General features: G+C 36.1%; 63 protein-coding genes, 1 tRNA gene and 1 pseudogene (1 of these 65 running past the window's edge). 12 read left to right on the forward strand and 53 right to left on the reverse strand.

Annotated elements, in window-relative coordinates:
* From CQA43_RS08515 to CQA43_RS08555, 9 genes and pseudogenes are all read right to left on the reverse strand, one after another.
* Nucleotides 1–293: pseudogene (locus CQA43_RS08515) on the reverse strand (hypothetical protein); the annotation flags it as partial.
* A gap of 13 nt (nt 294–306) precedes the next feature.
* A complete protein-coding gene (locus tag CQA43_RS08520; protein WP_115552173.1) occupies nt 307–555 on the reverse strand; it encodes a hypothetical protein in 249 nt (82 codons plus the stop codon).
* A 10-nt stretch (nt 556–565) separates the two neighbouring features.
* The gene (locus tag CQA43_RS08525; protein WP_115552174.1) at nt 566–886 is read right to left on the reverse strand and encodes a hypothetical protein; all 321 of its coding nucleotides are present in this window, start codon (nt 884–886) and stop codon (nt 566–568) included.
* Nucleotides 887–896: 10 nt separating this feature from the next.
* The gene (locus CQA43_RS08530; protein ID WP_115552175.1) at nt 897–1,091 is read right to left on the reverse strand and encodes a hypothetical protein; all 195 of its coding nucleotides are present in this window, start codon (nt 1,089–1,091) and stop codon (nt 897–899) included.
* A complete protein-coding gene (locus tag CQA43_RS08535; RefSeq protein WP_245944289.1) occupies nt 1,091–1,507 on the reverse strand; it encodes a hypothetical protein in 417 nt (138 codons plus the stop codon). The genes CQA43_RS08530 and CQA43_RS08535 overlap by 1 nt, the downstream gene beginning before the upstream one ends.
* The gene (locus tag CQA43_RS08540) at nt 1,497–1,835 is read right to left on the reverse strand and encodes a hypothetical protein (RefSeq protein WP_115552176.1); all 339 of its coding nucleotides are present in this window, start codon (nt 1,833–1,835) and stop codon (nt 1,497–1,499) included. The genes CQA43_RS08535 and CQA43_RS08540 overlap by 11 nt, the downstream gene beginning before the upstream one ends.
* A gap of 527 nt (nt 1,836–2,362) precedes the next feature.
* The gene (locus CQA43_RS08545) at nt 2,363–2,674 is read right to left on the reverse strand and encodes a hypothetical protein (protein WP_147290097.1); all 312 of its coding nucleotides are present in this window, start codon (nt 2,672–2,674) and stop codon (nt 2,363–2,365) included.
* A 158-nt stretch (nt 2,675–2,832) separates the two neighbouring features.
* The gene (locus tag CQA43_RS08550) at nt 2,833–3,540 is read right to left on the reverse strand and encodes a replication initiation protein (RefSeq protein WP_181881674.1); all 708 of its coding nucleotides are present in this window, start codon (nt 3,538–3,540) and stop codon (nt 2,833–2,835) included.
* Between the two features lie 39 nt (nt 3,541–3,579).
* Nucleotides 3,580–4,386, reverse strand: coding sequence for a replication initiation protein (locus CQA43_RS08555; protein WP_115552179.1), 807 nt, complete (start codon nt 4,384–4,386; stop codon nt 3,580–3,582).
* A gap of 140 nt (nt 4,387–4,526) precedes the next feature.
* Here CQA43_RS08555 and CQA43_RS08560 point away from each other — a divergent pair, with 140 nt between their 5' ends.
* Genes CQA43_RS08560 through CQA43_RS08580 form a run of 5 tightly spaced genes read left to right on the forward strand, consistent with a single transcriptional unit; the run spans nt 4,527 to nt 9,030 of the window.
* Entirely contained in the window at nt 4,527–5,291 is a 765-nt protein-coding gene (locus CQA43_RS08560; protein WP_115552180.1) for a motility protein A, read from the forward strand.
* A gap of 11 nt (nt 5,292–5,302) precedes the next feature.
* On the forward strand, nt 5,303–6,229 hold the full coding sequence (locus CQA43_RS08565) for an OmpA family protein (protein ID WP_115552181.1): 927 nt from the start codon (nt 5,303–5,305) through the stop codon (nt 6,227–6,229).
* Complete coding sequence (gene fliP / locus CQA43_RS08570) at nt 6,230–6,982, forward strand: flagellar type III secretion system pore protein FliP (RefSeq protein WP_115552182.1); 753 nt, start codon at nt 6,230–6,232, stop codon at nt 6,980–6,982. It abuts the gene before it with no gap.
* 2 nt (nt 6,983–6,984) lie between these two features.
* Entirely contained in the window at nt 6,985–8,112 is a 1,128-nt protein-coding gene (gene trmA, locus CQA43_RS08575) for a tRNA (uridine(54)-C5)-methyltransferase TrmA (RefSeq protein WP_115552183.1), read from the forward strand.
* Nucleotides 8,113–8,127: 15 nt separating this feature from the next.
* Nucleotides 8,128–9,030: a PhzF family isomerase gene (locus CQA43_RS08580; RefSeq protein ID WP_115552184.1), complete on the forward strand. Its 903-nt coding sequence runs from the start codon at nt 8,128–8,130 to the stop codon at nt 9,028–9,030.
* 30 nt (nt 9,031–9,060) lie between these two features.
* Here the strand turns inward: CQA43_RS08580 and CQA43_RS08585 are convergent, their stop codons facing one another.
* Genes CQA43_RS08585 through CQA43_RS08595 form a run of 3 tightly spaced genes read right to left on the reverse strand, consistent with a single transcriptional unit; the run spans nt 9,061 to nt 10,563 of the window.
* Nucleotides 9,061–9,528, reverse strand: a complete 468-nt coding sequence (locus CQA43_RS08585) for a tRNA (cytidine(34)-2'-O)-methyltransferase (protein WP_115552185.1) — start codon at nt 9,526–9,528, stop codon at nt 9,061–9,063.
* 2 nt (nt 9,529–9,530) lie between these two features.
* Nucleotides 9,531–10,052: a hypothetical protein gene (locus CQA43_RS08590; protein ID WP_115552186.1), complete on the reverse strand. Its 522-nt coding sequence runs from the start codon at nt 10,050–10,052 to the stop codon at nt 9,531–9,533.
* A gap of 31 nt (nt 10,053–10,083) precedes the next feature.
* Entirely contained in the window at nt 10,084–10,563 is a 480-nt protein-coding gene (locus tag CQA43_RS08595; protein WP_115552187.1) for an acyl-CoA thioesterase, read from the reverse strand.
* A 189-nt stretch (nt 10,564–10,752) separates the two neighbouring features.
* Here CQA43_RS08595 and CQA43_RS08600 point away from each other — a divergent pair, with 189 nt between their 5' ends.
* Nucleotides 10,753–11,892, forward strand: a complete 1,140-nt coding sequence (locus CQA43_RS08600) for a UDP-N-acetylglucosamine--N-acetylmuramyl-(pentapeptide) pyrophosphoryl-undecaprenol N-acetylglucosamine transferase (protein WP_115552188.1) — start codon at nt 10,753–10,755, stop codon at nt 11,890–11,892.
* Here CQA43_RS08600 and CQA43_RS08605 read toward each other — a convergent pair.
* From CQA43_RS08605 to CQA43_RS08640, 8 genes are all read right to left on the reverse strand, one after another.
* The gene (locus CQA43_RS08605) at nt 11,879–13,090 is read right to left on the reverse strand and encodes an HD domain-containing protein (protein ID WP_115552189.1); all 1,212 of its coding nucleotides are present in this window, start codon (nt 13,088–13,090) and stop codon (nt 11,879–11,881) included. The genes CQA43_RS08600 and CQA43_RS08605 overlap by 14 nt on opposite strands.
* 37 nt (nt 13,091–13,127) lie before the next feature.
* Complete coding sequence (gene mnmE, locus CQA43_RS08610) at nt 13,128–14,516, reverse strand: tRNA uridine-5-carboxymethylaminomethyl(34) synthesis GTPase MnmE (RefSeq protein ID WP_342767855.1); 1,389 nt, start codon at nt 14,514–14,516, stop codon at nt 13,128–13,130.
* 11 nt (nt 14,517–14,527) lie between these two features.
* Nucleotides 14,528–15,409, reverse strand: coding sequence for a Jag N-terminal domain-containing protein (locus CQA43_RS08615; RefSeq protein WP_115552191.1), 882 nt, complete (start codon nt 15,407–15,409; stop codon nt 14,528–14,530).
* Between the two features lies 1 nt (nt 15,410).
* Nucleotides 15,411–17,018, reverse strand: coding sequence for a membrane protein insertase YidC (gene yidC / locus CQA43_RS08620; protein ID WP_115552192.1), 1,608 nt, complete (start codon nt 17,016–17,018; stop codon nt 15,411–15,413).
* A complete protein-coding gene (yidD, locus tag CQA43_RS08625; protein ID WP_115552193.1) occupies nt 17,011–17,394 on the reverse strand; it encodes a membrane protein insertion efficiency factor YidD in 384 nt (127 codons plus the stop codon). The genes yidC and yidD overlap by 8 nt, the downstream gene beginning before the upstream one ends.
* Nucleotides 17,388–17,723, reverse strand: coding sequence for a ribonuclease P protein component (gene rnpA, locus CQA43_RS08630; RefSeq protein WP_115552194.1), 336 nt, complete (start codon nt 17,721–17,723; stop codon nt 17,388–17,390). The genes yidD and rnpA overlap by 7 nt, the downstream gene beginning before the upstream one ends.
* 20 nt (nt 17,724–17,743) lie before the next feature.
* Nucleotides 17,744–17,878 carry a 50S ribosomal protein L34 gene (rpmH, locus tag CQA43_RS08635; protein WP_026943676.1) on the reverse strand — a complete coding sequence of 45 codons (135 nt, stop codon included), beginning with the start codon at nt 17,876–17,878 and terminating at the stop codon, nt 17,744–17,746.
* Nucleotides 17,879–17,951: 73 nt separating this feature from the next.
* Nucleotides 17,952–19,373 (reverse strand): acetyl-CoA carboxylase subunit A, encoded by a 1,422-nt coding sequence (locus tag CQA43_RS08640; RefSeq protein WP_115552195.1) that lies wholly within the window; start codon nt 19,371–19,373, stop codon nt 17,952–17,954.
* A gap of 146 nt (nt 19,374–19,519) precedes the next feature.
* Here CQA43_RS08640 and CQA43_RS08645 point away from each other — a divergent pair, with 146 nt between their 5' ends.
* The gene (locus CQA43_RS08645; RefSeq protein ID WP_115552196.1) at nt 19,520–20,293 is read left to right on the forward strand and encodes an undecaprenyl-diphosphate phosphatase; all 774 of its coding nucleotides are present in this window, start codon (nt 19,520–19,522) and stop codon (nt 20,291–20,293) included.
* Nucleotides 20,294–20,304: 11 nt separating this feature from the next.
* On the opposite strand, the gene CQA43_RS08650 is transcribed toward CQA43_RS08645, so the two are convergent.
* From CQA43_RS08650 to argF, 9 genes are all read right to left on the reverse strand, one after another.
* On the reverse strand, nt 20,305–20,829 hold the full coding sequence (locus CQA43_RS08650) for a phosphatidylglycerophosphatase A family protein (protein ID WP_115552197.1): 525 nt from the start codon (nt 20,827–20,829) through the stop codon (nt 20,305–20,307).
* 8 nt (nt 20,830–20,837) lie between these two features.
* Nucleotides 20,838–22,055 (reverse strand): sulfate adenylyltransferase, encoded by a 1,218-nt coding sequence (locus CQA43_RS08655; protein WP_115552198.1) that lies wholly within the window; start codon nt 22,053–22,055, stop codon nt 20,838–20,840.
* The gene (locus CQA43_RS08660; protein WP_115552235.1) at nt 22,033–22,923 is read right to left on the reverse strand and encodes a response regulator; all 891 of its coding nucleotides are present in this window, start codon (nt 22,921–22,923) and stop codon (nt 22,033–22,035) included. The genes CQA43_RS08655 and CQA43_RS08660 overlap by 23 nt, the downstream gene beginning before the upstream one ends.
* A 10-nt stretch (nt 22,924–22,933) precedes the next feature.
* Entirely contained in the window at nt 22,934–24,139 is a 1,206-nt protein-coding gene (locus CQA43_RS08665) for a bifunctional 2-C-methyl-D-erythritol 4-phosphate cytidylyltransferase/2-C-methyl-D-erythritol 2,4-cyclodiphosphate synthase (protein WP_115552199.1), read from the reverse strand.
* A 74-nt stretch (nt 24,140–24,213) separates the two neighbouring features.
* Entirely contained in the window at nt 24,214–25,857 is a 1,644-nt protein-coding gene (locus CQA43_RS08670) for a methyl-accepting chemotaxis protein (protein WP_115552200.1), read from the reverse strand.
* Between the two features lie 77 nt (nt 25,858–25,934).
* Nucleotides 25,935–27,266, reverse strand: a complete 1,332-nt coding sequence (locus CQA43_RS08675; RefSeq protein WP_115552201.1) for a (Fe-S)-binding protein — start codon at nt 27,264–27,266, stop codon at nt 25,935–25,937.
* 16 nt (nt 27,267–27,282) lie between these two features.
* Nucleotides 27,283–28,656 (reverse strand): oxygen-independent coproporphyrinogen III oxidase, encoded by a 1,374-nt coding sequence (hemN, locus tag CQA43_RS08680; protein WP_115552202.1) that lies wholly within the window; start codon nt 28,654–28,656, stop codon nt 27,283–27,285.
* Between the two features lie 23 nt (nt 28,657–28,679).
* The gene (locus tag CQA43_RS08685) at nt 28,680–29,102 is read right to left on the reverse strand and encodes a DUF2603 domain-containing protein (protein WP_115552203.1); all 423 of its coding nucleotides are present in this window, start codon (nt 29,100–29,102) and stop codon (nt 28,680–28,682) included.
* Complete coding sequence (gene argF, locus CQA43_RS08690) at nt 29,081–30,001, reverse strand: ornithine carbamoyltransferase (protein WP_115552204.1); 921 nt, start codon at nt 29,999–30,001, stop codon at nt 29,081–29,083. Before argF ends, CQA43_RS08685 begins: the two co-directional genes overlap by 22 nt.
* Before the next feature lie 117 nt (nt 30,002–30,118).
* Here argF and hypA point away from each other — a divergent pair, with 117 nt between their 5' ends.
* Nucleotides 30,119–30,463 carry a hydrogenase/urease nickel incorporation protein HypA gene (gene hypA / locus CQA43_RS08695; protein ID WP_115552205.1) on the forward strand — a complete coding sequence of 115 codons (345 nt, stop codon included), beginning with the start codon at nt 30,119–30,121 and terminating at the stop codon, nt 30,461–30,463.
* A 243-nt stretch (nt 30,464–30,706) separates the two neighbouring features.
* Here hypA and feoB read toward each other — a convergent pair whose 3' ends face one another.
* The 6 genes from feoB to CQA43_RS08730 form a co-directional block, all read right to left on the reverse strand.
* Nucleotides 30,707–32,830 (reverse strand): ferrous iron transport protein B, encoded by a 2,124-nt coding sequence (gene feoB / locus CQA43_RS08705; protein WP_115552207.1) that lies wholly within the window; start codon nt 32,828–32,830, stop codon nt 30,707–30,709.
* Nucleotides 32,831–32,833: 3 nt separating this feature from the next.
* Nucleotides 32,834–33,064: a FeoA family protein gene (locus CQA43_RS08710; RefSeq protein WP_115552208.1), complete on the reverse strand. Its 231-nt coding sequence runs from the start codon at nt 33,062–33,064 to the stop codon at nt 32,834–32,836.
* Between the two features lie 164 nt (nt 33,065–33,228).
* Nucleotides 33,229–33,780 (reverse strand): YqiA/YcfP family alpha/beta fold hydrolase, encoded by a 552-nt coding sequence (locus tag CQA43_RS08715; protein ID WP_115552209.1) that lies wholly within the window; start codon nt 33,778–33,780, stop codon nt 33,229–33,231.
* An 18-nt stretch (nt 33,781–33,798) separates the two neighbouring features.
* Nucleotides 33,799–34,293, reverse strand: a complete 495-nt coding sequence (gene tpx, locus CQA43_RS08720) for a thiol peroxidase (protein ID WP_115552210.1) — start codon at nt 34,291–34,293, stop codon at nt 33,799–33,801.
* 60 nt (nt 34,294–34,353) lie between these two features.
* Nucleotides 34,354–35,379, reverse strand: a complete 1,026-nt coding sequence (gene tsaD / locus CQA43_RS08725; protein ID WP_115552211.1) for a tRNA (adenosine(37)-N6)-threonylcarbamoyltransferase complex transferase subunit TsaD — start codon at nt 35,377–35,379, stop codon at nt 34,354–34,356.
* Between the two features lie 14 nt (nt 35,380–35,393).
* Nucleotides 35,394–36,023 (reverse strand): hydrogenase-4 component G, encoded by a 630-nt coding sequence (locus tag CQA43_RS08730; RefSeq protein WP_245944290.1) that lies wholly within the window; start codon nt 36,021–36,023, stop codon nt 35,394–35,396.
* A 64-nt stretch (nt 36,024–36,087) separates the two neighbouring features.
* Here CQA43_RS08730 and CQA43_RS08735 point away from each other — a divergent pair, with 64 nt between their 5' ends.
* The 4 genes from CQA43_RS08735 to CQA43_RS08745 all read left to right on the forward strand — a co-directional run bounded on the left by CQA43_RS08735 (nt 36,088) and on the right by CQA43_RS08745 (nt 38,337).
* The gene (locus CQA43_RS08735) at nt 36,088–37,149 is read left to right on the forward strand and encodes an agmatine deiminase family protein (RefSeq protein ID WP_115552212.1); all 1,062 of its coding nucleotides are present in this window, start codon (nt 36,088–36,090) and stop codon (nt 37,147–37,149) included.
* A 50-nt stretch (nt 37,150–37,199) separates the two neighbouring features.
* Nucleotides 37,200–37,284, forward strand: a tRNA-Leu gene (locus tag CQA43_RS08740).
* Between the two features lie 79 nt (nt 37,285–37,363).
* A complete protein-coding gene (locus CQA43_RS09800; protein ID WP_245944291.1) occupies nt 37,364–37,744 on the forward strand; it encodes a hypothetical protein in 381 nt (126 codons plus the stop codon).
* On the forward strand, nt 37,672–38,337 hold the full coding sequence (locus CQA43_RS08745) for an FkbM family methyltransferase (protein WP_245944292.1): 666 nt from the start codon (nt 37,672–37,674) through the stop codon (nt 38,335–38,337). The genes CQA43_RS09800 and CQA43_RS08745 overlap by 73 nt, the downstream gene beginning before the upstream one ends.
* A gap of 100 nt (nt 38,338–38,437) precedes the next feature.
* Here the strand turns inward: CQA43_RS08745 and fdhD are convergent, their stop codons facing one another.
* The 18 genes from fdhD to nuoD form a co-directional block, all read right to left on the reverse strand.
* A complete protein-coding gene (gene fdhD / locus CQA43_RS08750) occupies nt 38,438–39,232 on the reverse strand; it encodes a formate dehydrogenase accessory sulfurtransferase FdhD (protein ID WP_115552213.1) in 795 nt (264 codons plus the stop codon).
* Entirely contained in the window at nt 39,232–40,191 is a 960-nt protein-coding gene (locus tag CQA43_RS08755; protein WP_115552214.1) for a formate dehydrogenase subunit gamma, read from the reverse strand. The genes fdhD and CQA43_RS08755 overlap by 1 nt, the downstream gene beginning before the upstream one ends.
* A 9-nt stretch (nt 40,192–40,200) precedes the next feature.
* A complete protein-coding gene (fdh3B, locus tag CQA43_RS08760; protein WP_115552215.1) occupies nt 40,201–40,830 on the reverse strand; it encodes a formate dehydrogenase FDH3 subunit beta in 630 nt (209 codons plus the stop codon).
* A gap of 10 nt (nt 40,831–40,840) precedes the next feature.
* Nucleotides 40,841–43,675, reverse strand: a complete 2,835-nt coding sequence (locus CQA43_RS08765; RefSeq protein WP_115552216.1) for a molybdopterin-dependent oxidoreductase — start codon at nt 43,673–43,675, stop codon at nt 40,841–40,843.
* A 15-nt stretch (nt 43,676–43,690) separates the two neighbouring features.
* Complete coding sequence (locus tag CQA43_RS08770; protein ID WP_115552217.1) at nt 43,691–43,885, reverse strand: twin-arginine translocation signal domain-containing protein; 195 nt, start codon at nt 43,883–43,885, stop codon at nt 43,691–43,693.
* 70 nt (nt 43,886–43,955) lie between these two features.
* The gene (locus CQA43_RS08775; protein WP_115552218.1) at nt 43,956–44,558 is read right to left on the reverse strand and encodes a TorD/DmsD family molecular chaperone; all 603 of its coding nucleotides are present in this window, start codon (nt 44,556–44,558) and stop codon (nt 43,956–43,958) included.
* Nucleotides 44,548–46,152 (reverse strand): 4Fe-4S binding protein, encoded by a 1,605-nt coding sequence (locus CQA43_RS08780; RefSeq protein ID WP_181881675.1) that lies wholly within the window; start codon nt 46,150–46,152, stop codon nt 44,548–44,550. Before CQA43_RS08780 ends, CQA43_RS08775 begins: the two co-directional genes overlap by 11 nt.
* Before the next feature lie 236 nt (nt 46,153–46,388).
* Nucleotides 46,389–47,873: an NADH-quinone oxidoreductase subunit NuoN gene (nuoN, locus tag CQA43_RS08785; protein ID WP_115552219.1), complete on the reverse strand. Its 1,485-nt coding sequence runs from the start codon at nt 47,871–47,873 to the stop codon at nt 46,389–46,391.
* Nucleotides 47,874–49,532: an NADH-quinone oxidoreductase subunit M gene (locus CQA43_RS08790; RefSeq protein ID WP_115552220.1), complete on the reverse strand. Its 1,659-nt coding sequence runs from the start codon at nt 49,530–49,532 to the stop codon at nt 47,874–47,876.
* Nucleotides 49,517–51,385, reverse strand: a complete 1,869-nt coding sequence (nuoL, locus tag CQA43_RS08795; protein ID WP_115552221.1) for an NADH-quinone oxidoreductase subunit L — start codon at nt 51,383–51,385, stop codon at nt 49,517–49,519. Before nuoL ends, CQA43_RS08790 begins: the two co-directional genes overlap by 16 nt.
* 2 nt (nt 51,386–51,387) lie before the next feature.
* Nucleotides 51,388–51,690 (reverse strand): NADH-quinone oxidoreductase subunit NuoK, encoded by a 303-nt coding sequence (nuoK, locus tag CQA43_RS08800; protein WP_115552222.1) that lies wholly within the window; start codon nt 51,688–51,690, stop codon nt 51,388–51,390.
* A complete protein-coding gene (locus CQA43_RS08805) occupies nt 51,677–52,243 on the reverse strand; it encodes an NADH-quinone oxidoreductase subunit J (RefSeq protein WP_115552223.1) in 567 nt (188 codons plus the stop codon). Before CQA43_RS08805 ends, nuoK begins: the two co-directional genes overlap by 14 nt.
* On the reverse strand, nt 52,236–52,886 hold the full coding sequence (gene nuoI, locus CQA43_RS08810) for an NADH-quinone oxidoreductase subunit NuoI (RefSeq protein WP_245944293.1): 651 nt from the start codon (nt 52,884–52,886) through the stop codon (nt 52,236–52,238). The genes CQA43_RS08805 and nuoI overlap by 8 nt, the downstream gene beginning before the upstream one ends.
* A complete protein-coding gene (gene nuoH / locus CQA43_RS08815; RefSeq protein ID WP_115552225.1) occupies nt 52,883–53,878 on the reverse strand; it encodes an NADH-quinone oxidoreductase subunit NuoH in 996 nt (331 codons plus the stop codon). Before nuoH ends, nuoI begins: the two co-directional genes overlap by 4 nt.
* Nucleotides 53,875–56,349 (reverse strand): NADH-quinone oxidoreductase subunit G, encoded by a 2,475-nt coding sequence (locus tag CQA43_RS08820; RefSeq protein WP_115552226.1) that lies wholly within the window; start codon nt 56,347–56,349, stop codon nt 53,875–53,877. The genes nuoH and CQA43_RS08820 overlap by 4 nt, the downstream gene beginning before the upstream one ends.
* The gene (locus tag CQA43_RS08825; protein ID WP_181881676.1) at nt 56,349–57,290 is read right to left on the reverse strand and encodes a hypothetical protein; all 942 of its coding nucleotides are present in this window, start codon (nt 57,288–57,290) and stop codon (nt 56,349–56,351) included. The genes CQA43_RS08820 and CQA43_RS08825 overlap by 1 nt, the downstream gene beginning before the upstream one ends.
* The gene (locus CQA43_RS08830) at nt 57,245–57,490 is read right to left on the reverse strand and encodes an NADH-ubiquinone oxidoreductase subunit E family protein (protein ID WP_115552228.1); all 246 of its coding nucleotides are present in this window, start codon (nt 57,488–57,490) and stop codon (nt 57,245–57,247) included. The genes CQA43_RS08825 and CQA43_RS08830 overlap by 46 nt, the downstream gene beginning before the upstream one ends.
* Nucleotides 57,487–57,671, reverse strand: the final stretch of a protein-coding gene (gene nuoD, locus CQA43_RS08835; RefSeq protein ID WP_115552229.1) for an NADH dehydrogenase (quinone) subunit D. It continues 1,045 nt past the right edge of the window; 185 of the gene's 1,230 nt are visible here — the last part of the coding sequence; the start codon falls outside the window, past its right edge; the stop codon is at nt 57,487–57,489. Before nuoD ends, CQA43_RS08830 begins: the two co-directional genes overlap by 4 nt.

Raw genomic sequence — 57,671 nt, forward strand, 5'->3', positions numbered from 1 at the left:
TCTTTATAAAAGCGGTTTTGTCCTTGAGCTTCTGCTACAACTTTATGAAAAACCGCAACATTCTTTAACCCTCTTTGTTTATAAAGCTCTCGCATTCTGCCTAAAATGGAAGCTTCTTTTATACTCCACTCCTGCAAAGCAAAAAAGTTAGAAAAGACAATCACGCAAACTTTCTTTTCACTCCCTTTTTTAAAGCTTCTTAACTCAATGCGTTGCACAAATGCCCTTAGCTCTTGTAAGTCTTGCAAGGAATCAAAAACCAATTCCCGCAAAGCTTCTTGTTTTGTAACCATTTTTACCCCTTTCTTATTCTTGTGCCTTAAAATTAGCCTTAAGCTCTGCTACATTATCGGGGTGTATTTCAATGTTATCAAAATTTTGATAACCTTTATTATGATACCATTTCCCCAATGTTCCGTCTGTATATAGCTTTAGATAAAATATGCACCCGTCCCACTCTCGCTCTTTTGTCTCATAGTGCAAAGGGTCTGGCGCACTCATTAACTCGTTATAGGCGTCTTGCAATGTTTCCATATAGCTATTAAAGTTTTTCATTTACCACCCCCTAAAAGCAAAAAGAGGGCTGAAAATGAGATTCTAAGTCTCTCCGCTCTTTGTTTAAAGCGATATTGCGCTTTTCCAAATTCTCTTTAATAAAAGCCATTCGCGCCTTATGTTCTTTTTGTTGTTTAAGCTCTAGCAAAAACCCCCTAATGTTGCGTAAAATCTTACTTTTAAAAAGAATTTTGCACCTTGTTTGGCTTGTCGTGCTTAAATCCTTGTAGATAAAAAAGCCGTTCTTGGAAGTGTGATAAAAATTTAATCCCAAAGATTCCGCTAAAATTGTAACTGCTTTTCTTGAAGCTCTTTTGTATTGTGTTTCCATTTTACAACCTTTATTTAATTTTGATTCCATAATATTTAAAAAGAGAGGGGATTTTATTGTTTAACTCCCGCTCTTTTAAATAACCTTTAAAAGCCTTTGTTTTAACAACCAACTTTAAAAGAAAAAGCTCTTGATTCTCCAAAGTTTGCAAGAAGTTTTGAAACTCCTTTTGCAACTGCAAGTAATAACTTTCTTTCCTGCGCATTATTGCTCCTTTTTGTTTTGCGATTCCCCCTGTAAATCCGATATTAAATCTCTCATTCTTTTAATCTCAAAATTATCCAATTTAAGATTAAACCAATAGGCAAAATAGATAGAAAGCCCCATTCTTAAAGGGTCGTGTTCTCTTTGTTCGGGGTATCGCATATACTCTCTACCGATAATCTCCAAATCGTCATTTACGATATATACTCCATTATCCCCATTATCAGTGTCGGCTTCTTCATAGCTTATTTCCTCGCCATCAAATACCTTAAAAGAAATTTCAGAGAGTTTATCAAATCCTCCCCCCAAACTTCGTGCTACTTTTAAGAGTGGCTCTATACTATCCATTCCACCATTCCAATGTTGATAAATCGCTCTTGTTTTCTCTTTGTTTGTAATCACACACCTATTTCCCATTTTTAGCCTCCAAAATTTGTTCGCAAATAGCAGTTACTCTTTTTAAAGATTCCATACGCTCCGCATTTTCTCTCTTATTTCTCCAAAATGTAAGCTTAAGCACACAAATGCGCTCCAACTCTTTATAAAAAAACCAATATCCCCTAACAGATAAATTTACTTTGAAGTCTGCCAATTTCTCTAGCTTTTGCATTTCTTTTTTGCAATGCTCTTGTAAATCTTGCCACCCATACGCTGCCATTTTCATTTCACCATTATAAGTAGAAACTTCCATTTTAAAAAAATCCCTTAAAGATTTTTTCTGCAAAGTGCTTAAGCAACTTCTCATTTCCTTTCCTTTCATTCTCATTTTTGTTGCTAAAATTATAACAAAACCCCCGCAAAACAACGCAAAAACCAATATAAACTCACAGCTTTTATCCCCTTTAAATAGACATTTACAAAGTAAATGGCGGTAAAATCAAAAACCAAACCAATCCAAATAAATGAATGCCTTTAAATTCTCATTTTTATATTTTTTGCAGACAAAAAGGGAGTATAATTTAAACATTATTAAATATTAAGAATATATTTAATAATATCAAATAACATTTATAAAACTATTAAATAATAATTATAAATAGTTTTAAATTGTATTATTTATATTTTAAACAATTTTAATATATATCAAATATAAGTATTAAAAACATTATAAACTTTAAAAAACATTTTAAAACTAGAATTATTAGGGGGCGTTGCGGGGGATTCCCCCGCTTAGATAAGCAGAAAAATAAAGACAAGAGGAGGTAACGAGGCTTGGCTTTATTTTGCCCTTAAGACCATAGGCTTAAGGGCATAGAGACAGCAAAACATTAGTTATCTCTTAATCTTCCATTTCAACCATAATTTAATATCATCTATCCAAAACTTAATCTTACGTTTCAATGGAATTAACAGCTTCCAAGCGATATTAAATCTTATTTTCCAAGCTAACTTTTCAATCCCAAATTTCAAATCCCAAGCTAAATCTTTAAGCTTGTCTTTCAAGTCCATTAGCTTTTCAGACAAAAAGAAGTAAAACAACCCAAAATTATACATCAGAAAAGCATATCCAAAAGAGCCAACAAAGAAATAAAGCCAAAAATGATTGAAACCATATATTTTTATATATTTGATGATTACAATCAAACTCAAATCCAACAAAACGCTTGCAATATAAAAGTGTTTTACAATAAAATTTATGATTTTTGAGATAAACCAATCATAAACAAAAAGCAACGCACGAAAGGCTAGAATCGCAAATAGAAAAAGATATTGAAAGCCAAGCATAGCAAATACGAGTGGGTTTATCTTATCGTCTGAAAACTTATCTCAAACTTCTTAATCACTCCACCCTCTTTAATCTTTTGATAACTTACATTTTCAAAACTTTGTGAAGTCTTATTTAGTTCATCTATGGCAGGAATTAAAATTTTTCTGTCAGTAAAAATCATTTTATCTTTGTATTTTTCAGGACAATTCATAAACTCCAAAAATTCTTGCTTCTCCATTACAATATTTTTCAAACCACTTGCGGGATTCTTATTCATATTCTCATATTGTTTCAACAATCTAAACAATGTCTTTGTGTATTTATTCTTAATAGAGCAAAACTCATTTAAATCAAATTCGGTAAGATAGTAGGTATGAAATAATATATTATACGCCATATCTGAAACAACAATGGATAAAGCTTTTTCTTTCTCTAAAACCTTGTAACTAAGAATAAAGCCTTTCCATTTTTTAAATTCTTTTATATAACCATTTAATAATTTGCACACAAAGGCAGAAACCGCTTTAAAGAATCTCTTATTATTCTTAATTTTGGTTGGCATAAACTCTTTTAATTCATCAAAAGAAATCGTAATTTTTTTACTCTTTTTTTCCTTAATATGCCAACAAATTGTAAAAAACAAATTAAAATCTTGGGCTGTAAAATTTGTAAATGTGAAAGTATTAATCTCATTTCCATACTTCAACTTTGCACTTGTTCGTCTATCTCTAATCAGATTCAAAACATATCCTTTGGTAAAATCATCATAACAAAATTCAATCTATCTTATCGTCTGAAAACTTATCTCAAACTTCTTAATCATTCCACCTTCTTTAATTTTTTGAAAGCTAACATTCTTAAAGCTTTGTGAGATTTTATTCAACTCATCTATCGCTGGAATCATAATGCGTTTATTAGTATAATCTGCAATATTAATGCAATTATTTGGTAGGTTCATAAATTCCAAAAATTCTTGCTTTTCCATTACAATATTTTTCAAACCACTTGCGGGATTCTCATTTACATTCTCATATTGTTTCAACAACCTAAAGAGTGTCTTTGTGTATTTATTCTTAATGGAGCAAAACTCATTTAAATCAAATTCGGTAAAATGATTGAATCGGAATAAAATTTCCATAGCTTTCTCATTAAAAATAAAGTTTATTTTTGTTTTGTTGTTTTCATCTTTTTGTATGTTGTATTTTTCAAGGAATATGATAGACTCACCTTGCGCTTTTTCGTATTCTTGGTTTTCGTCCTTATACTCATAAAAAATATTTATTCTTATACGAAGTAACTTTTTAGTAAATACAAGAATTTCTTTAAAAAAGCGATTATTATCTTTGATTTTTGTTGAAAAGAAATTTTTTAATTCATCTTGAGAAAGTGAGATTTTGGATTTCTTTTTTTTCTTAATGTGCCAACAAATTGTAAAAAACAAATTAAAATCTTTTGAGGTGAAACTTGAGAACTCTATGGAATTAATTTCATTTCCATACTTCAACTTTGCACTTGTTCGTCTATCTCTAATCAGATTCAAAACATATCCTTTGATAAAGCTATCATAACCAAAATCAATCAAATACATTTGAAACCCTTTTTTGTGATAAATTTTTTAAAGATAATTTAAACAAATTTTAACACAATAAAGTTTAAAATTTTTATTTTAAAATCAAAAAAGTTATTTTCTTTAAGGTTTAATTTTCTATTTTGTAAGGAAGCACAAATATGGATTTAGGGTCAGTTGCAGGGATTTCGTTATCACTTATACTTTTAGGCACAGCAATGGCGCTTGGTGTAGGGATTGCACCCTACCTTGATGTTCCCTCTATTCTCATTACTGTTGGAGGCTCTATCACAAGCTTATTGATTGCCTACAAAATGGAAAGTATGAAAAAGTTTTTCACTTACTTTATGATTGCTTTTAAACCTCAAACTTTTGATGTTCCGGGACTCATCAAAAAACTTGTGGATTATTCCACACAAGCAAGACGTGATGGAATCCTTTCGCTAGAGCAGCAATCCAATCAGGAAGAAAATGAATTTTTAAAACGTGGATTAAATATGGCGATTGACGGCGCAGAGCCTGATAGCATTCGGGATTTGCTAGAAACCGATATGGACAGGACGCTTGAAAGACACAAAGACAATGCAGGTATTTTTGATACTTGGGCAGCATTTGCGGGTTCTTATGGAATGCTCGGAACGCTCATCGGGCTTGTTGCGATGCTTTTGAATATGTCTGACCCAGCTTCTATTGGACCTGCGATGGCTGTTGCCTTGCTCACTACATTTTATGGCTCATTTGTTGGAAATGTTGTAGGCTCACCGATTGCAAATATCCTCAAAGTGCGTGCCGCCGATGAAGCATTGGTGAAACTATTAATCATTGAAGGGATTATGTCTATTCAAGCGGGAGACAACCCACGTGCGCTTGAAGCGAAGTTGCTGACATTCTTGCCACCCAATCAACGCGTTAGTCAATTTGAATAGAGTCTTGATAAATGGGAAAAACTCGCTGCCCACCTTGTGATTGCCCTCAAGTTTTGCCTCTTTGGTTAGGAACTTATGGGGATATGGTTACACTCATTCTGACATTTTTTATTTTGATTCTTTCTATGGTAACTTTTGATGCCAAAAAACTCACAGAAGCAGAAGGAAGTATGAAAGGCGCAATGTCTTTGCTAAGCGGAGGAATCAAAACCGAGCCAGACAATACAAGAATCCAACAACAAGCCGATATGACAACAGAGCCAGAAAGTGCGGAAGAAGTCAAAAAAATTGAAAGTGAGATTTTGGATTTCAAAGAAAATGTCCGCGTCTCTTTGGGACCATCTAATATCGTAGATGATGGGAGTGAGGGCTTTATTTTGCGTTTTAGCGGTAAATTGCTATTTGAAAAAGGCGAAACAACACTCTATAACGAAGAGGAAATTCTATTCCTCAAAAGACTTGCATTGATTTTACAAAAAATGCCTGCTAATTTACACGCGGATGTAATTGGCTACACCGATAATTCTCCAATCACTCCTACAACGAAATATAAAGACGATATGGGCTTAAGCGCACTTAGAGCATTGAGTGTTTCTAAAATCTTGATAGAAAATAAAGTCAATCCCAAAAAACTTACTTCTCTTGGAAATGGAGCAAGCAATTTTATTGTCCCAAACACAAGCGAAGAGAATCGTTCAAGCAACCGACGCGTAGAATTTAGATTTTATCCTGATGATAAACTTTTGCATAAAACACAAAATATCTTGGATAGAACGATTCAACAAAATATTAACCAACAAGAAAAAAAGACCCAAGAAATCGCGCCAAACCAAGAATCCAACACGCAAGAAAATGAAATTCTACAAAATCGCACAATTCAATCTCAACGTTTTAACACAAATCCTTATGCTTTGGTATTTTTAACAAGGAAATCTTAAGTGGGACGACTCTTATTTATTTTGTTTTTTAGTGTGCTTTCGCTTTTTGCAGCACCGCCGCAGTTGCCTCAAAGCCCTACGATTCCAACCGTAGATTTAACACTCACCGCACCGACAGAACCAGGTGATTTGGTTACAACACTCAATATTGTTGTCGTTTTAACTCTACTTGTTTTAGCACCTTCTTTAATCCTAATGGCAACAAGCTTTGCTAGAATCCTTGTTGTGCTTGCTTTTTTGCGGACTGCAATGGGAACACAACAATCCCCTCCTACGCAACTATTAGTCTCTTTTGCCTTAATTTTGACATTTTTTATTATGGAACCTGTCGCCAAAGAGGGTTACAATCAAGGCATAGCCCCCTATATTGCCAAAGAGATTCCTTATGATGAAGCCTTTTTGCGCGCTTCTCAACCTTTTAAAGATTTTATGATTCGCAACACGCGCCCCAAAGATTTAGCATTATTTTATCGTATTCGTAATATTGAAAACCCTCAAAGTGCGCAAGATGTGCCACTAAGCATTGCCTTGCCCGCTTTTATTATTAGCGAAATGAAAACCGCCTTTCAAATTGGATTCTTACTTTATTTGCCCTTTTTAGTTATTGATATGGTCATCAGCTCCATTCTTATGGCAATGGGAATGATGATGTTACCTCCAACAATGATTTCATTGCCTTTCAAGATTCTTGTTTTCATTCTAGTAGATGGCTTTAACCTGCTGACGATGAATCTAGTGCAAAGTTTTCGGTAGCAATGACTTGTAAATATCTTGGAGTTTGTGGTGGTTGCACAGAGATAAGTTTAGAATCCAAAACAGCTCAAGCAAGCCTTTTATTAAACCTAAGTAATTTTGAAGTTTTCAGCAGTCAAAATTCAGGTTTTAGAGCACGTGCAGAGATTGGAATCTATCATCTTGAAAACAAAATTCACTTTGCAATGCGCCGCTTGAATCCTACAAGCAAGAAAGAATCCCGCTTTGTTCTTATAGAAAATTGTCCCAATTTGCTTCCAAATATTCAACAAATCTTATTTATTTTAAAGGATTTGCTCAATACAACTGAATTTTATAATTTTACAATCCGTCTTTTTAGTTTAGAGATTCTCTCCTCTCAAACCAATGCAATTCTTTTAACCTTAATTTATCATAGAAATTTAACAGAATCTTGGAAAAAAGAAGCAGAAAATTTATGTCAAAAGTTACAACTTGCCCTAAATCTTGAAATTCATCTCATCGGACGTTCCAAAGGCGTAAAATGGGTTGTAGGTAAGGATTATTTAACAGAATCCCTAAGAATCCTTGATAAAACCTATCTTTATCGTTATTTTGAGGGAGCTTTCACGCAACCTAATCCTCTCATCAATGCACAAATGATTACTTGGATTTTGCGACATTTGGAGGATTCCAAGACGCAAGATTTGCTAGAAATGTATTGTGGTTGTGGCAACTTTACGATTCCACTTGCACAAAAATTTCGTAAAGTGCTTGCTACTGAAATCTCCAAAACCTCTATCCAAGCAGCACAATTTGCAACACAAATCAATCAGATTTCAAATATTCATTTCGTGCGCTTAAGCGGAGAGGAATGCATGGAAGCTCTAAATAATGTGCGAAAATTTCATCGCTTGAGAGAAATTCCTCTGGATTCTTTTCGTTTTAGTGCAGTATTGATTGACCCACCACGTGCTGGTTTAGGAGCAGAAATTTGTCATTTTTTGCAGAGATTCCAAACAATTATTTATATTTCATGCAATCCTGTAAGCCTCAAAAAAGATTTAGAGATTCTTGCACAAACACATACGATTCTACATACCGCCTTTTTTGACCAATTTCCTCATACACATCATTTAGAATCTGGTGTGATTTTAAAGAGTAAATTTTAGTCAATGAGGCAAAAAATGAAAGCTTATCGTGTTTATCAGGTAGATTCCTTTACAAAAAACAGATTTTATGGAAATCCTGCGGGCGTTGTTTTGAATGCTGATGGCTTAAGTGAAATACAAATGCAGCAAATTGCGCGAGAATTAAATAATTCAGAAACAGCCTTTATCCTCTCACCTACCGCTAGTCATTACGATATAGAAGTGCGATTCTTTACTCCTACAAAAGAAGTTCCTATCTGCGGACACGCAACGATTGCCGCGCACTACATTAGAGCCTTAGAACAAGGAAAAATAGGGAAAGTTCTACAAAAGACAAAAGCAGGGATTCTGCCTGTGGATATCACACAAGAAAACAATGATTTTAATATTACAATGACGCAAGGAAAACCACAGGTAGAAAAACCGCTTGATGAGTCCATTACAAGCAAAATCATTGAAGCATTAGGAATCCAACCTCAAGACATTAGAGAAGATTGTCCGATTGCGATTGCCTCCACAGAACATTCAAAGATTATGATTGGCATTAAAGAGAACAAGCTATTAAACGCTATGAAACCAAACCTAGAAAACCTAAGCGTCCTTAGTGCAAAAATTCATTGCAATGGATTCTACCTTTTCACGCTCCATTTTGATACCAATCCACTCGTTCGTGGGAGAATGTTTGCCCCCGCAATTGGAATTGCAGAAGATCCTGTTACAGGAAATGCCAATGGAGCATTGGGTGCTTATCTAGTCCATTATGGAATCGTAAAACACTTAGAAATCCAAAACAATCTCTCCTTTGCGATTTTACAAGGAGAAGCCATTAAAAGAACAGGTGGAATGCGTGTGAATGTAGAGATTCAAAATGGGAAGCCCATTTTAGTGCGAATCACAGGACAAGCAATTGTTTGCTTTAAGACAGAAATTTACATTTAATTTTACCAAGCACAACTCCTCTAAAAAAATTTAAAAATATCTCCTTGTATCCCTCTGTCTTACCCCCTCATACAACACGATTCCAACACTTGTTGCGAGGTTTAAGCTACGTGCATTATTCTGCATTGGAATCGTGTAGCAAAATTCTTGATTTGCCTTTAAAATTTCCTCCCTTAATCCAGCATCTTCTCGTCCAAAATGCAAATACGCACCACCACTCAAGGGTGCTTGATAATAAGGACATTTTGCCTTGGTTGTCAAATAAAAATGTGGAATCGGCAATAATGCAGAATCCCAAAATGCTTCTGTGCTTGCCCATTCATAAACTTCCAAATCTTTCCAATAATCCATTCCAGCACGTTTTAATTCCCTTTGAGAGAGAGTAAAGCCAAGTGGATAAATCAAGTGCAATACGGAATCACTAGCAAAACAAAGGCGTCCAATATTTCCCGTATTTTGCGGAATACGTGGCTCGTGCAAAACAATATGAAAACGCATATTTATCCCTCAATATTCAATGGAAAAATTTGAGAAGAATTTTGCGCTTGAGATTGCGTAGAATCCTTAGAGTCTTTTTGAGCTGTTTTAGGGGAGATACTTTCTGAATGACTTGCTGTTTTGATAGGCTTTTTCAAGGAGGGGGATTCAACATTGAGCGTTTGAACCAAAGGGGATTCTTGCTTGTGATACATTCTAACACTTTGGGATTCTTCTTGCGCAGTTTCTTGATGAGTGTTTTCTTTGTTTTCTAATGCATCAGAATCTTTTGATTTTTGACATAGCAAACTGCCATTGCTACAATCTTGCAAAAACTGCGCTTTAGAATAAATTGTCTCTCCCCTCATCAAAGCCTTAAAAATCAATGCAAGTGCGGACGCATTAGTTTTGCAAAATTTACTCAAGTGGTATTTAATAATCCCTATGCGAATCGTGCAAATTGCTTCAGATTTTTGCTTCTCTGATTTATTGCATTCTTTTTCATTTGCCAAATCTTCTTGTTTTTTCGCAACAAAACCTTGCATTTTCTCTCCAAAAAAGAGAAATTATAACATATTAAGAACCTTTTTTAGCAAGCTCTATGCGTGCTTTTTTACGATTCAAAGCTTTCTCAAAACGTTTTTTCTCTGCTTCGGTTTTTGGTTCTAGTGGTGGAGCTTTAACGGGTTTGCCATTTTCATCTACACATACCATTGTAAAATAAGCACTATTTGTATGCATAACGGTGCGCTTGTGAATGTCTTCAGCAATCACTTTAATACCCACTTCAAGTGAGCTTGTGCCTGTATAATTCACGGAAGCCAAAAAGGTTACCAGACTTCCCACTTCAATCGGATATTTAAAGGTTACACTATCAACCGACAAGGTTACGACATATTTTCCACAATAACGCGAAGCACAAGCATAGGCTACTTGGTCAAGGAGCTTGAGCAAATCTCCTCCATGCACCCTACCCTTGAAATTTGCAACCGCTGGAGTCATCAAGACAGACATTGTAAGAGACTTGATGTCAAAGACATTTTCCATATTATCCATTATAAACTCTCCTAAAAATTTAAATTGTGCTTATCTTAACATTTTTTTGCAAATTTTAAATAAAAAGTATCAAAATAATTTAACTTTTTATCCAATTTTTATCATTTTATGCACATTTTATCAAGCAATACATTAAAAGTGTGAAGCTATGTTACAATTTGGATATTTTTTGATTTTAAAGGATTCAAGATGAAAGTGGTTATTACAGGCGGAGGAACAGGAGGACACTTAAGTGTTGCAAGAGCATTTTTAGAAGAATTCTACAAACAAGGTTTTGAATGTCTTTTTATTGGTTCTATTAATGGTCAAGACAAGGCATATTTTGAATCCGATTCTCGCTTAAGCAAAAAATTTTTCTTGCAAACTTCTGGCGTCGTTAATCAAAAAGGATTCAAAAAACTTCAATCCTTATGGCAACAAGCCAAAGCACTCCAAAATGCGATTGGAATCTTAAGAAAGGAAAAACAGATTGACTTTGTCTTGTCTGTGGGAGGATATTCTGCTGCACCCACAGCATTTGGAGCAGTTTTGCTTGGGATTCCACTCTTTATCCACGAACAAAATGCACAAATCGGAAAACTTAACAGAATCCTAAAACCCTATGCAAAAATATTTTTTTCCTCTTATTTGCACTCCTCGCCTTCAAGATATTATCCAATCAGTCAAGTATTTTTTACTCAAGCAAGAGTGCGCAAAAACATAAAGAATCTGCTTTTTATGGGGGGTTCTCAAGGAGCTAGAGCCATCAACAATTTTGCTCTAGCCCTCGCAGAAGATATAAAACAAAAAGGATTACGCATTTATCACCAGTGCGGTAAAGCAGAATTTACGCGCGTGCTTCAAGAATATCTCAATCTCAATCTAAAGATTGGAATTTTAAAAGAAAATATAGAATTCTTAGAAGATATAGAATCCCAAAAGATACAAATTGGTATATTAGAGGATTTAGACAATGTAGATGTTGTGCTTTTTGGATTCAGTATGCAAATGCCAGAGATTTTCAAAAAATGCGATTTTGCAATTTGTCGTGCGGGTGCTAGCTCCTTGTGGGAATTATGCGCGAATGGTTTGCCCGCACTCTTTGTCCCCTATCCTTATGCAGCGGGCAATCATCAATATTATAATGCGAAATTCCTAGAGGAAAAAGGACTTGGATTCTTATGCTTAGAGCAAGATTTATTTTGTGAAGTTTTATGGGATAGTTTAGCACTTTTAAAGGAAGATAAAATTACGCAGATTAGTCAAGATTTACAAAAAGAATGTTCAGTGCAAGCCCTCAAGCAAATGAGCAATTGTATCGTGGCAAAACTCAAGTCTAGGAATCTTTAAACTCTCGAAACAAATACCCTAAATCTATGCCATTAAGGGATTTACTATTATAAAAGTATTCTAAATTTTTTGCACCATCTATCAATTCCTTGCTCTTGATTCCGTGCTCAATAGAAATCTTTGCTTCCAAAAAAGCACTCAAATGGTCGCAATACTTTAAAAATTCACCAAAAATGGGTTGATAGATGGATTCTTGCTTGATTTCTTGCAAAAAATCCTCCCCTTTTTGCGCGCTAAAAATGACTTGATGATTCTTTTTATAACGATTGCTAAATTCATTTTGCGTATAATACACAATCTCTTGCGCAATAGAATCTGGAACAATATTCAAAATCTTTTCCCGCACAGCCTCTTCCTCAATTCGTTTAATAAATTCGTCCAAGCCCTCTACATTTTTCTTAATAGGAGAAATAATATCACGCGTTAAGATTTCTGGCAAATCGTGGAATAATCCGCAAAGAAAATGCTGAATCTGCATTTCCCTAGAAAATCCCAAATCATAGCCCAAAAGATAAGCACAAAGCGCAACTATGAGAGTATGTCCAAGCACGGAAGTGCAGGGAACGCGTGGAGTTTGACTCCAACGCTTTTGGAATCGCAGTTGCCCAAACATATCCACAATTTCACGCAATTCCTCATACATCATTTGTCGCACACCCGCAAGAGGATAATACTCATGAACCTGCTTATCTAAAGCATTTTTAATATTTTGCACATCATACATTTTTGGATTGAAATGATAAATAATATCAAATTCCCATTTAGAAGCATAGTAATGAGAAGCTTTTAGAATCTCTTTTTCAATATTATCAACCCCTCCATAAAGATATTCTTGCATAGATTCCAAAAATCCAAAACCTCTTAAATTATCCTCCAACTGCGTACAGACAAAATCTACAAGTGCTTTGTTATGATGTTTGACTAACTTATGAAAAACGGGTGGCTTGATGTCTGTTAAAATAATGCGTTCAAAAAATTCATAACAAAATTGCAAAATCAACCGCTCAAAATCAATCGTGCGTTGATTTTCCAATTGTTCAAAATGCGCAAGCAAATAGGCAATAACAATTTTGTGTGCTTGCTTATCAAGCTCCAAAAACTCTACTGGTGTTGCTTGGTCATTCCAGCGACGAATATTCGCTGCTACAAAAATTTTATGTAAAAGTTCAAATCCTAATTGTGGTTTTTTTAGCCCCATATTTCTTTCCAATCATTTGAAATCTGCGTAAATATTATCATTTGCCAAGACAAAAGTCTCCAAACATCACATCTAACATTTGAGAATATTCATAAGGTTGCGTAATAGAAGCAATCGCCTTAAGTGCTTCGTTCAAATGAAAGCTAAAAATCTCTAATTCGGCATTTTCTAATGGTTTTATTGATTGATAAAGCGCGTCAATACAAGTTTGCACCGCTTGGAATTGATATTCTGAAGTCAAAAGCAAGGATTGCGATTCCTCCTTAGAATCCAACAAGGCTTCTAAATGCCTTTTAAAATCTGCAAGCAAGGAATCCTCGGCATATAAATTGCCTTTCAAACAAAGCTTAAGCGGATTAAAATCCCGCAAAACTTCCAAATCAAGCCTGCATTCTAAATCCGCTTTATTCACCAAAACAAACACTTTTTTGCTTGTCTGATAGCTCTTTAACAAATCTATAATCTGCAAATCCTCTTGCGTCAAAGGCGAAGAACCATCAAACAAAGCAATAAGCAAATCACTATCTTGCGCTTTTTCTAGGCTTCTCTTAATCCCTTCAGATTCTATTAAATCCCTCGTCTCGTGAATCCCCGCAGTATCAATGAGGCGCAATAAATGCGCGCCTAGCATAAAATTCTCCTCAATGCTGTCTCGTGTCGTGCCTGCGATTTCGCTCACAATCGCCCGATTGCTATGCAAAAGTGCGTTCAAAAGGGAGCTTTTGCCCACATTTGGCTTGCCGATGATACATAATTTATAGCCTTCAAACAATGCGCGCTTGGCTTTGGATTGCTCTAAGAGTGAATGGAGCGTGTTAAGAATGGAATGCAATTTCCCTTTCAAACTCTCTAGCAAATCCTCTGGCAAATCCTCATCAGCATAGTCAATGAAAACCTCGCTGTGTGCAAGCAGAGTGATTAAATCGGTGCGTAACTTTTCGCAAAAGATTTGCATTTCCCCTTTTAAATGTCGCATCAGTATTTTGTGTGCTTGCACACTTTGGGACTCTATGAGTTTCGCGACTGCCTGTGCTTGGGATAAATCAATGCGACCACCCAAAAATGCGCGTTTTGTAAATTCTCCCGGATTTGCCAAACGCGCACCATATCGCAAACATTCTTGTAAAATATTTTGTGCGATAAAATTTCCTCCATGGCATTGAAATTCCACTACATCTTGCGTGGTATAACTATGAGGTGCTTTAAAATAAAGCAAAATACATTCGTCTAATAAATCATTGTTGTTAAAATAAATTTTAGTTAATTTTGCGTAACGCACAGGCAAAGAAGCCATAAGATTTTCTGGAGTTGTTTTGGCGAGCTTTGCCGCAATATTCAAAGAATCTTTACCACTTAGGCGCAAAACATTCAAAGAGGACTTGCCATAAGTTGTAGCAGGAGCGATAATTGTATCATCGTTAAGCATATCCATACTTTTTAGGTATGATGAAAATCATTAATAATAATATAACGTTCTCCCTCATTATTTAAACGAAAAGAAACATATTTATCCGGGAATTGCTCACGCAATTGTTTTAATGCGATATGGGCTAAAACGCCATCAAGCGGCTTTGTCTGTGCTTTACCATAAGTTTTAACATTTTCAATCGTAGGCAATAAATAATTTGCAATCATTTCTTCTTGATTACGCAAAAATTCTGCAATCTCAAGACGAATCATTAACCCATAGACGTGATTTACCCAATTAAAAATTAAATAAGAAATTGCCTTGTAGCGATAACCCTCTTTGCCAATAAGCAAAGCGGAATCCTCACCATCAATTTTGATATAAAGAGTATTTTCATCATAAGGCTCAACAAAAACTTCACTCAATCGGTACGGCAACAAACTCAAAAGCTCTTTTAGTTCCACTTGCACTTCTTTTGCAATCCCTCTCAAATCTATTGTTTCTCTATTTTTAATCTCTTTATGACTTGAAATTTTGCCGACAAAATATGAATGAGAATTTTGGATTTTCGCCTCTTCTCCTAACAAAAGTTGGGATTCAGTTTTATGTGCCTGCACATTTGTCCAAAGAGATTCATTTTCTTTTTGATTTTGTTCTTTTTTGGACAAATTCTCTTGATTTGCCACATCAGAAACAAGTGAAGGTTTTTTAGAGACAGAATCACTCTTCTCTTTTTGGATAGATAGGGACTTCGGTTGGGCACAAATGATTGCGAGTTTCTTACCAATCCCCAAAAAACCTTTAGAAGGATTCTGAATAATCTCATATTCTAAATCCACAACAGAACATTCAAAATCATTTGATGCGATGATTAACGCATTTTCTAAAGTTTCTGCTTCTATCTTTTTCATTTTAATCATCTTTATGTTTATGCTCGGCAATCTCACGCGCTTTTTTGCGCTCCAATGCCTTATTGATAAGTAACTGCTGAATGATAGAGAAAATATTATTCACAAACCAATACAACACGAGTCCCGATGGGAATGTTACAAAGAAAATCGTAAAGATTAAGGGCAAAAATTTAAAGATTTTTTCCTGCATTGGGTCATTAAAGGCTGTGGGTGTTAAATGCTGTTGGAGATACATTGTGCCACCCATTAGAATTGGTAAGATAAAATAAGGGTCCATTACAGAAAGGTCATTAATCCACAATAACCAAGCCGCACCTTTAAGCTCAATCGCATTAAACAAAACACGATAGATTGCAAAAAACACAGGCATTTGCAAAAGTAGAGGCAAACAACCACCCATAGGATTCGCTCCGTGCTTTTTATAAAGTTCCATCATATGTGCTTGAAGCTTTTGTGGTTCGCCTTTATATTTTTGTTGCAATTCTTTCATTTTTGGGGCAAGGTCTTTTAGCTTTTGCATAGACACCATACCCTTATAGGTTAAAGGATAAAGCACCACCCTAACAATCAGTGTCAATAAGATAATCGCCCACCCCCAATTTCCACATAAATTATAGAGCTTATCAAGCAACAAAAAAAGTGGCTTGGCAAAAAAGGTTATAATTCCATATTCTACAACATCGGTCAAATTGGGGTCAATAGTCTCAAGCAGACGATAATCTTTTGGACCAATGTAACCTTTTAATTGTAATTCACCCTCTGCGCTAACAAATGGCATAGGATTCTCACTCGGATTACTCAAAATCGTAACATTAAGATTATTACTCTTGTCAAAAATTAAAGTTGCATAATAACGATCTACTGCCGCAAGAATACTTGCATTTGCATAATTGCTTTGCCCTTGTGCATCGCCGTCCTCAATCGTTGTAATTGTATTGTCGGATTCTTTTACGATGACTCCTTTAAAAACATAGGAATCGTTTTCCACACTTGGACGCATACCTGGGGATACGAAATAAGTGTAATTTTGTGGAATCTTGATTTTTGCTTCATAATACCCATTGGGATAAAAAGTTAGCACTTTTTCAATCTTAACCTCTCCCAATTCTTGAATCAAAGTAATAGATTGTGGCTTGTCTTTAATTTCCAAAGTGTTAAGATTTGCACTATATGGCACATTAAAAGCTTTTTGATTCAATAAGGAATCCGAAAAACGAATTTCTAAAATTTTCGGATTGCTAGGATTAGCTATATCCTCTGAAAAAAGCATCAAAGGAGTAGAATCCTTTTGGTATTTTTTTTCTTTTAAAGCAACTTCTGCAATTCTGCCCAATCTGTCAATTTTATAAGTAAAATTTTTGGATTCTATGGTTGCAAGGGTTGCGTGATTTGGATTGGATACTCTAGCTGTATCTTGCGTAATCTTACCAGAATCCACTTGTTGGATTGGAGCAACATTTTGCATTTCTCTCGTTGTTGCTTGTGTTGCATTATTTTCATTCATTTGGGGTTTATAAAAATAACTATATGGCACGAAAAAAGCAAGTGCTAAAAGCACCGCAATCAAAATTCTAGTTTGGGAGCTTAAATTATCTATTTTATCAAACACGGGAAACCTTTGAATAATTTTTGATGATATAAACCTTTTGAGTTTGTAGATTTGGTGGAAGTCCATTAGGAATATTTTTGGGATTATATTTTTGAATTTTATCGGGAATGAGCCAATACTGGACAAGATTAGGGCTACAGAAATGTGGTTCTATCTTTAAAGAAACTTGTGGGTAAGCAATACCACCCTTAAAAAACTGGTTACAGGAAATCACCCTTGTTAGCGTCTTCCAAAGGGCTATACAAGGATTTTGAAACATAAAAATCTGTTTAGAATACTCTGAACAACTTGGATAATAGCGACAAGTCATACCCAAACTTGGAGAAATAAAAGACTGATAAAAAGAAATTATCTTAACGCAAAATTGTTTCAACATTTTTGAGCTACCAAATTCAGCCGTATTAAAGCATATTTATAACTATCTTGTAAATTTTTGTATTCTACTTTTTCTAAACCGACTTTTGCTAGCAAAATCATATCCCCATTTTTCAAGCTTGACATAGAATCCCTATAAATATTTCTCAAACGACGTTTAACAAGATTTCTACAAACCGCATTTCCTATCTTTTTGGAAACTGAAAACCCAATCCGTTTCTCTGCCCTCTGTTGATTTTCTTTAAAAAACAAGATAAAGTAAGAGTTATGCCATTTTTTTTGGCTCTTATAAACACTATCAAAGTCTTTTTTTGTGTTTAAAGTTACCAAAATACAACCCTCAAAAAAACCTAAATGGCAAGTCTTTTTCTGCCTTTAGCGCGTCTTGCATTAATCACTTTGCGACCATTCTTAGTTTGCATTCTAACCCTAAAACCATGCGTGCGCTTACGTGGCGTATTATGTGGCTGATATGTTCTTTTCATTTCTAAAACCTTTTAAAAAAATAAAGGCGAATTTTAATGCAATTTTACTTAAAACTAGATTTATTTCTCTCTACTACTCTTCTAGGGCATTCGTCAATGCTACTGCAATAGCTGCAACTAAATCACTATCATCTCTGCTTTCTTGTGGCATTAAATCCTGTGCTTTTTGCTCTAAATACGAAGTATCAAAATTCCCTCGTCTGAAATCTTTGTCATGACAAATATTGATTAAAAAAGGAATCGTGGTCTTAACCCCACGAATTTTAAATTCATTTAAAGCACGTTGCAATTTATTAACCGCCAAATCATAACTTGTTGCACGCACAATAAGTTTTGCAATCATAGAATCATAAAAAGGTGGGATCGTAAAATCTTTATAAACATAACTATCCACCCTTACAAAAGGTCCTAACGCAGGATAATAAGAAGTAATTTTACCGGGATTTGGGACAAAATCATTCTGCACATCTTCTGCATTAATGCGTGCCTCAATCGCAAATCCTTGTGCATAAACATCACTTTGCGTAATATCCAAAATCTCACCATTTGCGATTCTAATCTGACGCCCTATTAAATCATATCCCGTAATTTCTTCTGTTACTCCATGTTCTACTTGAATACGCGTATTCATCTCCATAAAGTAAAAATTATTATAATCATCTACAAGAAACTCCACAGTTCCAGCATTAGTATATTTTGTAGCCTTTGCTGCAGCCACTGCAACACTCCCCATACGACGACGCAAATCCATACTCATTGTAGGACATGGCGCAATCTCAATTAGCTTTTGATGCCTTCTTTGAATGGAACAATCACGTTCTAGCAGATGAATTACATTACCATAATTATCACTTAGAATCTGAAATTCAATATGTCGTGGATTTTGGATATATTTTTCCATAAAAACATCTTCATTTTTAAAAAATGTTAATGCTTCCCTCTTGCAAGCTTCAAAAGAGGATTCCAAATCTTTCTCTTCCTGCACAACACGGATTCCTCGCCCTCCACCACCACTGCTTGCTTTTAAAATCACAGGATAGCCAATCTTGCGCGCAATCTTTTGAATCTCATACATACTTAGGGTATTTAATGGCTCTGTTCCGGGCACAACTGGGATTCCATTTGCAATCATTAAATTTCTCGCAGCATTCTTATCACCCATTTTAGCAATCACTTCGGAATCTGGACCAATCCAAACAATCCCTGCCTCTTTGACTTTTTTAGCAAAAAATGCGTTTTCACTCAAAAACCCATAACCCGGATGAATCGCCTCTGCCTCCATTTCTTTAGCAGCTTGAATAATCAAATCTGGGTCTAGATAACCCTTGATTGGGTCTTCACTGATTGGATAAGTATGGGTTGCCATTTTGACATGCATACTCTCGCGGTCTGCACGAGAATAAATTGCCACAGATTCTATATTTAAATCATTACAGGCGCGAATAATACGAACAGCAATTTCGCCACGATTTGCAATCAAAATTCTTTTAAACATAAAAACTCCCAATAGATAATTCTGTGCATTTTATAATTTTATTTTTGATTTATTGTTGAAGTTTAGGAAATATTTGCCAAAATTTTACCAAATATGCTAAAATTCGCGCATTTTTACACATTTCAAATACTTTTAAGGGCAACTATATGGATTTATTACACGCTGGAATTTTAGGGATTGTTGAGGGATTAACAGAATTTTTGCCCATTTCCTCCACGGGGCATTTAATCCTTACTTCAGAATTACTCGGGATTCCACAAGATGCTTTCCATAAAACCTTTGAAGTCGTGATTCAGTTGGGTTCTATTTTGGCTGTTTTGTTTGTTTTTTGGGAAAAACTCTCCAAAAATAGCTTAAATCTTTGGGTGAAATTATGTATAGGATTCCTACCTGCTGGAACTTTTGGCTTTTTATTTTATTCTTACATTAAAGCACTTTTCGCCCCTATCACTGTTTCAATTATGCTCATTATTGGTGGAATCGCTTTTATTGCACTAGAGGTTTTTCACAAAGAGAGAGAATCCCTTATCCAAAATATAGAAGAAATTACCTACAAACAGGCACTTTGGATTGGGTTTTTTCAGGCTTTAGCGATGATTCCTGGCACTTCTCGTAGCGGTGCAACAATCATAGGGGGATTACTAATGGGCTGCAATCGTAAAGTTGCCACAGAATTTTCTTTTTTACTAGCTTTGCCTGCTATGGTTGTTGCGAGTTCTTATAGTCTCTATAAAAGCCATACAACAATGGATTTTGAAAATCTCTTTGCGCTTGGAGTGGGCTTTGTTGTAGCGTTTTTAAGTGCGCTTGTAGCAATCAAACTTTTTTTGAATTTTATCACGCGTTTTAACTTCATTCCTTTTGGAATCTATCGTATTTTACTAGGCATTGTCTTTTTATCTTATTTGGATATTCTTTAGCACAAAGCAAATTAAAATTCCAAAAGAAACGCAAGCGATTCTATCCTTTGAATCCCACCAATTATCATCAACCCTAAAAGCCCAGCAAAAAATCCTGCGAGCAAATCATCTCCCATTACGCCCCAACCACCTTTAACTTCTCTATCAATTCTACCAATCACAGAGGGTTTCCAAATATCAAACAATCTAAACAAAACAAAAGACAAGGCGATTCCGAACAAATGACTTCCAATCATTGCAACACTAATCCACACGCCTGCTAACTCATCAATCACAATTTCAGAACAATCGTGTTCCATTCCCTCTTTTTCATAATCATTAATTACCTTCACTGCAATCACAGAAATAAGCAATGCAAGCAGCAATAAAGTGCTTGGAGCAATGTAATGACTAATTGCCCACGCAAAAGGTAAGGCGACCAATGTGCCAAATGTGCCGGGTGCTTTGGGGCTAAGCCCACTAAAAAATAAGGTTAAAAAACATTTTTTAAAAAAATCACGCGAATTGCTAAAAGTATTAAAAAAATGTGTTCTCATTAAAAATCCTAATTCAAAGAATGTGTCTGATAAATATCTATTAATTTCAAATAAAAATCTTCGTCGCTTTGTTCTTCAATCATTCCACTACTTGCAAACATTGCCCCAAACTGCTGAATAATACTTTCAAAACGTTTAGGAAATAAATAGCTTAGAATTTTAGCTGAAACTTCCTTGCGCACTAAAATTGTAGGTGGAATCAATCCAGACTGCAAAATTCCTTGCAAAAACCCCGAACGATAATAAATATGATGGTTTTTGCTATGCGGGCAAGTTTTAAGGCTCACAATTGTTTTGCATTGATTGCAATGCACAAACTCACTCAATAATTTAACTTTAATTTTAATATCTTTTGCCATATCAAAAATAGAATAAATTTTTTGATGGTCATAATAAATTGCCAAATTAGGATAATTTTCCCCGATTGCGATTCTATCACACCCAAGATTTTGCGCAAGAATTGCGTCTAAAATAATTCCATGCGCACCTGCAAACAAATAAATATCATCTAATGGAAAAATGGCAATGCGATTCTTTGGCAGGTAATTTGTGATAACAAATTCTAAGCAAGTTTTGCGAATATAAAAATCCAATAAACCCTCATTTTGTCGTCTTAATAGCAGTAAAACAAGTAAATCATTTTCCTCTAGGATAGAGCGGAAAATGCGCTCGTGGATACGTGTAATAGGAGAAGCGTCCAAAACCATTGCTGTAACGCTTTGCGTGTTATTCCTCTTTTTAAATTGCGTGATTGCTTGTTTTGTCGCGCGGTCTTTAAAGGCAAAAATTTCCGATTGCAGATATAATTCATATTCCCCACAAAGCGCGTAATTTCCAAGCCGATTATAAATATGCTGTGCCTTTTTAGAATAAATATCTCCGCTCATTATTTTAAACAATCGTGCTTGTTTATCAATCTTAAAAGCAGAATCCACAAGTAATTTACCGCATAAATGATTTTCACAAATAAGGGCAATCTCATCACCCTTTTTGGATTCTCTCATTACTTGCTCATTGCGTTTTCCTGCGGGTGCTAAAATGAAAGAAAAGGGGAAACTTTGCCCCTCAAACAATCCTGTATTATCTACTTCGTGCATTTCCTTTTCATTCATCAAATGATTCACAGGAGTAAGCAAACCCTCTTGACACAAGAGGAGAGCAAACACTGCTTCTTTGTCAATGAATAAAGCAGGGGTGGATAAATTATTTTTTCTTTGTGATTCCATATTTTTTTCGTTTCTCCCATAAACTCTTGCGAGACATACCTAAACGTTTGCTAAGTTCTGTATCAGGGTATTTATCTTCAAATCTTAAAATCATTGTTTTAATATATTCATCAACACTTAACACATCTTCTTGGAATCCTTGCGCCATCTCTTTCACATTGATTTCAAAGACATTTTTAAAATCATGTAAATCACCGCCCAAACAAGCAAGAATCACGGGAATATTCTTAAATGCTTTAATACACTCTTCTTTTTCCTCTTTGCGCAAGGTCTCAAACCCTACAATATAAGTTAATTGTGTTTTAGAAATATTTTTAAAAATTTCCTTATAGTTATGAATTTTATACAAAGAAACAAAATTAATAGCAAATTTTTTATGAATCGCATAATTGACAACACACATATCAATTGCTCTTTGCGATACACTTTTAATAATCAAAGGAAAGGATACTTTTGCACCAATCGTATAAGTAGGCATTGATAAAGAATCGCAAAAATAATCCCTATAAAATGCGATTTCCTTTTGTAATTGACGAAAAGCTGTATAATGCTCAATTTTGCGAATCAGCTCGTCAATCATAAAAGGTTTCACAATATAATCACTCACTCCGGCTTTCAATGGACGTGTTACCATTTCATCATTTACATAAGGAATCATTAAAATCACAATAGAATCTTTAAATTTTTCAATCAATGAATAAAAATTTTGACCTGGTATATTTGCTGAAAGCAAAATAATATCTGCCACTTCAAACTGCAAAGCTTCCTCTATACTCGGCACCATTTCGCAAGCAAATCCAAAATGACTCAATTTCGAAGCAATGCTTTGAGATAAATAAATTTCATTCTCCACAATTAATATTTTCATTCTATTCCCCCTAAAGCGAAATAATTTTTTTCCAATCAAAATATTCCAAAACAACACTTGCTTGCACCAAAATTCCTTCTCCTTTGCCAATAAACCCCAATTTTTCCGTTGTTGTTGCTTTGACATTTACCTTAAATACATTAATTTGCAAAATTTCTGAAATTTTCTTTTCCATTGCATTTTTATAGGGAGAAATTTTTGGTTTTTGAGCAAAAATTGTAATATCTGCTTGCAAAATATCGTAGCCCACATCCCGTACAAAATCTACAATAATACGCAACAAATCAGCGGAATTTGCTCCTTTATAAGCTGGGTCATTATCAGGAAACCACTCACCAATATCCCCAAACCCAATTGCCCCCAAAAGTGCATCACTTAATGCATGCAAACAAACATCGCCATCACTATGTGCAATCAGGCGAAATTCACACGGAATTGCGACACAGCCTAACAAGATTCCTTCTCCTTTATCCAATGCGTGAATATCACTTCCACTTCCAACAAGTGTGTGTGTGCTAGGGTTTGGTAGAGGAATTGTTTTTAAATCCTCTAAAAAGGTTAATTTTTTTGCCTCTGCTGCTCCTTGAACAAACCCAATGCTCCCACCTTGTGCAAAAATCGCGCTACTTTCATCTGTGAAATCTCCATTTTCTAAAGCAGATTTTAAGACATTCAAACGGCTCAATTGTGGCGTTTGAATAATTTTTAAATTGTCTCGCTTGAGATAGTCTAGTTTGGAATCATTAGAATACACTATTGTATCATTTAGTTTCAGATATGGAACAATACAATCATAATTACCTATTTCTTTAAGGACTCTTTGGCTCAAAAACGCTGAATTGCAACGCGCAATATCACTTACTAGCACATATTCTACGAAATCCTCAAGCATTATTAGTGCATTTTTTAGTGATTCTTGACGCGTAGAACCACCCTTTACTAGCACAAAATCTAGCGAAAATGCGTCCAAATATTTCTGCATATATTTTATTTCGGTAGATTTTGCACTCAAGATACAACGCGAAAAAGGATAAATATCGCGAAAATCTAATGCAACCTTTAACCAAAGCGGAATCTCACCCACGCGCAACCATTGTTTTTTAGGCAATCTAAGTTTTTGAACTGATTTGTGTATCGTTTCACTAGATGATAAAGCTGATAAGCAAAAGCGACTGCTATCGCCTGCACCCAACAAAATCAATGCGATATTTGACAAATAAATTCCTTGATTTTAAAAATTGTGGAATTATACATTTTGAAAGTTTTAGAATCCCTTTAGGATTCAAAAACTTAAATCTTGAAGTGATTGATATGATTTTTTAAGACATTTGCAATGTTTTTAAGTGTTTGCGCCGCTTCCGTATTATTCTCCATCAATTCTGCAGTATTTTTAGAATCCCTTGAAATTTCATCTAATCCTTTAGATAGATTTTCCATATCCTGCACTTGCTTATAAGTTGCATTGGTTACTTCTTTCGCTTTACTTAAAGAATCGCTTGCTTGAGAATTGATTTGTCCCAAGATTTCACTTGCTTCATTTGCAAGCTCCATACCTTTTTCTACCTGTGGAACCGCATTTTGAATCGCCTCTACCGCAGTTTGCGTTTCACCTTGTATCACTTCAATCATTCTTGTAATCTCTGAAGTTGCTACCCCTGTGCGTTCGGCTAATTTTCTAATCTCATCGGAAACAACAGCAAATCCTCTCCCAGCTTCCCCTGCTCTTGCAGCTTCAATCGCAGCATTAAGTGCAAGTAGGTTGGTTTGGTCCGTGATTTCTTTAATCAAATCTGCGCTTCCGCCAATTTCTTGAGAGTGTTTTTCTAGCATACGAATATGTTCTGATGAAAGAGTAACGGTTTCTGTAATGCGCTCAATGCTTTCTACTGTTGTTTTCATAGCTTCTATACATTTATCTGATAGATTTGTAGTATATTCAGAATTTTCCTCTGTTTGTTTTGCGATATTTGAAATATGATTTACAGCGTTCATTACTTGCTTAATACGTTCTGTTGAAACTTCTGAACTTTCAACCTGGCGATAAGATGAAGATTTGGATTCTTCAGAACTTTTTGTTACTTCATTTGCGCTTTCATTTAGCTCTTGGGTAGATTTCATAATTTCCGAAACAATCTCTCTAAGTTTTTCTTGCATTTGCTCCATAGAAGCAAGCATACTCTCTTTATATTGCGTTCTTATAGGAGTATTCAAATTGCCACTTGCAATACTAAGCACTACTTTAACAACTTCTTTTGGCTCTCCTCCCAAAGATGAAATAACCAATCTAGAAATATAAATTGCAGTTAAAACTGCCACAATCAAAGAAATAATAGTCAGCATCATCGTTAGAGACAAATAATTATCAATCTCATCAATTGCTGCTTTGGTAAGTTTTTGATTCTTATCTTCTTGATAATCTATAAACTCATTAATTACATTTAACCATTCTACAAATGCCCCTCGTGCTTGATTAATCAACAATTCGTTTGCGCCAATTCTATCAGATTGTGCTTTTTTGATGATAATTTCAGAAATCATAGGCATTGTTTTGGCTTCTACACCTTTAATACGTTGCAAAATCTCCTTGTCTTTTGCATCTACCATATGCTCATCTTTAAAAATTTCGTCCATTTTAATTGAAGAATCTTTATAGAATTCTTCTAGTTTTTGGATTAAACGCAAAGTATTTTCAATCTCTTGCACATTGTCCAAAATCACAACATCACGCACTGCAATTGCTCTATCATGCACGCTTCCACGAAAATTAATTGCATATCTTTGTTTTACCGCATTAACCTCTGTCATTTCTGCCAATGTTTTTTCTACAAAACTAATCTTGATATATCCTGTAATGGAGATAACTAAAATAAAAGCTAAGATAATGCCAAACCCTATAAAAAGCTGTGCTTTTAACGATAAATTTCTTCCAACCACAAAAAATCCTTTATCTTTGATTTTTAAATAAGATTATGTAAAATTATATCACATTTTTTATTAAAAAATAAACTTTATTATTTATTTTGATTTTCTTTAATTATCTTTGCAATAAGTTCTAATGGGTGCAAAAATGGAATCTCTACATTTGCTTGATACAGCGCATTGCTTAACTGCATACGACAAGCACTACATTCTGCTACGATGAACTGCGCTTGTGTTTTTTCTATCATTTTTGCTTTTTTACTCCCCACTTTGCTAGCCAATGCAAAACGCTCTGTCTGGATTGTAACGCCACCAAATCCACAACAAGCAGTGGAATCCTCCATCTCAACGAGCTGATAATTTTGCTGCAATAATTTACGCGGTTCTTGATAAACTCCAAGCACTTTTCTTGCGTGGCACGGGTCGTGGTAAGTAAAGGTTTGTTTTGGGGATTGAAATTCTTGTTTGAGGCGATTTTGTTCTATATTGTTTAGAATCTCTACCAAGTTTGTTTGGGATTCCAAATATTTGGTCGCCATATAAATTTTTGGCAAAAGCTTTTCTATTCTTGATTTTAACTCTAAATCCTTTTCCATAAAATGCTTCCAATCCTCTAATATCATTGCGCCACAAGTCGCCTCTGGAATCAAAATCGCATCTACTTCTTCTATAAAGCTTTCAAAATATTCTACATTCTGACGAATGAGTGTATCTACGCTAGCGAAATCTCCTGTAAAATAAGCAGGTGCGCCACAGCATTTTTGCCCTTTTGCTAGCTTTGCATTGATTTGTAAAGCCTCTAAAATCACTAGCAAAGATTCACCAACATTTTTATAATTATAGTTTCCCAAACAACCAATAAAAATTGCTACCTTTCTAGTCTTTTGGGATTGTTTGGAATCCACAAAGCAGATTTCCTCTGAATGAGAATTTAGAAAACTTCTCTTTGCGATTCCTCCAAAGATTCTATTCTTAACCAAAGGCAAGGTAAAACGTGGCTGAATAGAATTGCCATCTTTTGTTGCTTGATACAACAAAGGGGCAAAAATCGCACCAAGTTTGAATCCAAAATCCATTATTTTTCTATGTTTCAAAAGATAAAAAAAGATGCGTTTAAACCAAGCAATTCCATATTTTTGAGCAATTTCATAGCGAATATTTTCAATCAAAGTATCTGTGGGCAAAGAATTAGGACAAACACGTACGCAAGTTGTGCATAAAAAACAAGTTTCAAAAATATCTTTAGCATTTTTATCTAGCGGAATCTCTTTGCGCTGATATGCCCCCAAAAGGTCAATAAAGCCGCGTGGAGAAGTCGCCTCATCTCCATTAATGCTAAAAATCGTGCAATCGGGCAAGCATTTGCCACATTTCACGCAGGCATTGCTTGTCTTTAAATAATCGTAATTGTCAAAATGCGCCATTGGGTTGCCTTAATTTTTAAATTGTTTTACTAAAAACTTTTTGATTGGTATTAATTTTTTTTAAATACGCATCAAATGGCATTACGATATTACGAATCAACAATGCACCCGTTTCACTCACCCAAATCCCTTTTGCATTTATCTCCACCAATCCTTCTTCCTCCAAAGGTTTAAGCTCCTCTAACGCTTCTTTGAAATGTTCTTTAAAATCAAACGCAAACTGCTGATTTATCGTGCTAAAATCCAATTTAAAATTGCTCATTAATTGCATAATCACTGCTTTTCTAATCTTATCCTCATTGCTTAGCCTAATACCTTTCGCGAAAGGCAGGCGATGATTGTCCAATGCCTCTTGGTATTGCGTCAAATCCTTGTAATTTTGCGCATAATAATCCTTGCCACCGCCAATAGAAGTCAGCCCGATTCCAATCGTTTGCGTGCCTCCTTGCGTGCTATATCCTTGAAAATTACGTTGTAATTGCCCTTTTTGTATAGATTTAAACAACTCATCATCAGGCTTTGCAAAATGGTCCATTCCAATCATTTGATAACCATTTTTAAGCAAATAATCCATCGTCCATTCTAAGATTCTAAGCTTTTCCTCTGGGTGTGGGAGAGTGGTTTCATCAATCTTACGCATTGTTTTTTTAATCCAAGGGACATGCGCATAGTTAAAGACAGCAAAGCGGTCTGGATTGAGGAGCAAGCAGGATTCTAAAGTTTTCTTAAAAGTCTCCAAACTCTGATAGGGCAAGCCATAGATTAAATCAAAATTAATAGAAGTAATCCCATAATCTCTTGCAAGCTGGATTGCCTTTTGGACAAGCGTAAAAGGTTGGATTCTATGAATCGCTTCCTGCACCTTTGCATCAAAGTCTTGGATTCCAAAGCTTAGGCGGTTAAAACCTCCTTTTTTTAACACTTCCATTTGTGAAAGCTCAAAAAATCTAGGGTCAATCTCACAGGCAATTTCCGCATTTTGTCCAAAATTTGGAAAAGCATCTTTCAATAAATCAACCAAAACCCCCAATTCTTCTGCATTAAAAAATGTAGGAGTGCCGCCACCAAAATGGAGTTGATACACGGGCTTGTTTGTATCCATAGCATTTTTTAACAATTCTAACTCTTTTTTGAGATATTCTAAATAAATTTTTTTGTTTTCCTCTTTGCTTGTATAGACTACATTGCAACCGCAAAAATAGCACGCGCTACGACAAAAAGGTAAATGCACATAAAGAGAAAGGGGGCTTGTATCTGCTTTTAAATCCTGCAAATACAAATCCAAAGTATATTTTTCGCTAAACTCCACTGCAGTGGGATAACTTGTATAACGCGGACCGGGCTTAGAATAAGTGGCAAATTGTTTAAAATCAATCTTATTGGATTGCATTTTGTGGAATCCTTCAACTAAAGTTAAAATGAATCAGGGATTTTTGGAATCTCAAAGAACAAATAGGGATAACGTTTTTTAAGATTTTTTACCAAAGCTTTGGGTTCTTTTTCGTAATTTTTAATTTCTTTCAATGCAATGCACCACACATCTTCAAAATCCACTGGCACATTATAATAAATTTCTTTCTCTAGCTTAAAAAGATATTTATCTATCTCAAGCTGTTTAGCAGATTCCAAAAGTTGTTGCATATTTTTTTTGGATACTAAATAAAATTCTTGTGCGTTTTTATCTTTGAAACAATAGGTTAAATCTCCGTCCAAGTCAGAATCATAAACCTTAGATTGCGTCTTTGCATTGTGGATAATCTCTTGCAATGAATCATAAAGATTATTTGTCTGATGGATTGAATTATTTCGTTTTACTAGCGGTTTTGGTGTAGCCAAACCATTACTCCTTTTTGAGCATGTAGGCGATTTTCTGCCTCTTGAAAAATTTTACTCTGCGCTGATTCTAATACTTCCTCACTGACTTCTTGTCCGCGATAGGCTGGCAAACAATGTAAAAAGATTGCGTCTTGTTTGGCAAGTTTCATCAACTTGCTATCCACACAATAATCCTGAAATGCTTTTTTCCTTGTTTCTTTTTGCTCTTCTTGCCCCATAGAAGCCCAAGTATCGGTTGTTACAACATCTGCCCCTAAAATTGCCTCTTGGGGATTCTCACTTAATAAAATCTTTGCGCCTGAAATTTTAGCAAAACTTTCTGCTTTTTGCAGAATCTTTTGAGAAACTTCATAATTTTTTGGCGAAGCAATACGCAAAGTAAAACCAAGTTTAGCCGCAAGCATAAGCCAAGAATGTGCCATATTATTTCCATCACCAATATATGCAACGATAGGATTCTTATCTTTGCCACACTCTTGCATTGTCATAAAATCAGCCAATAATTGCATTGGGTGAAAATCATCACTTAGTCCATTTATCACAGGCACATTAGAATATGCGGAAAATTCCTCCAAACGCGAATGCTCGTGTGTCCGCATCATTACCAAATCCACCATAGAAGATAACACACGCGCAGTATCCTTAATCGGCTCTCCGCGTCCTAATTGCGTATCATTGCTAGAAAGAAAGATTCCATTACCACCCAACTGATAAATTCCTGTTTCAAAACTCACGCGTGTTCTTGTGGAGTTTTTCTCAAAAATCATACCCAAAGTTTTGTGTGCAAGTGGATTACTATATATACCACTTTTTACTTCGTTTTTAAGGGTTTTAGCGAGAATTAAAATTTCTAAAATTTCTTCTTTGCTAAAATCCGCCAAAGTCAAAAAATGTCGCATTTTGTAACCTCAAATAAATTTAAATCAAAAGTTTATCTTACCCAATCAAGCCAAAATAAAACTTTAAACAAAATCAAAGGCTTATCATACAATAATTTTTGCTAAAAAAGGCTCAATATGCACGAATTTTCTGTCGTCTCTTCCCTCATAGAATCCTGCGAAGAAATTGCGCAACACAATCAAGCAGAGAAAATTCTAGCGATTCATTTAGATATTGGGGAGCGGAGCGGAGTCAATGTTGCTTTGCTAAAAAGTGCGTTTGAAGAGTTTAAGCTAGGTAGTCTCTGCGAGCAAGCCAAACTCCTTATTCAAGAATCCAAAGTAGAACTCACTTGCGATTCCTGCCATCAAAGTAATCTCGCAAATAAGCTAGATTATACACATTGTCCTTGTTGTGGAAGTGAGCAAGTAAAAATTACAAAAGGTAATGAAATGCTCCTTTTGCGTTTAGAAATGAAATAAATATTCTTGTGAGATTCAAGGAATCGTGGCACACATTTCGTTCTTGCGAGCATTTTTAAAAAAATGCGTGGCGTGCGCGCAAAGCATTCACCTGCAAAGCGCAAATCTAAATCAAAGAATCTTGGCATTGAATATTTAAATTGCCCAAAGAATAGATTTCTTTGTCATTTGCAAAGCTCATTCCTCACAATGAGAAAGGAAAAACTCCTTACGATGGCAAAAAAGAGACGCAATAACTTACCTTTAATTTAGAATCGCACTAGCAAGCATAGAACCAATCCAAGCGACAATATATGCACAAATAGTCGTCATAACGAACAAAAATACAATATATTTAAATCCACCCGCCTCTTTGCCAAAAACCACCGTCGCCGCAAGACAAGGATTGTAAATCATCACAAAGAGAATAAAAGCGATAGCGGTTTGCAATGGGATTGCTCTCTTAATCACTTGCATAAGATTTTCACTCTCTTCATCTACTTCTCCGCCTAGAGAATAAAGCACACCCATAGTAGAAATCACCACTTCTTTTGCCGCCAATCCACTCAAAAGTGCTACACTCATCCTCCAATCGAAATCAAGAGGAGCAAAAACAGGCTCAATCAACTTACCCGTCATTCCCAAATAGCTATTTTCAATCAAGGATTCCTCCAACGCAAAGGCGAGCTTTTCTTTTTCCTCTTCATTCAATACCTGTTCCATCTTGCTTTCATAAACCTCTTTCGTCTCTTCTTGAATAGGATAAGAGCTTGCAAACCATATCAAAACAGAGGCTGCCAAAATAAAAGTCCCTGCCTTTTTAAGATACATTTTTGCTTTAGTATAAATCGCAAACCATACCAATCTCCAATTTGGCATACGATATTTTGGCATCTCCATAACAAAAGGTTCATCTGGACCTTTAAAAGCAGTCAAGCGAAGAATCTTCGCCATTACCAATCCCAACAATGCGCCTAAAATATAGATTCCAAATAGCCAATTTCCTGCTTGTTGTGCTGGAAAAAATGCTCCAACAAAAAGCACATATACAGGCAATCTTGCACCACAACTCATAAAATTAATAATAAAAAGCGTCAATAATCTATCTTTGCGGCTTTTCAAAGTCCTTGTTGCCATAAAGGCAGGCACAGAACAACCAAATCCTGTTACAAGCGGAATAAAACTTTTTCCGTGCAAGCCAAATTTATGGAAAAATCCGTCCAATAAAAACGCAACGCGAGACATATAACCCGTTGTCTCTAACAATGCGATTCCAAAGAATAAAATCACGATATTGGGCAAAAACAACACGACTGCTCCTACACCGCCAATGATTCCATCTGCAAGCAGTGAAGCAAGGCTTTCACTTTCAATATTCTCTTTGATTGACTCTCCAAGCCAACCAAAAAAGCTATCAATTAAATCCATTGGCAACGCACCAAGCGTAAAGGTAAGCTGAAACAATACCCACATAAAAAACAAAAAAATCGGAATCCCTGCATATTTGTTAATCAAAATTTTATCAATACTATGCGTATAACCTTGCTTTTCTTTACCCTCATAATGCACGGTTTCCGTTATCAAGCCCTGCACGAACGCGTTTAAATCTTCCAAAAAAATTTCTTTATTAGAGGGTGTATCATAAATTGTATATAAATTATTTAAAGAATCTTGCAGTTTTTTAGATAATTCCATCCAAATAGGTTTTTTATGTAAAATTTGAAAGGTTTTTTCCTCTTGTTTTAGCAACAAAATCGCAATTTGACGCGCACTTAAGCCAAGCGATTCTATGCTTACATCTTTTTTATTTTTGATAAATTCCTCTAAATGCAAAATTTCTGTCTCAATTGCATTGCTATAAATACGCTTATTTGCATTTTGTCCCTTTTCGTAAGTTGCCACTATCACATCTAAGAGAGATTCTAAATTTTCTTTTGTATGTGCAGAAACTTGCACACTTGGAATCCCAAGCAATTCGCTTAAAGATTCTGTCTTGATTTTTATCCCCTCCTTGCGTGCCTCATCGCTCATATTAAGGACTAAAACCATCTTTTTTTGCATTTCAAGCAACTGCGCACTTAAGAGTAAATTACGCTCCAAATTTGTAGAATCTGCCACATTAACAATCAAATCATAATCATTAGATTCCACAAAATGTTTTGTGATTTTTTCTTCTTCTGAATAACCATAAAGCGAATAAGTGCCGGGCAAATCTACAATTTGTAACACATATCCTTTATATGAAGTGCTTGCTTCGGCTTTTTCAACCGTAACACCCGGAAAATTTCCTACTTTCATCGTGGAATGACAAAGTGCATTAATCAACAAACTTTTACCAACATTGGGTTGTCCAACAAGAGCAATTCGGATTTGTTTTGTTTCAGCCATTATTTACTCCCGCACTCTTTCTACTTCAATCGCATTTGCTTCTTCTGCGCGCAAAACGATACAATTCCTATCTAACTCAACCAAAATTGTAGAACCACCAAGAGAAGTTTCAAGCTTTTTGATTTGTTTTGTTTTAGAGATTCCAAAACTAAAGAGTCTATCCCTTAATTGCCCATCTACGCCCAAATGCGTAATCACTCCATATTCTCCATCTTTGAGTGCATTAATTGTCATTTCAATATCTCCACCTAATTTTCAAATTTTAATCTAGGATATTGTAACTTTTAGAAAGTTAAAACAATATTAAAATTGATTATCATTTTATAAAATTAGAAATTTCATAAAAAGTGGTGGGATAAAAGATGGATTAACTAGCTTTTATTTGGAGATTGTTGGACTTAATTCTCTTCTGCCCATTTTAAAATTGTGTCTTTTTGAGACATAAAATTATCAAAATGATGTGAGCCACCCTCTTGAATAATCAGTTTAGAATCCTTAAATTTATGTGCTGCAATTCTGTAATCAAGCACTTGGTCGCCCTTTTGCAAAAGCACACAATATAACTCTGGAGTAATAGAATCCACAAAATATTGCTTCAAACTTTCTACCAAATTCAAACTCCAAAAAAAGGAAGTCTTTTGATATGGAACATTGACGCGCCCAATTGCTGGCAATAAAGTCTTATAAGCATCTATCACAGGATTAACCAAAACGGCTTTAAGGTGATATTTCTGCGCCAAAAATGTTGCATAGTAACCTCCAAGCGAACTTCCAATCAAGCAAATTTTGTGTGTCTTGGAATATTCTGCAATCAAAGATTCCGCAAGAGCAATTGCCAAAGTTGGCACATAGGAGAGATTAGGCGTGAGTGCATCGGGCGCAAAAGTGATGATTTGTTTCCCTTTGTAACATAATCCAACACTACGAAACCCATGCAAATACAACAACACGACTAAACTCCCAAAAAATTATTTTACAGCTTTTAATGCAGCTTCGTAATCTGGCTCGCTTGTAATTTCACTTACAATTTCTTTATGCACGATTTGTCCATCAGGATTGACAACAAATACTGCGCGTGTTAGTAAGCCCTCTAATGGAGAACCTGCTAGAATCACGCCATAAGAATCTCCAAAATCCTTATTTCTAAAATCACTCAATGCAATTACATTTTCAATTCCTTCAGTAGAACAAAATCTGCCTTGAGCAAAAGGAAGGTCAAGAGAAACAACAAAAACTTGTGTATTAGGAATATTTGCTGCTTTTTCATTAAATTTTCTTGTTTGTGTTGCGCAAACTCCTGTATCCAAAGAAGGTACAACATTGATAATTTGGTATTTACCACTTGCTCCACCTACGCTTTTGACACTTAAATCTCCTGCTACCAAATCAACCTTTGGTGCTTTATCTCCAACTTGAACTGCTTTACCCGCAAGTGTTACTGCGTTACCTTTAAAAGTTACCATTTTATTTCCTTAAAAAATTAATTGAGTTTTTATTATTAAATAACGAAACTAAATTTTAGATTAAAATGCTTCAATTCTTGGGCGAGTTTGCAGAGAATAAATGGTATCAAATTCTTCAAGTTGATAAGATTCTATTGCCACGCGTCCAATCATTGCGGCATTATCCGAACAAAATTCCAAAGGAGAAAGCAATAATGTAACACCATAATCCCTGCACATCTTTTCTATTTGTTCCCTTAAAGCAAGATTGGCACTTGCTCCACCTACGACTCCAAAATGCTTCCATTGATGAGAGTTGGAACGATTCTGCTCAAAAAATATTTTACATTTTTGCATCAAGTGCGTTATGGCAGATTTTTGGAAGCTAGCACAGAGGTTTGTTTTAAATTCCTCACTTAAAATCCCTTTGGATTCCTTTTCCCTTTCAATTTGCATTCTTACCGCATTTTTTAATCCTGAAAAACTAAAGGCATATTGCTTCTTGCTACGCAATGGAATAGGAAAATTATAAATATCACTCTTTCCCTGTTTCGCATAAGATTCCACGATTGGTCCGCCGGGATAACCAAGCAAGAGCATTTTTGCTACCTTATCAAAACTTTCACCAAAACTATCATCTAGGCTTTGTGCGCAAATGCTAATATCGTGGAATCCCTGTGCTTCAAGCAATAGTGTATGTCCTCCCGAAACAAGCAAAACTCCTAGAGGAAAAACTGCTTCAGATTCTAAGAACAAAGAATACAAATGCCCTTTTAAATGATTTACACCAATGATTGGAATATTTAATGAAAAAGCCAAAGTTTTTGCCATTATTAAACCTTCCATTAAAGTTACATTTAAACCCGGTTCTGTGGTAATGGCAATAGCTTTTACTTCCTTAAAATAAGGCTTGACTTTCTCTAAAATAAGAGGTAAGGATTCTGCGTGCAGGCGACTTGCAAGCTCTGGAACGACGCCACCAAAAGCAGAATGTTGTTTTTCTTGAGAGATTTTTTGATGAAAGATTAAAAGTTTAGAATCAATTTGAGTGAGTGCGATAGAACTATCATCGCAACTACTTTCAATACTTAAGATAAGCCCACTCAAAAGATTCTCTTAGTTTATGCGTTTTGGTCTAAAACATTTACACCCAAGCTTGCTAATTTTTTATCTACTTTTTCTAAAGCTTTTTCCAAAGTTTCTTTGCTAATATCAGGCAAATTACCACCCCAAGCTTTTTCTGCTTGATTGTAACCTCTGATGATTCCCTCTCTACCAGCTTTCAATTTCTCAACATCATCTCCTGCACCAGCTAAAACAAAATCTGCGATTCTGTCTGATGTTTTTGCAACACCAAAAAATCCGTCCTCTGCAATTAATGCTTTTGCTTCATCTTGTGTAAGTTCTTGAATAGGCTTCCCATCATAGCCAATAGAACTTAAATCCAAACCTTTTAGAATCCCACTTAGTTTAAAAGGGTCATTCATCGCACTTGTATTTGAACCAAAAAGCCCATTTTGCGAAGAGAAATTTGTCTCACTTGAAATCGTAACATTCATTTGAAATTGCATAATATAACCTGTTACCAAAGACTTTGCATCAATGTTTAAAGCCGCTTCTTGTATCTTTTTATTTCTATCTTCCGCCGAAGTTTCGTCCTTTTTAAGCGGATTAGAACTCATTGCATTTTGCAAATCGTTTGCATACTCAAAACTACTTTTTGTAGAATTACTAGAAATATTCATTGCCATATTGTCCTCCTTGACAAAAATTTATGTAATAATATCGTCAATTTTTTTAAAAAGAGTATAGAAAATGAAAAAAATTTTTGCAGAATGGGAAAAACAAGATGGAATCTTGCTCTCTTTTCCACATAAAAATTCAGATTGGAAGCCTTATTTAGACGAAGTGCGCAATACATATTGCGAAATTATTTATCCAATTTTACAGGTAGAATCTTGTCTGCTTGTGTGTGAAAATAAAACATCTACCAAAGATTACATAAACAATTATTTTGCCAAAAAAGGCTGGAATCCAAAACTTCTTTCTCGTCTATATTGCGTAGAGATTCCTAGTAACGATACTTGGACGCGTGATTTTGGAGGTATCACGATTACAAAAAACAATCAAAACATTGTACTTGATTTTGGATTTAATGGTTGGGGATTGAAGTTTGCTTCCAATTTTGACAACAAAATCACACGCGAACTTGCTAAACTTGGAATCTTAAAAAACATTAAAACAGAAAATTTAATTTTAGAGGGTGGGAGCATAGAAAGTAACGGGGCTGGCATTTTGCTTACCAACACACAATGCTTGCTAGAGGACAACCGCAATCCAACCTATACACAAAAACAACTTGAAAAAAAACTCAAAAAAACTCTAGGGATTCAACAGATTCTATGGCTAAACTCTGGCTATTTAAGTGGTGATGACACCGATAGCCATATTGATACTCTTGCGCGTTTTGTAGATAAAAAAACTATTGTCTATGTGGGTTGTGCGGACAAAAATGACGAACATTATCCCGCGCTCCTTGCAATGAAAAAGGAGTTGGAAAAATTGCGCGACCTAAAAGGTGAGCCTTTCAAACTCGTTGAATTACCCTTTGTTGGCGCAAAGTATTTTGATAATGAGCGACTTCCCGCAACTTATGCGAACTTTTTATTTTTAAATGGGAGGATTTTACTTCCCACCTATCAAGATTCCAATGATAATCTTGCAAGAGAGATTCTGCAAAACATTTGCCCAAAACACGAAGTCATACCCATTGATTGTTCTGTGCTAATCCGACAACACGGGAGTTTGCATTGTATTAGTATGCAATTTCCAAAAAAGACATTAAATTTTAAAGCTCTTAAGAATCTTAAAATATAAAGTATATTTAAGAATATTTCAGTAGAATTGCGCTTTATTTTTGAAATTAAGCGGAAATGGCGAAACTGGCAGACGCACTAGACTTAGGATCTAGCGCCGCAAGGCATGGAGGTTCAAGTCCTCTTTTCCGCACCATTTTTACTTTACACTTCAAAAACTATCAAATTTTTTGATTTTACTCTATAATCACAACTTTAACTTGCAAAGGAACAAAATGGAATCACACGATTTTGCCTCATTAAAAGAATCTTTCAATACTCTTATTTCACAAGTCAAGCAAAACAATCTCCTTCAATATCAAATTCTAATGTCCAATTGCATTACAAATGCCAAAATCAACAAAAAAGACAAGCAAACCTTGTTACTTCTTTTGCAAGACAGAGATAGAAACTACCTCCGAATCAACCACAACTCCCAAGTTTATACAAAAATCAAAGAATATTTAGCGATTCTACGTCCTCTTAAAATCCAACGCAATGCACTCGTTAGAATCGGTGGCGAAAATGACGGAGGATATGTGATGTGTCGCCCTCTTCTAAAAATTGGGGGGGGGCAAATAGCCCCTATTTGCAAAATGCAAAGGCAATTTCACTAGGAGTTTCCGATTATTCTCCTTGGGATTTAGAAATGGCGGAGATTGGCTATCTAGTGATAGAATATGATGGAAGTATCACACATTCACCCTACACACACCCCAATATTACTTTTCACAAAAAATTCGTTGCAACAAATAATAGCGATTCTACTATTACATTGGAAACACTTCTCAAGGACAATCAGCTAGATTCCACACAGGCGAATATTTTGCAAATTGATATTGAAAATGCAGAATGGGAAATGCTGGAAAATATCAATATAGAAACTTTGGCGCAAAACTTTGCGCAGGTCATTTTTGAATTCCACGGCTGCAATCCCGAAGAAAAAAGTGGATTTCATCAAAGAATCACACAACTTGGGCGTTTAGATAAGCATTTCTGCCCCATTCATTTGCATTTTAATAATCACGGCAAAATCTTTTATTCTAGAGGATTGTTTTTTAGCACCTCCATAGAGGTTAGCTACATTAACCGCAAATGCTTGAAAGATTTGGGTTTCAATGAAAGTCAAAAAATAGAGCAAGGAATCTTAAAAGATTTGGATTCTCCTACTTGGCTTGCAAATCCAGAAATTCCGATTCGGTTTTCTTAATTTTTAAAAAAGGCTTAATTAGATAGAATCCTAGAATTGTCCATTTTGCCTCTTTTGCAGAATCACAAAAGCAGCCAAATTATAAAATCCCAAAGTCTCCCTACTCTGTGATTCTCCCACTATGCGTATAGATATTTGCTCTTTTGCCACGCGCAAAACCCACAAGCGTTACTCCTGTCTCTTGCGCAGCTTTCACTCCCATAAGAGTAGCAGCAGCCTTAGAAATCACAATAGGAATGTTATGCATCACTGCTTTAATCACCATTTCAAGCGATAATCTTCCACTCACATAAAGAATCGCATTGCGTGTATCAAGCCCTTGCAAACGCGCCTTTCCCATTACTTTGTCAATCGCATTGTGTCTCCCAATATCCTCACAAATAAGTGTGGAATCCCGCAAAACCAACATTGCTTTATGCACACAGCCTGTCTTCTCAAACATTTCACTTGGGGATTCAAAGCATTGCAAACACTCAAAAAGCTCACTACACGAAATCTTCCTATCAGATTCCACAAACCGCTCTATAATATGTCCCTCCAAGTTCCCAGCAACTCCTACACAACAGCCAGAAGTTAATGTTTTCTCGCGAAAGAGATTCTTAAGATTCTCCTCTACAATCTCTGCTTCTATTGCAACAGATTTTCCGTCTTTTGCAATCTCCAAACGACGAATCTGTGATACATCATTAATCACACCTTCACTTATCAAAAACCCAACGATATGACAATCTTGTTCTTTTGGGATACTCATAACTGAAAGTAGCTTTTTGCCATTGAGATAAAAGCCAACGCGCTCCTCTGCAATCACACAATCTTCTACAAATCCTAAAGAATCTCCCCCAAACCCACTAGGAGAGATTCTTTCAATTTTCAACGCTTGATAATAGGATTCCATTACGCCGCATTGATTTCTTTATAATAATAACTATGCAAAATTGCAATTTCCTCTTCACCCATATGTCCATCAATGATTGAATGTAAAGCTCCCTCAATCGCAAAGACTGCCATATAAATATGTGTAATCAATAAAGCAACAATTAAAAATCCGATAAAATTGTGCGCTAACGCCATCATTCTTAAAGTATTAATATCGCTGAATTGAAAAAACATAAAAGCGCCAGAAATCACCATTGCAAATCCGCCCAAAGTGCAAACCCAAAACCACATTTTTTGTCCTGCGTTAAACTTCCCTGCCGGAATTGGCTTCTTCTCTTTGCTTAAATATCCGCCCATAATCATAAGCCAATCAATATCATAAGCTCTAGGCAATGCACTTTTAAACCACATTAAGAACATCAACACACCAAAGATTGCGAAAACAATCGTTGCGATTCCATGCACATCTCTTGCAAAGCGAACGAATCCTCCTCCACCTAGCTTATCACCAAAGACCATAACTAAGCCCGTCAAGCACAAAGCAACAAAAGGGATTGCTGCACACCAATGCACGAAAATATTGTAACTAGAAAAGACGCGAATTTTCTTTCCGTGATTGAATTTCTTTTGTCCAATCACCATAAAATGACCCAAAAAGGCTAAAGGCACTAGAACAATAAGAATCCCAAAAATCACAGAAAAATAATGTCCTTGCAAAAGCGTAAAGATTTCACCAAAACCATAAGAATTGGGAGAATCAATCCCCCAAGTTTTAATCGCCTCCACTTCCGGACCACCATAGATTTTTGGATTTGCTCTATCACTTGGTGCAATCAAAGCATTATTTCCGCTAATCACCTCTGCATATTGCTTACCATCTTTTTGTGGCACACTTGGGTTTGCCCCAAAGGAAAGACTAGCTCCTGCCACAAATAAAACCAACATAAAGATTCTAAAGAATTTCAATAAATTTCTCATAGAATCCTCCTAGTTGCCATACGCCGTTTTCCACACATTAGGCACAGCGTTGGGGATATTTTCTCCTCGCACAGTCGCACGATGTGTGATAATGTTTGAAACTTCTTCGCTGCTTCCAGCAAGCAGAGCTTTCGTAGAACACATACTCGCACACATTGGCACTTTACCTTCAGCAATTCTGTTTTGTCCATACAGATGATATTCTTCCTCACTATTGGTCTCTTCGGGACCTCCTGCACAGAAAGTGCATTTATCCATTGTTCCGCGTGAGCCAAACACACCATTTTTTGGAAATTGTGGCGCGCCAAAAGGACACGCATAAAGACAATATCCACAGCCAATGCAAGTTTTTTTATCGTGCAAAACGATTCCATCTGCACGAATATAAAAACAATCCACTGGACACACTTGCGCACAAGGTGCATCAGAGCAGTGCATACAAGCAATAGAAACTGCAGTCTCCTTGCCTACGACTCCCTCATTTAGCATAACAACTCTTCGGCGATTGACACCCACAGGTAAATGATGTGCTTCTTTACAAGCCACATCACACCCGTGGCATTCAATGCAACGATTTGTATCGCAATAAAATTTGATTCTTGAGAAATTCTCAAGATTGCTTGGAATTGTATTACTCATTTTCTACTCCTTATGCTTTCTCTATGCGGCACAAACCACATTTTGTTTCCGGACAAGCAGAATTGTAATCAAACCCATAGCTTGCAACCATACAAGCAGATTCTCCAATCGCATAAGGTTTTGTGCCTTCAGGATAATTTTCAAGTCTTGATTTGCCTTGGTCCATTCCCGAGAAATTTTGTGGCAACCAAACGCTATTGTAATCCACTCTTGTAGAAAGTTTAGCAGGAACTAAAATGCGTGTATCCATTGTTCCATATACCCAAAGCATATCACCATTTTTGATATTCATCTCCGCAGCTTTATCGGGGTGAATCTCTACAAACATTTCGCCCTCTACTTCTGCTAGATATTTCGCACTTCTTGTTTCTGCACCTGTTCCCATATGCGCTACAAGCCTACCACTTAACATATTAATAGGAAATTCATCTACCCAATTTTTATTCTCACCAAGCTCTTTTTGTCGGCTACGATATTTGATATTTGCCCTAAAATGATTTTTCTTATCAGGGAAGTTTGGATACTTATCTACCAAATCTCCACGCACAGAGTGCAAAGGCTCACGATGCAATGGAATCTTATCATACCAATTCCACACATTTGCTCTTGCTTTACCATTTCCATAAGGGCAAAGTCCTTGCTCTAAAGCTTTTTCTACAAGAATATTATTACCAAATCCCATAGCAAAGCTAGTTCCACCAATTGCTTCTTTTTCTGCTTCTGTAAGCTTAATACCAAGAGATTCCGCATTTGCCGCAGTTACAGGAGCGTGTCCTCCACTATATTTCGCATTTGGTAAAGAACGAGGAGTAAGCATACTTTGACCGCTAGGATTTGTAACACCCCAATTTACACGGAATCCCATACCTCCACGCATAACAGGAATTTTATCATTATACATTACAGGAGTTCCGGGGTGTTTATCACTCCAACAAGGCCAAGGCAATCCATAATAATCTCCCTTAAATGGACCAGTTCCCTCTAAGGTTACCTTATCAAACATATGCCAATTTTCTTGATGTGCTTTTAATCTCTCCGGACTCATTCCCTGCAATCCAATGCTTCGGATACTTTGAGTTAATTCTACCGTCGCGTCTTCTGGCCAAATGAACTTATCCCTGCCTTTAGATTTTGCAATATCATAAAGCCTTCTTTGATATTCTTCTAAGAATCCCAATCTTTCTGCCAATCCAAACAAAAACTCTTCATCAGGACGACATTCAAAGAGCGGTTCCATTACTTTAGAACGCCATTGATAGCTACGATTTGTCGCTGCCACACTACCACTTGTCTCCATTTGAGAAGCCGCAGGCAAGCAGAATAAATTATCTGTTCTATCCCCATAAATTGCCAAGTCATTCACATAAGGATCCACAAATACAACTAAGTCTAATTTATCCATAGCCTTGCGTTGCAAATCTAACAAAGAAACAGTGGTCATACCCGAACCAATGACAATCAAAGCGCGCAATTTAGTGCCTGCATTGTTTTCCATATTTTCATCATCTAGCACACCAAACTTCCACGTAGAATGTGCAAAACCTGTTTTGCCCATCATCTCTTTGTTTTTGAAGCGAGAAACCATCCAATCATAATCTACTTTCCAATGTCGGCAAAAATGTTTCCAAGCAGGTTCTCCCAATCCGTAATATCCGGGCAAAGAATCTGCGAGGTTTGTCATATCTGAAGCACCTTGCACATTATCGTGTCCGCGCAAAATATTCACGCCTCCACCATTTTTACCAATATTTCCTAAAAACATTTGTAGAATCGGCATAATACGCGTATTGCTTGTCCCCACAGTGTGCTGTGTTAAACCTTGATTCCAAATCAAACTTGCAGGTTTTGCGCTTGCCATTTCTTCTGCAATATGGCGAATTGCATCTGCTGGGATTCCACAAACATCTGCTGCAACTTCAGGAGTAAATTTCCTTGCTTCTTCCATAATGAGCTCATAGCCATCAACTCTATCTTTGAGATATTGCTCATCATAAAGTTTTTTTGCGATGATATGATTAAGCAATCCATACGCAAAGGCAATATCTGTCCCACTTCGGATTCTGTGATATTCATTACATTTTGCTGCTGTTTTAGTAAATCTTGGGTCAATGCACACGAGTTTCGCACCTTTTTCTTTTGCACGTAAAATATGCACCATAGAAACAGGGTGATTGACAGCTGGATTTGCACCAATAACTAAAATATATTTAGAGAATTGCATATCGCCTAAATGGTTTGTCATTCCACCATATCCAAATGTATTTGCCACACCGGCAACTGTTGGAGAGTGTCAAACGCGAGCGCAATGGTCTATATTATTTGTCCCAAAAAATGCTGCAAATTTCCTAATGTAATAGCTTTGCTCATTAGAACACTTCGCACTTCCCAAAAACATCACCGCATCAGGTCCGCTTTCCTCTCGGATTTGCTTAATTTGTGCAGCAATTTTATCCATTGCTTCATCATATTTAAGTCTTGTCCATTTACCATTTTGTTTTTCTAATGGATAGCGAAGTCTTGTTTCACTTCTTGCTCTATCAATTAAATCTGCGCCTTTACAACAATGTCCCCCTTGAGAAATAGGGTGGTCTTGTGCAACTTCTTGTCGCACCCAAACACCATCTACCACTTCAGCTACGATTCCACAACCCACAGAACAATGGGTGCAAATTGTTTTTACTTTTTTGGACTCTGGATATCTTTCTTTCAACTCTTGTGTAGTTGCTTGACGCATAGTTTTTTGTGTGTCATTTCCCAATGCAATACTTGCGCTAGCTAAGCTTCCAAGAGCGGTCATTTTTAAAAACGCACGTCTGTTATTGCGTCTTTGAATTGTTTCGCTCATTTTTCACCTCGCTTTTTATTTTGCAACAGAATAGTATAAATCCCATTGCTGTGTTTTTTGGTAAAGAATCTCTTTTTTAGGCGATTTGCCACGCACGAGATTCTCACTTGTGCCTTTTTTGCCACAGCCTGCCAATGCAATACTTACACCTGCGACTGCTACGGAAGTTTTTGCGGTAGTTTTTAAAAACTCTCGCCGACTCTTTTCCATATTGGCTCCTTATTTAAGATTTGGGATAACCCCACTTAAGCCCTCGCAATAAAGGCTTAAGTAGAATTATTTAAGAGTAAAATTCCATTTCAAACTTCATAAAAGATTCCACTATCAACGCAAGTGCTAAATAAAATTTTGCATCACTCCGTGCTTTTAGCTCATCTACCCAACCCAAAAAAGCTTTTTGACTAAATAAAAAGACTTCTTTTGCTAACTCTACATTCTCTTTCTCTATTAGGTAACGCATAAAGCCGCACAGAAATCCTAAATGTTCCTCTGTTTCTTTAAAATTCTCTGTATTTACTCGCACATCACTTCCTTTCATTAATGCTCTAATTTTCAAAAGAGATTGCCCACCAATGCAGTTTTCATAGTAATGCGAAAGATGCATACCGACTTGCTTCCCTCCAAAAGGCAATGCAAAGAGACGAGAAAATTCCTCTTTAATATTTTGAATCCCATTGTCTTCTAACTCTTGCTTTAAAAGTAGCATACTGCCTTCTGCTTCCTGATTTAGAGGAGCATTTAACAAAATTTCTAATTGTTCTTTTGCGATTCCTGCTCTTTCTTCTAGCATTTCAAAAACCAACAAACCATTAAAAAAGTCATAGTATAAAACACGAGCATTTTTTAAATTTAATTGTTCTTGTTCGCTCAAATTATCTAACATCTGCCTCCCTTTCCTGTGCAATTACATTTGTTGTATCAAGCATAACTTTGACTTTGCAATCTGGACAGCATTGAATTGTTCTAAACTTTTTAATATCCTTTGCAAAAGAATCCCCAATCATTAATAGCACTTTTTCAATGGATTTCTTTGTGCTAAAAACCTTCCCACATTCCACACACAAAAAGGGCTCATCTTTTGCCAACTCTTGACTTCTAAAAAAATCTGGATTTAGCATAATCCCTTCTTTATGAAGTTCCATTGCGTCTTCAGGACAGGAAGCAACACAATATCCGCAAGTCGTGCAAAAGCTTGCATTGAAACGTAAAGAAAAATCATCACTTCTAGCAAAGATTGCATTTACATTGCACGCTCCCACACAAGAAAGACAAAGTGTGCATTTTTGTGTATTTACTTTGATTTCCCCATAAAACACAGAATCTTTGCGTGATTGTGTCGCGGGTACACTTTTTGCCAAACCATAATCTTTGTCTTTTACCATGTATTGCAACCTCTGTGCAAAAGACTCACGATAAGGTTTGTTGTAGCGGTTTTGATAAAAATAAGATTCTATTCGTGGTAATTCCAATTGCGATAAGAATTCTACCTGCTGCACAGCAAAAATAAAATTTTGTTGATGGATTTGCTGTGTAATATGATTTAAAAATTCCATAGGTGCGCTTAAATTTTGTGTATAAACCACCAAAGCATTTCCGCTCATTTGCACCATACTTAGCAAATCATTTTCGTTTAGTATCAACAAACTTGGCAAAACTAGAGGCAGAAAATCAGAGGGTAAATTTTTGTTTTGTGAGGCTAAGATTCTATAATCTTGCGTGTTACATAAGAAAATCCTTTGTCCTTTATACTGCTCTATGATTTCCCCCAAGCTTTCTTTGGGCAACTCCTCATATTCCAAACAATTTGTCGGACACACACCCACACATGCACCACAGGCAATGCAATCAATTGGTGAAAAAACCAATTCCATTAAGTCGTCGTTATTATCTACACCAAAGGTAGGACAAACATTTGCACATCTTGTGCAATGTCTTTCTCTCCTATGATGATATTGGCAAAGATTCTCTTGATAACCAATTATTTCTTTATAGGAATAAATACCAATATTTTTTTTCAACTTTTCTAATAAGCTTTCAGGATTCTTAAAATCAGCTACATTATAGACACCTCTAAAGCGCAACAATTCTTCTTCGCAAACAAACAAAACAGCTTGCGCAAACTCTATAATTTCTTCATTATTAAGTTTGGCATTAAATCCACCAAAGCTTCCGCTGAAATTTTCTAACAATTCTAAATCTACTAAGGCAACTTCAAAAAACTCTTGCGCCAAATCCACAAAATCTTGCACGATTTTTGGAATCGCTCCTTGTTCGCCCGCGTAAATTACCGCAAGTTTCGCATTGATTTCTACTTCTTTGCTATTCTCTAATGTAAAATCATCTATAATTTCTTGCACGCGTTCTAGCTTGGCTAACTTATGATGATAATCCTTGTTTTGTTTGTTTAACAAAAGGTTACCAGTTGGTAAAGAAGTTGTATTGATAGTATTAAATGGTTTAAAACCTAATGGATTCATATGCCCTCACATCTTATAAAATAGTTTAATTTTTTACCTTATTTGCTCTTAATCCGCATTTTATTCACTTCACACTAAAAAGTCAAGATTCTTTTAACATTTTCATTATATAAATTAATATATATAAAGGAAAATTAAGGGTTAAAGCAATATTAATGATAGAATCTCAAAGTGAGACTCTATAAGCTAAAGCAATAAATGAAATAGACTATCTACCCTATGATAAATCCTAGAGATTACATCAAACTTCCACCAATGTAACCATAAATTCCAAATAATAAACCATCTACCACAAAAGCCGATAAGCAAACATAAAGCGTTGCGATTCCTACTACGATTTTAAGAGGCAAAGTTGCATTCTGTAAATAAACATTCCCATCACTAATCAAAGGGTCTTTTAGGAACATATAAACGATAAGCTTTAAATAATAATATGCCGCAATTGCGCTATTGATTGCCATAACAAAAGCAAGAAACAAGTAGCCATTATTAATTGCTGCGCTCATCAAATAAACTTTACCCCAAAAAACTGAAAAAGGTGGAATCCCTGCCAAAGACAACATAAATAATCCCATAATCACAGCGGCTAAAGGACAAAGCTTGATGAGTCCAGAAAATTTTTCATAGGAATGGTCATAACGTTTATCCCAAATTTGTTCTTTTGTGCGAGAAATCCACAACATCGCAAAGATTCCGAGATTAGTAAAAAGAAACAATATCCAATATAAAAACAATGCACTATAAGCTTGCATTCCACCAATTAACACAGCACTAAATGCAAATCCCGCGTGAGAAATAGAACTATACGCAAGCATTCGCTTTACATCTTTTTGCACAAGTGCCACCAAATTTGGCAAAGTCATTGTAATCACAATTAAAAGATACAACACAGAATGCACCCATATAATTTCTACAAAAATACTAAAAATTCTAATCGCAACTACCAATGCTGCAATTTTGGGAGCAATAGACATAAAGCCTGCCAAAAAAGAGTTAGAACCCTCATAAACATCTGGCGTCCAAGTATGGAAAGGCACTAAAGAGGCTTTGAATCCAATGGAAGCGATAAAAAATACTGCACCACTTAAAACCAAATAAAAAGGCTCATAATCGTGTGCTTCTAGCACATTTCTAATGCCTTCTAAATCCAAATGTCCGCTTGCTGCATAAAACAACATAGAACCAAAGGCGAAACAACCCGCAGACAAAGAACCCATTGTAAAGTATTTGATTGCTGCCTCAAAAGCAGTCGCTCGATTGTGCATAGCAATCAGAGTATAGAGCGCAAGGGAAGCTGTTTCTAACCCCAAGAAAATAACGATTAAATGGTCGCTACTTACCATAAATTGGAATCCTGCACACATAAATAAAAAGAGTGCATAATATTCTGGATAAGCAAACTCGTGGAATCGGTTATAACTCAAAGTCAAAGGCACAAACAAAATCGCAGAAACTAGAATAATCATTTGTCCTAAAAGCGAGAATCCATCTATCGCAATCAAATCAAAAAAGGCTCTTTCCCCATTGATGCTAAAAAATGTGATATAACCCAAACTAAGCCCCAAAAACAAAATCGTAAGCATAGTATAAAGTTGTTTATTTGCATTTTTTAAGCACATATCCACAACCAAAATCAAAAGCCCCCCAACAATCGTAATAAGCATAGGAAAGATACTGAAAATATTTAAACTCTCCAATGGAATACTAAAAGTTTCTAACATCTATCTCCCCTCCTCTTGCAAAGATTCTGCATTCGTTGCATTATTTTCTTTTATTGCTTCTTGTGAATCTTTCTTTTCCCCTTGGGAATTTTCTAAATTTTCAAGATTTTCTATATTTGAGCTTTCTCCCTGTTGTAAGAATTCTGATAGCTCTAAATCTATCCCTAAAAATGCTTTAGTTTCTGGAGCTACCACACGAGAATACATTACTGCAAGCATATTTTCTACACCTTTATTGATGGGTGTTAAAATCGGCTTAGGATACACACCAAGCCAAATCACAATCGCAACCAATGGTAGCAAGGCACTCCATTCACGTTTATCCAAATCTTGTAATTTTAAATTTTCTTGATTTATAACTTTTCCATAAAATGCCTTGCGATAGAGATTGAGCATATAAATTGCACCTACAATAATGCTAATTCCCGCAACTCCTGCAAGAATTGGAGAGATTTGGAAAAACCCAAGCAAAGATAAAAATTCCCCTACGAATCCCATTGTCAAAGGAAGTCCCGCTGAAGCCATCATCATAATCCCAAAAATTGCAGCATAATTAGGCATTACCTTTGCGATTCCGCCAAACTCGGCAATCATTTTGGTATGCCTTCTCTCATAAATCATTCCTACAAGCATAAACAGCGCGCCACTGATAATCCCATGACTTAACATAAAAAAGACAGACCCGGAAATCCCCTCCATATTTAGCGCGAAGATTCCAATCATAATCACACCCATATGTGAAATAGAGCTATAAGCCACCACTTGCTTCATATCCTCTTGCGCAAATGCCACCATTGCGCCATAAACAATCATAATTAAAGACAAAATGGCAACAGGCATTAATAAAGCCACACTCGCATCAGGAAAAAGCGGCAAAGAGAAACGTACAAAACCATAAGTTCCCATTTTTAAAAGCACAGCCGCAAGGATAATAGAACCAATTGTCGGTGCTTGTCCGTGCGCATAAGGCAACCAAGTATGGAAAGGAAACATCGGCACTTTGACTGCCAAACCGCAAAAGAATGCAAGGAATAACATTATTTGCAAATCCTCTGGGATAAGGCTTAAACTATACCATTCCAACAGAGAAAATGTCCAAACCCCACTCACGCTAAAGTAATAATACGTTAAAAACAAGATTCCAATTAGCATAATCATTGAACCCAAAAAGGTATATAAGAAAAACTTCACAGCGGCATAGATTCTACTACCACTTCCCCAAGCACCAATAATATAAAGCATTGGCACTAAAGACAATTCCCAAAAGATATAAAACAAAATCATATCCAATGCGCAAAATACGCCAATCATTATGCTTTCAAGACATAAAAGCGAAAGGATAAGCTTCTTGGTTTCTTGTGTTTCATTCAAATAAATGAAGCCTATTAAACTAATCAATGCACTTAACACAATCAAAAAGAGAGAGATTCCATCTACACCCACAAGATAACTGATACCAAAATTAACCACTAAAGGAAGCGAAGTAACAAACTGAAATCCGTCTGCTTCTCTATCAAAGCTATACCATAAAAGCAATGCCAACCCTAGCTCAATAAAGCTAATAACGACTGCGTAAGCTTTAAGATTCTCTTTAATGCCAATTGCTAAAATTGCGCCAATGAATGGGAAAAAGATAAGCAAAGTTAAAAGGTAGTCCATACTGCCTCCATACAAACAAAAAATATTAATACAAGTAGCAATAAAACTACCACACCAAAAAACATAATTTTTAACATTTTAGAAAGATTCCCACCTTGAATCCATTGCATACTTTCTCCGCTACTATTAAGGAATCTTGCAATCATATCTACTACGAAATCTACCACACACTTATCAATCAACCAAGCAACTTTGGCAAGCCTAATATAATTCTGTATAAACAGCCTATCATACAGCATAGGAATATAATACTGATGGCTTAAGAGTTGATAAATAAAAGTTTCCTGCCATTTAGAAGAAAAACCACCTTTTTTGTATTTTAACACCGCAAATGCAATCCCACTTAAAGCCACAAAAGAAGTCAAGAAAATAAGATTCCAAATGGTTTGAGATTCCAAATTTGCGCTAAAATCAGGCAGGGTTTGCGTAACAAAATGATGAAAAGTTGGCTCAAAGAATCCCGCAAATACCGCCAAGATTCCAAGCGGCAACATAGCATAAAGCATATAAGGATAAGCCTCATAGGGATGCTCTTCTTCGTGCTTTTTCTCGCCAAAAAATACAAGCATAATCAGTCGGAAGCTATAAAATGCAGTTAAAAACGCACCCAACAATAATATTCCCCATAAGATATAAGCTCCAGAACCGAATGCAGCTTCCAAGATTTTATCTTTGGAGAAAAATCCAGAGAACGGATAGATTCCCGCTAAGGCAATAGACGCTAAAATCATCAAAATTGCAGTAATTTTAAGGGGACGATAAAGTGCTCCCATTTTTGAAATATCCAATTTATCGTGCATAGCGTGCATTACATTTCCAGCTCCCAAGAACAACAAAGATTTAAAAAAAGCGTGAGTCGCAAGGTGAAAAAGAGCAATCCAATAAGCCTCTAATCCTGCTGCAACAAACATATAACCTAACTGCGAAAGAGTAGAATATGCGATAATACGTTTCAAATCCTTATTCACTAATGCCATAGTTGCAGCAAAAAGTGCTACAAATGCTCCTAAACTCGCAATTAAAAAGCCAATTTCAGGAATCATTGTATAAAGTGGATTCGCCCGAATCACTAAATAAACTCCAGCAGTTACCATTGTTGCCGCGTGGATTAATGCAGAAACAGGGGTTGGACCTTCCATCGCATCTGCGAGCCAAGTATGCAAAGGAAATTGCGCACTTTTACCCATTGCACCCACAAAAAGTAGAATCCCAATTGCTATTAAAATCCCTTTGGGTGCTTCATACACACTACTTAAAACTTCTTCATAGCTCAAAGTGCCAAAAGTCCAATAGATTAAAAAGATTCCAAGCAACATTCCAAGGTCAGCGATTCTATTCATAATAAAGGCTTCATTTGCTGCAAAAGAAGCAGAATCACGCTCATACCAAAATCCAATCAACATCCAAGAACAAAGTCCAACGCCTTCCCAGCCAATGAATAATCCTGCAAAGTTATCACTCATAACCAAAATCAGCATAGAAAAGACGAAAGCACTCAAATAAATAAAGAATCTATTGAAACTTTTATCGTGGCTCATATAACCAATAGAATAGATATGCACGCACAAAGAAACAAGCGTTACTACAAATATCATTGTCGCACTAACACTATCTACTAAAAATCCAAAAGGAATATAAAGTCCCCCAGCTCCAATCCAATCCATTAGTATTACTTTGACAACACCACCTTGTAATGTATGCACAAAAAGCAATGCAGAGGCTAGAAATGAAAATCCCAACATCAAGGAAGCAAAGATTCCAACACTAATCAACTTCTGCTTTGAAGCAAATGGAATCCCAAACAATGAACCCACCAATGGCGCAAACAATGCAATATATAAAATCGCTTCCATACTTAGCCTTCCATAATTTGTAATTTATCTAAATCTAATGTATGATGCTTTTTATACCAAGCAATAAGCAACCCTACCCCAATTGCAACTTCGCTTGCCGCAACAGCGAGAATAAAGAATGCAAACATTTGTCCATTTAAATCCCCGAGATATTTTCCAACGGCGACGAATCCGACATTTACAGAGCTTAACAAAATCTCTGTTGCAAAAAATAACATTAGTAAATTTTTGCGTCTAAGCATTCCAAAGACGCCAATCATAAACATAAGACTAGATAAAATCAAATAATGATTAAGCGTTATCATCTTGCTCTCCTTTTGGTGCTTGCTCATTTAAGGTTAGAGAATAATGCATTCCTTTGCCAGCTAGCACAATTCCCGCAATCATTGCTACAAGCAACATCATTGCCGCAATTTCAAAAGGAATCAGAAATTTTGTAAAAAGCACATAGCCTACCATTTGCACATTTCCCACACCCTCTTGTGGTGGAATCACAGCTTCTAAAGTTGCAAGATTCTGCGTAATAATCGGAGCAACAACCACAATAACAAGCAGTAATGCCCCCAAACCGCTTAAGACAAACAAAACCCTAGGATTCGCAATTTTTTCATTTTGTAATTTTTGAGCATCAAAAAACATCATCGCAAAAGCATAAAGCGCAATGACCGCTCCCGTATAAACGACAATTTGCACAACACCCAAAAATTCTGCTCCAAGCAAAAAGAAAAAAGCAGAAACAAAAATCATTCCCGCCGCCAATGCACTTAAGGCATAAAGGATATTGCGCGTTGTAACCACGACCAAAAACATTGCTAAAGTTAAAGCGCAAAATGTGTAAAACGCAATGGCTTCAAGCATTGACTTCCTCCTTTTGTTTTATTTCTGCGGTTGTTTTTATTGCATTTTCATCTGTCTCTTCTAAATATTTCAAAGGGGTGAGCTTAATATGTTTATCCGCATCTACGCTTATGCTTCCAACACCGCTAAATTCAGAATCCCGCCCGCTTAACACTTTATCAATCGGTGTTAGCATATCATTTTTCAAAGCAAAAGACGCTCTTTGTTCGCTTGCATTCTCGTATCTCTTTCCATGCACAATCGCAAGTTCAGGGCAAACCTCTGCACACAATCCGCAATAAATACATCGCCCAAAGTTAATGCTATATTCAAAGACTTTTTTGCGTCTATCCTCACCATATCCTGTTTCCATACGAATGCAATTTGCCACACAAATCTTTTCACATAATCCGCAACCAATACATCGCTCGTTTCCGCTTTCAAGCAAACGTTTTAGCTCATGCACTGCACGATAACGCGGACTTAATGGTAATTTTTCTAATGGATATTGCACAGTGTGGATTTGCGCCTTGTAAAACTCCTTAAATACAAGCCACAAGCCTACAAACAATTCACCCTTTAATGCGCGATTCCAAAACCTCACAAATTTTTGCGCATTACTCAAGAGAGGTGTTTGCTCAACAATCTTGATATATTTACTCAATTTCCACCTCCTAAACAAATGATACCCGTAACAAAAACATTTAAAAGTGCGAGCGGAAATAAGACTCTCCAACATAAACCCATAAGTTGGTCTGGGCGAATATGAGGATAAGCTGCTCTTGCCCACATAAATAAAAAGATAAGAAAACTGACTTTTAAGATAATTGCGATTCCTCCGGGAATGAATCCAAGCGGATTAAAACCACCTAGGAAAATCAAAGACACAACAAAAGACAATGCAATCATACTTGCATATTCACCAATAAAAAACATTCCCCAACGCATTCCCGCATATTCTGTCGCATATCCCGCAACAATTTCCGCTTCGTGTTCTAGCAAATCAAAGGGTGTCCTATTAAGCTCTGCATAACCAGCAAACAAAAATAAAACAAACGCTAGAGGCTGTGAAAATATCAGCCAATTTGTGATTCCTCCTCCTTGATAATTGTTAATATCAATCAAGGATAAAGAGCCAACTAACATTAAAGGCGCCAAAAGAGATAACCCAGAAACAACTTCAAAACTAAGTAATTGCACCGCTGTTCTTGCTGCCCCCAAAATAGACCATTTACTATTTGCACTAATACCACCCAGCAAAGGACCATATAAGCCAGCAGCCCCAACACCAAGCACAAATAGAATCCCGACATTAATATCTGAAATGATAGGTTGAATGGTATAACCAAAAAGCTCAAATTCAGGAAAAAATGGAATTGGAGCCATTGCGATAAAAGCGGTTGCTGCTGTAATTGTTGGTGCGATTCTAAAGATAAGGCGATTTGCTCCACTTGGCACAATATCTTCTTTGGTAAAAAGCTTAATCCCATCGGCTAAAATCTGCAAAACCCCAAAAGGTCCCACCATCGTTGGACCTAAACGACGTTGGAAAAAAGCTAGAATCTTGCGCTCTACATAAGTCGTAAAACCTGCCAATGCTGAAAAAATCAGCACGACAAGTAAAATTTTAATCAGCGTCTCAATAATATAATTCATACCAAAACCTTTAAAGAAACATTCGCATAACGCGTTGTTGGAAAAAGTTTAAATTCCTCAAATTCGCACACGCCAAGTGCTGCAAATTCACCCTCCATTTCTTTATCAAGAATCGCTAAGGTTTCTACCACTTCTCCATTTGCAAAACGCACTTCCACCTTATCTCCTGCGTTAATTCCAAGCTTTTGAGCGTATGCTTCACTGCATTGCAATCCATTTTTAGTATCCAGATATGCAGATTGCAAAGTGCTTTCTGAAAAATGTGCAATCGGATTGCGCGCATAGAGATTATAGGATTCCAACTCTGTCAATTCTATTGGCGAAATCTCTAAAGGTTCTTTTGGGAAATGAACTCCCAACAAATACCCACGCACTTCAGAGCCATCGTTTAAAAATCCAAACTTCAAATCATCGTATTCTACACTTTTAAAGCCTTTTTCTATGGATAATTCCGATGTGTAATCTATCGTGGATTCGTATTCTAGCCCCAGCACTTTGGCAATATCATTTAATTCATATCCATTATAAGACGTTGCAGGAGTTAAAGGCACAACCCTTTTATCCACATTTACCAATGTGCCTTCTTGCTCATTTAGATAAGGCATTTGTAGAGAGTTTTCTGCACCCACGCCGATTCTATAATGCCCTTGCGCATTGTAGCCAATACTATATCCCACGCCCTCTTTATCTAACTCACAAATCAAAGCAATACCTAATGCATTTGTCGTAGGTGGAAGCAATAGAATCTTAACCATACTCAAATTTTCAATATAGCCCAAGATTTTTGCAATATTTTCGGAATTTTTCGCACGATACACATCAAATCCGACAATCAAAATCGGATTCTTTGCGCCCTGTATTCCATTCTTTGTCGCTTCTATGGATTCTTTCAAGCCACCGCAATAATCATACAATGCACTTGTGATAACTTCTACTTCTTGTGCGATTTTTTCTACTTCCTCTTTTTCTATAAATTTTTCATTACCCTCCTCGTCTAAGACAACATTACCCTCTTTGTCTAGCTCTTTTACCTTAACTTTCTTTTTGACTTCTTTTGTAATTGTCTGCATTTCTTTGCGTTCGTATCGTTCAATTTGTGATTTCAAAGAAAGAGGCATTTGCTCTCTTGGAATACACACACTTGCCAACAACAATGCAAGGGCTTCTTCGCTATTTGGTTTATAGATTCCATTAATTGTGGTTTTTACAAAACGATTCACAACAACATCTTGCATTGTGTGAAAATACGCTAAATTCGCGCCTTTATTCTGTTTCATTGCATTGTTAATTTTATGTGTAACCACAGGCATATCATAGCTCAATGCTCCACCAAAGCACATAACAAAAGTGCTTTGTGTAATATCTTTTTGATTTGCGTTTCCTAACGAGCCACTAACTTTCAAATAAGAATCTAAAAATCTTTTAAAAGGATAAACTTCCTCACATACCAACTTATAACCAAACTTTTCTTTTAGATTCTGTAAAATCAAAGCTTCCTCGTTGCTTATATTTCCTGCAAAACGAATCGTTTGTGCTTCTTTAAAGGCGGCAATGCTTGCGTTGAAAGCTTCCTTATCTTTTTGGACTTGCCGATTATTCACATCAAAGCCCAATCTTCCCGCAGGACAAAGTGTAGAAAAATTCCAATCACTACTGACGCGATATACCTTTCTTTCATCTCCTCCGATTCCGCTTTGCTTCACTTCATAGGTCAGCGCACAACCATTACCGCAATGCACACAAGTGCTAGGGATTTTCTCTAACTCCCACGCATTGGAACGATACTGAAAATGCCCAATCGTGAGCGCACCTACGGGGCATACACTGACACACTCCGCACAATCAGCGCACGCTTCTGCCTCCACACCATTTAGTCCTATCAAGGATTTTTTGAATTTCGTCCAAACCCCATAAGCATCTTTTGGCATAATATCTTTATATTCTTTGGACGGCATATCACCTTCGCGTTTTTGGGCTTTAATGTGAGATTTACCAATTTTATCTTTACAGAGTGTTACGCAACGTTCACATACAATACAAAGATTTGGGTCATAAACTGCCTTACCCCAAGAATCAAATTTCTTCTCATCATCTTTCATCGCATAATTCTGCTCATCTACGCCTACATAATGTGTGTAATTTTGCAATTCACATTCACCGCTTTTGTCGCATACTCCGCACTGCAAAGGGTGATTTACAACATACGCTTGCATAATTGCTTTGCGCTCTTCTTCAATTTCTTTGGTATTTACCAAGATTTGCATACCCTCCTTTACTTTTGCATTACACGCATACACGCGTTTGCCATCCGCCTCTACCATACACATTTTACACGCAAGCGTAGGAGATGCACAAGAAAGATAACAAATCGCGGGAATAAACACTTCATTGGCACGCGCGGCATTCAAAATGCTCTCGCCCTCTTCACAAAGAATCTCACAACCCTCAATCGTTACTTTTATTTTTTCCATTATGCCACCTTGCTTATTTTGACTTTTTTATAGCAAAATTCATATTTTAAATCCCAAAAGTCTTGAAAATTCAATGTTTGTGGAATCCACAAAATCCCAACCATACCTTTTAATTGCATATTCTTACGCAGTTTAACTTGTATTATTTTATCTGATTGTATTAGTTGTACTTCAATTTCTGATTCCTCTTGTATCTTGCTTACTTGACTAAATTGTTTAGAAACCTCCAAGATTGGCTCTCTTAATGCTTTGGTTTGCAAATACGCTACTAATCCGTCATAACACTCTAATTCGTCCAATGCGTCTATGCAAGTCTTTTTTTGAGTCTCTATCTCTTTGGGTGCAGATTCTAAAAATACAATTTCTATTTGATTTAGCGCATTACTCAAAAGTGCTAGAATCTTTCCAATATTACGCGCTCTCTTGTGTGTGCTTAAATCTCTCCCCAACACAAGCACATTTTTTCGTGATTGAAAACTTTGTGCAATCTGTTCCAATTCTTCTTCTGCCAAATTACATTCAGAAGACAAATACCCCACATCTAAGGATTCCACAAATGCTTTTAACCCTAAATCTCCATTAGAAGTATCATAAAATGCGTTACAAAGCAAAGCGACAATTGCTTCTTCGCAGCCCACTTCATAAAGAAAATGCAAAAGTTTCGGATAAGGATTGAAGTTTAAGGGGTGGAGCAAAAAAACTTGAATGGAATCCTCACAATCATCTTGCGATTCCAAAACTTTTAAATCTACTCCTTGTTGCTGCAATACACAAGCAAATTCCTCTACAAATCCGCCCAAAAGTAGAATATTTTTGTCCTTTAATGTGTTTTTTTCTAAGGATTCAATAAAATGCGCCTTTCCATCATTTGCCAAAAAAGATTCTACCAATGCGCTCATTCCGCAACCTTTGTAGTTTCTTTTCTCACCATAATTGTCCAATCCACTTCATTAAATCGCAAAGAATTTAATAATGTATTGCCACTTTGTTTCACTAAATCTGCACTCTTTTGCACATTATCAAAGTCCAATACTTCAAACAAAAAGATTCCTACTTCTCCTTTTTCTAATTCATTGTCCAAAATGGCTTTTAAGCGCGGACAAAAATCATTTTTTAAATGGCGCAAATCAAAACGTTTCATCGGTCAATCTCTCCAAATACAATGTTTGTATTCCCAATAATCGTTACAACATCGGCTAAATAATGTCCGGGCAATAAATCTTGCAACACTCCTGTATGGAAAAAACTAGGGGTGCGCATTTTTACACGATAGGGATAAGGCTCGCCCTCCGAGCGGATAAAGAATCCCAACTCACCCTTTG

The organism is Helicobacter ganmani, assembly GCF_003364315.1.
In the GTDB taxonomy this organism is placed as follows: domain Bacteria; phylum Campylobacterota; class Campylobacteria; order Campylobacterales; family Helicobacteraceae; genus Helicobacter_D; species Helicobacter_D ganmani.

Coding starts and splice junctions, on each gene's coding strand:
- CQA43_RS08580 (WP_115552184.1), top strand. CDS start 8,128: ATGAAAGCTTATCGTGTTTATCAGGTAGATTCCTTTACAAAAAACAGA.
- CQA43_RS08780 (WP_181881675.1), bottom strand. CDS start 46,152: ATGAATCCATTAGGTTTTAAACCATTTAATACTATCAATACAACTTCT.
- hemN (WP_115552202.1), bottom strand. CDS start 28,656: ATGCAATCCAATAAGATTGATTTTAAACAATTTGCCACTTATTCTAAG.
- CQA43_RS08555 (WP_115552179.1), bottom strand. CDS start 4,386: ATGTATTTGATTGATTTTGGTTATGATAGCTTTATCAAAGGATATGTT.
- rpmH (WP_026943676.1), bottom strand. CDS start 17,878: ATGAAAAGAACATATCAGCCACATAATACGCCACGTAAGCGCACGCAT.
- CQA43_RS08600 (WP_115552188.1), top strand. CDS start 10,753: ATGAAAGTGGTTATTACAGGCGGAGGAACAGGAGGACACTTAAGTGTT.
- yidD (WP_115552193.1), bottom strand. CDS start 17,394: ATGTTGAAACAATTTTGCGTTAAGATAATTTCTTTTTATCAGTCTTTT.
- nuoN (WP_115552219.1), bottom strand. CDS start 47,873: ATGTTAGAAACTTTTAGTATTCCATTGGAGAGTTTAAATATTTTCAGT.
- CQA43_RS08640 (WP_115552195.1), bottom strand. CDS start 19,373: ATGTTTAAAAGAATTTTGATTGCAAATCGTGGCGAAATTGCTGTTCGT.
- CQA43_RS08830 (WP_115552228.1), bottom strand. CDS start 57,490: ATGAAACGTTTTGATTTGCGCCATTTAAAAAATGATTTTTGTCCGCGC.
- CQA43_RS08645 (WP_115552196.1), top strand. CDS start 19,520: ATGGATTTATTACACGCTGGAATTTTAGGGATTGTTGAGGGATTAACA.
- argF (WP_115552204.1), bottom strand. CDS start 30,001: ATGCGACATTTTTTGACTTTGGCGGATTTTAGCAAAGAAGAAATTTTA.
- CQA43_RS08660 (WP_115552235.1), bottom strand. CDS start 22,923: ATGAAAATATTAATTGTGGAGAATGAAATTTATTTATCTCAAAGCATT.
- CQA43_RS08650 (WP_115552197.1), bottom strand. CDS start 20,829: ATGAGAACACATTTTTTTAATACTTTTAGCAATTCGCGTGATTTTTTT.
- CQA43_RS08565 (WP_115552181.1), top strand. CDS start 5,303: ATGGGAAAAACTCGCTGCCCACCTTGTGATTGCCCTCAAGTTTTGCCT.
- CQA43_RS08595 (WP_115552187.1), bottom strand. CDS start 10,563: ATGGATAATATGGAAAATGTCTTTGACATCAAGTCTCTTACAATGTCT.
- nuoK (WP_115552222.1), bottom strand. CDS start 51,690: ATGATAACGCTTAATCATTATTTGATTTTATCTAGTCTTATGTTTATG.
- CQA43_RS08560 (WP_115552180.1), top strand. CDS start 4,527: ATGGATTTAGGGTCAGTTGCAGGGATTTCGTTATCACTTATACTTTTA.
- CQA43_RS08585 (WP_115552185.1), bottom strand. CDS start 9,528: ATGCGTTTTCATATTGTTTTGCACGAGCCACGTATTCCGCAAAATACG.
- CQA43_RS08590 (WP_115552186.1), bottom strand. CDS start 10,052: ATGCAAGGTTTTGTTGCGAAAAAACAAGAAGATTTGGCAAATGAAAAA.
- feoB (WP_115552207.1), bottom strand. CDS start 32,830: ATGGCTGAAACAAAACAAATCCGAATTGCTCTTGTTGGACAACCCAAT.
- trmA (WP_115552183.1), top strand. CDS start 6,985: ATGACTTGTAAATATCTTGGAGTTTGTGGTGGTTGCACAGAGATAAGT.
- CQA43_RS08530 (WP_115552175.1), bottom strand. CDS start 1,091: ATGCGCAGGAAAGAAAGTTATTACTTGCAGTTGCAAAAGGAGTTTCAA.
- CQA43_RS08525 (WP_115552174.1), bottom strand. CDS start 886: ATGGAAACACAATACAAAAGAGCTTCAAGAAAAGCAGTTACAATTTTA.
- nuoH (WP_115552225.1), bottom strand. CDS start 53,878: ATGAATTATATTATTGAGACGCTGATTAAAATTTTACTTGTCGTGCTG.
- mnmE (WP_342767855.1), bottom strand. CDS start 14,516: ATGCTTAACGATGATACAATTATCGCTCCTGCTACAACTTATGGCAAG.
- CQA43_RS08675 (WP_115552201.1), bottom strand. CDS start 27,266: ATGGCGCATTTTGACAATTACGATTATTTAAAGACAAGCAATGCCTGC.
- CQA43_RS08540 (WP_115552176.1), bottom strand. CDS start 1,835: ATGAGAAGTTGCTTAAGCACTTTGCAGAAAAAATCTTTAAGGGATTTT.
- CQA43_RS08710 (WP_115552208.1), bottom strand. CDS start 33,064: ATGACAATTAATGCACTCAAAGATGGAGAATATGGAGTGATTACGCAT.
- CQA43_RS08735 (WP_115552212.1), top strand. CDS start 36,088: ATGAAAAAAATTTTTGCAGAATGGGAAAAACAAGATGGAATCTTGCTC.
- CQA43_RS08615 (WP_115552191.1), bottom strand. CDS start 15,409: ATGAAAAAGATAGAAGCAGAAACTTTAGAAAATGCGTTAATCATCGCA.
- CQA43_RS08520 (WP_115552173.1), bottom strand. CDS start 555: ATGAAAAACTTTAATAGCTATATGGAAACATTGCAAGACGCCTATAAC.
- CQA43_RS08605 (WP_115552189.1), bottom strand. CDS start 13,090: ATGGGGCTAAAAAAACCACAATTAGGATTTGAACTTTTACATAAAATT.
- CQA43_RS08535 (WP_245944289.1), bottom strand. CDS start 1,507: ATGGGAAATAGGTGTGTGATTACAAACAAAGAGAAAACAAGAGCGATT.
- tpx (WP_115552210.1), bottom strand. CDS start 34,293: ATGGTAACTTTTAAAGGTAACGCAGTAACACTTGCGGGTAAAGCAGTT.
- fdh3B (WP_115552215.1), bottom strand. CDS start 40,830: ATGAGTAATACAATTCCAAGCAATCTTGAGAATTTCTCAAGAATCAAA.
- CQA43_RS08730 (WP_245944290.1), bottom strand. CDS start 36,023: ATGGCAATGAATATTTCTAGTAATTCTACAAAAAGTAGTTTTGAGTAT.
- CQA43_RS08790 (WP_115552220.1), bottom strand. CDS start 49,532: ATGGACTACCTTTTAACTTTGCTTATCTTTTTCCCATTCATTGGCGCA.
- CQA43_RS08775 (WP_115552218.1), bottom strand. CDS start 44,558: ATGTTAGATAATTTGAGCGAACAAGAACAATTAAATTTAAAAAATGCT.
- nuoL (WP_115552221.1), bottom strand. CDS start 51,385: ATGGAAGCGATTTTATATATTGCATTGTTTGCGCCATTGGTGGGTTCA.
- CQA43_RS09800 (WP_245944291.1), top strand. CDS start 37,364: ATGGAATCACACGATTTTGCCTCATTAAAAGAATCTTTCAATACTCTT.
- CQA43_RS08805 (WP_115552223.1), bottom strand. CDS start 52,243: ATGCTTGAAGCCATTGCGTTTTACACATTTTGCGCTTTAACTTTAGCA.
- CQA43_RS08770 (WP_115552217.1), bottom strand. CDS start 43,885: ATGGAAAAGAGTCGGCGAGAGTTTTTAAAAACTACCGCAAAAACTTCC.
- CQA43_RS08820 (WP_115552226.1), bottom strand. CDS start 56,349: ATGGAAAAAATAAAAGTAACGATTGAGGGTTGTGAGATTCTTTGTGAA.
- hypA (WP_115552205.1), top strand. CDS start 30,119: ATGCACGAATTTTCTGTCGTCTCTTCCCTCATAGAATCCTGCGAAGAA.
- CQA43_RS08655 (WP_115552198.1), bottom strand. CDS start 22,055: ATGGAATCACAAAGAAAAAATAATTTATCCACCCCTGCTTTATTCATT.
- CQA43_RS08755 (WP_115552214.1), bottom strand. CDS start 40,191: ATGAGAAATTTATTGAAATTCTTTAGAATCTTTATGTTGGTTTTATTT.
- fdhD (WP_115552213.1), bottom strand. CDS start 39,232: ATGGAATCCTATTATCAAGCGTTGAAAATTGAAAGAATCTCTCCTAGT.